This is a genomic window from Limnohabitans sp. (assembly GCF_040400975.1).
Classification (GTDB): Bacteria; Pseudomonadota; Gammaproteobacteria; order Burkholderiales; family Burkholderiaceae_C; genus Limnohabitans_A.
The window spans coordinates 1-56,526 of sequence record NZ_JBBAPF010000017.1 but is presented as its reverse complement, the minus strand read 5'-3'; the positions used below and the strand labels follow the sequence as shown (position 1 = coordinate 56,526).

The following is a 56,526-nucleotide window of genomic DNA, read 5'->3' as shown; positions in this document are numbered from 1 at the left end:
GCAGGCTCTGCTGCCGGTGAATGTGAACGCCATGTGGATTGGCACGTTTCACGGGCTGTGTAACCGATTTTTGCGGGCGCATCACCAGTTGGCCGGATTGCCGCAGACTTTTCAGATTTTGGATACGCAAGACCAGTTGTCGGCCGTCAAGCGCCTGTGCAAGCAGTTCAATGTGGACGAAGACCGTTTCCCACCCAAGCAATTGCAGTATTTCATTGCGGGCTGCAAAGAAGACGGTCAACGCCCTGGCGATGTGACTGTGCGCGATGACGAGACCCGCCGCAAGGTGGAGCTGTACCAGTTGTATGAAGAACAATGCCAGCGTGAAGGCGTGGTGGACTTTGGCGAGCTGATGCTGCGCTCCTATGAATTGCTGCGCGACAACGCGCATGTGCGCGAGCATTACCGCCGCCGTTTTCGCCACATCTTGGTGGACGAGTTTCAGGACACCAACAAGCTGCAATACGCTTGGCTCAAGCAATTGGCGGGTTTGCCGGGTGAGGGCGGCGAATGTGCGATTTTGGCCGTGGGCGACGACGACCAGAGCATCTACGCCTTCCGGGGCGCGCGGGTGGGCAATATGGCCGACTTTGTTCGCGAGTTTCAGGTTCGGCATCAGATCAAGCTCGAGCAAAACTACCGCAGCTTCAGCAACATCCTCGAATCGGCCAACCACCTGATCAGCTACAACAAAACCCGTTTGGGCAAAACCCTGCGCACCGATCAAGGGGCGGGGGAGCCCGTGCGTGTGGTCGAATCCCCCTCTGACTTTGCCGAGGCACAGTGGCTGATTGAAGAGCTGCGCCAGTTGGTCAAGCAAGATGGTTTTGAGCGCAAAGAAGTGGCGCTGCTGTACCGCAGCAACGCGCAAAGCCGGGTGCTCGAAACCGCTTTGTTCAACGCCGGGTTTCCGTACCGGGTGTATGGCGGTTTGCGTTTTTTTGAACGCGCCGAGATCAAGCACGCGCTGGCGTATTTGCGCTTGATGGAGAACCCCAATGACGACACCAGCTTTTTGCGGGTGGTCAACTTTCCGCCCCGTGGCATCGGGGCACGTTCCATTGAGCAGCTGCAAGACGCTGCACGCGCCGCAGGCTGCTCGCTGCACGACGCTGTGAGCGCCACCACCGGCAAGGCCGGTGCCAATTTGGCGGCTTTTGTGGCCATGGTCGATGTCCTGCGCGAGCAGACCGAGGGTCTGACGCTGCGCGAGATCATCGACCTGGTGCTGGAAAAAACGGGGCTGATCAACCTCTACCGCACCGAGAAAGAAGGCGCGGACCGGGTAGAAAACTTGGAAGAACTGGTCAACGCTGCTGAGAGCTTTGTTACACAGGAAGGCTTTGGCCGCAGTGCGGTGGCCATGCCTCAGAGCTTGTCACAAAGTCCGGCCAGCCAGGGTGTGAGCGCTTCAGTGGACACTGACTTGGGCACCATCGACGAGTTCAGCGAAGATGGCGTGATCATGAGCCCGCTGGCGGCATTCTTGACACATGCGTCGCTGGAGGCGGGCGATAACCAAGCGCAAGCCGGTGAAGATGCGGTTCAACTCATGACGGTGCACGCCAGCAAGGGTCTGGAGTTCGATGCAGTGTTTATCACCGGGCTGGAAGAAGGCCTGTTCCCGCACGAAAACGCGATGAACGACTTTGACGGATTGGAAGAAGAGCGCCGCCTGATGTACGTGGCCATTACCCGCGCGCGAAGGCGCCTGTACCTCAGCCATTCGCAAACCCGCATGCTGCATGGCCAGACCCGCTACAACCTGAAAAGCCGTTTTTTGGCCGAGCTGCCTGAGGCGTGCCTGAAATGGGTGACGCCCAAAAATGCCGGTTTCTCCAACTTGGGCACGGCCGGCGCTGGGACAAGCTCTCAGGGCGGTGGCTGGCCGCAAACCCCGGCCTTCAACCGCCAGACCCGTCCCGCTTGGGGGCAGAGCAGTTTGAGCACCGAAACTTATCCAAGTCCCCCTGTGCCAGTGCAAAAAGCCGCGCCCGAGCATGGCATCAGCGCTGGTAAAACCGTGTTCCACACCAAGTTTGGTGAGGGCAAGGTGCTGGCGGTGGAGGGCGTGGGGGCCGATGCCCGCGCCCAGGTCAACTTTCCCCGTCACGGGGTGAAATGGCTGGCCTTGAGCGTGGCCAAACTCACCGTGGTTTGATTTTTTGCTTGGAAAGATCCCATGAAAATCACCCGAAACACCGTCGTCACCATGCAATACAAGGTGACCAATGCCCAAGGTCAACTGCTGGACAAGACCCAAGAGCCCACCTCTTACCTGCATGGCGGATACGACAATACCTTCCCCAAAATTGAGGAAGCCCTAGAAGGCCAAGAGCTGGGGTTTGCCATCACCTTGAAGCTGGCCCCAGCCGATGCATTTGGCGAGCGCGATGAGAGTTTGGTGCAGACCATTCCTAAAAGTGAATTTCCACCAGGCGTCAAGGTGGGTGGGCAGTTGCGTGGCCGCACCCCAGACGGGCGCGAGCAGGTTTTCAATGTGCTGAAAATCAAAGGCAACCAAGTGATGCTGGATGGCAACCACCCGTGGGCGGGTCAGCACCTGAGTCTGGCGCTCAAAGTGGTCGAGGTCCGGGCTGCCTCGGCCGATGAAGTGACGCACCGCCACGCCCATGGCGCACACGGCCACCAGCACTGATCAATCGGCGCTGGGTGGGGGTGCGCTTTGTTCGTCGTCAACGTCGGTTGAAAAACAGTCGCGCACCGAAAACAGCATGGAGGTGAAGAACATGCCTGCCACCATCAGTGCGATGGGTAAGAAAGCCGCCGTCATCAATTGAGGGCTGCCCATCAAACTGGTGACGAGCAAAGCCAAAATGGCGCTGCCCATGAAAATCACACCCCAAGCCATCACATAAACCGTGAAAGCCTTCAGGTTGCGCCAGCAAGCCATGAAGCTGAAAAACAAACTCTTGACCGCCGGCATGCCGTACCAGTGCACCAAAGCAGGTGAATGCCAAAACATCATGGACAGTGGCACATAAAACAGCATGGACACCCACAAGGCGGTTTGAAACGAGTCGGTCGTCACCACATCGGGTGTCATTTTTGCGCCACCAAAATAGACTTTGGCAAAGGTGCCGCCATCGACCAAGGTGGATAACAACATCACCGCCAGAAAAATCACCGCGTACAAGCCGCCCAAATGGAACATGGTTTTGCGGTGAGGCCCGGCCTTGAAGGCAGCAAACAAGACGCCGGGCATGGGGAACTTGCCCTGGGAGGCAGTTTGCGTCGCCGCCATCATGCCCAGCGTCAGCCCTGGCAAAACGATGAGCGCCAAAGCGCTGCCTACAAAGGGCACGATCGAGACCGCTGACACTGTGATCATGAACAAAAAGAACAGACCCGTCATGGCCAAAGGTTGACGCCAAAAAGTGCGCAGGCCTTGTTTGGCCCATTTCAGGCCAGCGCTGGCGGGAACGATTTGCAGGTGCATGGTGATCAGACAGTGGCAGACAAGGACACGGGGTGGAGAATCCGGCCGCGCAAAACGCGTTCGAAGTGGCTAGGGTCGTGCGGTTTGAGCATGGAAGCCTCTCGGGGCAGATGGTAGTCCCAGAGGCGGGAAATCCAGAACCGCAAAGCCCCGGCCCGTAAAAGGGCGGGCAATAAAGCGCGCTCTGGTGCCGTCAAGGGACGCTCTAGGCCGTAGGCTTTCAGCATGGCCCCGGCGCGTTCGGCGTCGTGGCGACCAGTACCCAAGTCGATGCACCAGTCGTTCAGGCACACGGCCAAGTCGAACAACCAGGTGTCTACACCTGCAAAGTAAAAGTCAAAAAAGCCCGTCAGTTGTTCACCGTCAAACATCACGTTGTCGCGGAACAGGTCGGCGTGTACCGGGCCACGGGGCAAGGCGGCATAAGCGGCACTTTCAGCGATGTGGTTTTGGTAAGCCAGTTCGCTGCGCAGCAAGGCGGCTTGCACTTCGTCCAGATGGTGCAAAACCAAGGGGGCTGTTTCGTTCCACCAAGGCAGGCCGCGCAAATTGGGCTGGCTGCGGTTGTAGTCGGCCCCCGCCATGTGCATGCGCGCCAGCATTTGGCCTACTGCGGCGCAGTGCACGGTCTGTGGTTGCAATTGGCTTTTACCCGCGAGTTTGTTGACCACAGCTGCAGGCTTGCCGTTCAAGGTGTGCAGCACATCGCCATCGCGGTTGGCGGCCGGATCGGGCACCGGGATGCCGCGGCCAGCCAAAAATTTCATCAACAGCAGGTAAAAGGGCAGTTGTTCATGGGTCAGGCGCTCAAACAGGGTGAGCACATACTCACCTTGGGTGGTGGTGGCGAAGTAATTGGTGTTTTCAATGCCACCTTCGATGCCGCGCAGGGCCGTGAGCTGGCCCAGGTTGAGGGCTTGCATCAGGTCATTGGCCTGGGCTTCGGTGACTTCGGTGAATACCGCCATGGGGGAGAAAACCGTCAAAGCGCCAGAGGGGTCTGGCTTGGGTGAGCAAAACACGGATTGTAGAGGGCGAAAAGACCCAAATGACCCGCAAAGGGCTGACTGCGCTGGGCCGATGTGGCAAAGCGAAGCGCCTCTGAGGCCCAGCGCAGTCAGCCCTTTGCGGGTCTGCCTATGACTTCCCTGGACAGGCGGGGAGATCGGCTAGCCGGGTCTGCGCCGGAGCTCAGAGGCGCTTCGCTTTGCCACATCGCTCCGGCGCAGACCCGGCCACCCGATCATGAGGTCGCTTGAAGGTCAGGCCCCGATCCCGGTACACAATCGAGGGATGAGCGACAACACCTCCGACACATCCAAGCCGACCCTCTTGCTGGTCGATGGCTCCAGCTACCTGTACCGCGCCTTCCACGCCATGCCCGATTTGCGCGCCGTGCCGGGCGACCCGAGCAGCCCCGCCACCGGGGCCATTCGCGGCATGATCAACATGATGGAGCGGCTGCGCAAGGATGTGCCTGCTGTTTATGCCGCTTGCGTTTTCGACGCCAAAGGCCCCACTTTCCGCGACGCGTTGTACCCCGAGTACAAAGCCAACCGCAGCCCCATGCCCGACGATTTGCGCTCCCAGATCGAGCCGATCCACGAGCTGGTGCGCCTGATGGGCTGGACGGTGCTGGACGTGCCGGGCGTGGAAGCCGACGACGTGATCGCCACGCTGGCCCATGTGGCCGCGCAGCAAGGCATCGAGGTGACGGTGTCGAGCGGCGACAAGGACCTGAGTCAGTTGGTCAATGAACACATCACCATCATCGACACGATGAACGGCAAGGTGCGCGATGTGGCGGGCGTGACCGAAGAGTTTGGCGTGCCGCCATCGCTCATGATCGACTACCAAACCCTGGTGGGCGACACGGTGGACAACGTGCCCGGTGTGGCCAAGGTCGGCCCCAAAACGGCCGCCAAGTGGCTGATGGAATACGGCTCCCTCGACAACTTGATGGCGCATGCCCATGACATCAAAGGGGTGGCGGGCGAAAACCTGCGCCAGGCGGTGGATTGGCTGCCCAAAGGCCGCGCCTTGGTGTCCATGAAAACCGATTGCGACCTGAACGACTGGGTCCCCGATTTGCCTTCGCTGGCCAGCCTGCACCTGCACGAGCCCGCCAAGGACAAACTGCTGAATTTCTACCAGACCTATGGCTTCAAAGGGCTGGTGCAGTCGCTGGGCGGGACCGTGCCTGCGCCTGCGGCCAAAGCCAAAGCGGCCAAGCCCAAAGACATGGGCACCGGGGATTTGTTTGGATCGGCACCTGACGACGAACCAGCAGCAGCCCCCGTGCTCGACACCGCAGCCAGCTCGGTACAAGGCGATCTGAAATACGACACGGTGCTCGATTGGGCCGCGTTCGACACTTGGCTGGCTCGCATCGAGCAAGCGCCACTGACGGCCATTGACACCGAAACCACCTCGCTCGACGCCATGCGCGCCGAGATCGTTGGCATATCGCTCAGCGTCACCCCCGGCGAGGCGGCCTACATTCCGCTGGCCCACAACGGCCCGGCTGCGCCCGAGCAGCTGCCTTTGGCCGATGTGCTGGCCAAACTCAAGCCCTGGCTCGAAAACCCGGCCCGCCACAAGCTGGGTCAGAACATCAAATACGACCGCCATGTGTTCGCCAACCACGGCATCGAGGTGCAGGGCTACGCCCACGACACCATGCTGGAGAGCTATGTGCTGGAAGTGCACAAACCGCATGGCCTTTCAAGTCTTGCCGAGCGGCATGTGGGCCGCCGGGGTGTGACCTACGAAGACCTTTGCGGAAAAGGTGCCCACCAGATCCCGTTTGCGCAGGTCGATGTGGTCAAGGCCGCGCATTATTCATGTGAAGACTCGGACCAATGCCTGGACGTGCATCTTGCCTTGTGGCCGCAGATCGCAACCCATGCGGGCCTGAAGTATGTGTACGACATGGAAATCCAGACCAGCGAAGCGCTGTACCGCATCGAACGCAACGGCGTGCTGATCGATGCCCCCACGCTGGCCGCGCAAAGCCAAGCGTTAGGCGAGCGCATTGTGCAGCTCGAAACCGAAGCCTATGAAATCGCAGGCCAGCCCTTCAACCTGGCCAGCCCTAAGCAGCTGGGCGAGATCTTCTTTGACAAGCTGGGCCTGCCCGTCATCAAGAAAACCGCCACGGGTGCGCGCAGCACCGACGAAGAGGTGCTGGAGAGACTGGCCGAAGATTACCCGCTGCCTGCGCGCATCCTGGAGCACCGCAGCCTGAGCAAGCTCAAAGGCACTTACACCGACAAGCTGGCGCAACTGGCCTTGCCGCGCACAGGCCGGGTGCACACGAATTACGCCCAGGCCGTGGCTGTGACGGGTCGCTTGTCGAGCAACGAGCCCAATTTGCAAAACATCCCGGTCCGCACCACAGAGGGCCGCAAGGTGCGCGAGGCCTTTGTGGCCCCGGTTGGTTGTGTGATCGCGAGTGCCGACTACAGCCAGATCGAATTGCGCATCATGGCGCACTTGAGCGACGACCCTGCCTTGCTCAAAGCCTTCCATGAGGGGCTGGACGTGCACAAGGCCACGGCTGCCGAGGTGTTTGGCCTCACGCCCGACACTGTGAGCAGCGAGCAACGGCGCTACGCCAAGACCATCAACTTTGGTCTGATCTACGGCATGAGCGCGTTTGGTTTGGCCAAGGCCTTGGGCATCGACAACACCGCCGCCAAGAACTACATCACCCGCTACTTCGAGCGCTTTGCAGGCGTCAAGCACTACATGGACGCCACCCGTGAACAGGCCAAGGCGCTGGGTTATGTCGAGACCGTGTTTGGCCGCCGCCTCGTGCTGCCCGAGATCAACAGCCCCAACGGCCCCCGCCGCGCAGGGGCCGAACGCGCCGCCATCAACGCGCCCATGCAGGGCACGGCGGCTGACCTGATCAAGCTGAGCATGATCGCGGTGCAAAAGGCGCTGGACGAACAGGGCAAGGCGACCAAGGTCATCATGCAGGTGCACGACGAACTGGTATTCGAGGTGCCCGAATCAGAGGTGGAATGGGTGCGCACCGAAGTGCCGCGCATCATGGCGGGCGTGGCAAACCTCAAGGTGCCTTTGCTGGCCGAAGTGGGCTTTGGCCCGAACTGGGAACAGGCGCATTGAGCGTTAAGCTGGCTGCCAAGGCGCGTGCTTGTGCATGATGGCGTCAAACAGCGCGGAGCCTTCAAACACTGCCAGCCAAGCGACCAAGGCAGGCCAGGCCTGCGCCGCAAACCAGCCGGGGTCCGTATGGGCGTATTGCCGCACAAAGGGGGCCACGGCCGCATCGGCCAAACCAAATTGCTCACCCGCCAAAAAAGCCTGTGCGCGAAGCCGCGCATCCAGCGTGTGCAGCCAAAGTGCCGCCTCATCGCGATCGGCAGCACCAGTTTCCAAACCAGAACGGTTCGGGTATTTGTAGCGGTCCAGTTGCCCCTTGAAAGGCCCGTCGTTGTGCGCGATCAGGGCCAACGCATCGGACATGCCCGCATCTGACGCAGGCAGCCAAGCCAGTGGGTCGCTCTGGCGCAGAGCCCACAGCATGATGTCCAGGCTCTGATCCAGAACCTGGCCGCTCACGGCCCCTTGGGTAACCGGCAGCCACAACACGGGCACCGTGCCTTTGGGCGACAGTGCCAACATGTGGGCAGGTTTGTTTTTCAGAACGACCTCGCGGTGCTCCACCGCGATGCCGCTGGCGTGCAGCGCCAAGCGTGCCCGCATGGCGTAGGGGCAGCGGCGAAACGAGTAGAGAACGGGCAGAGTCGGGGGCATGTCGGCAGTTTAAATCGCCAACCGCGTGCAAACCCGACACGCCTGTGCCAAGATCAGCGTCCTCTTATATCTGGACATGGAGACCCGCCTTGAACAACGACCTGATCAACGATGCACAAGCCCTTTTGGGCGGCAAGATGGACGCCAGTGGCACGACCCGCCGCGTGGCCTTGAAAGCCGCATTGGGTGTGGGTTATGCCGCAGCGGCAGCCCCCATCATGGCTCAAACAGCCATCAAGACGCCCTCCACAGGCTTGGTTGCGGGGGAGGTGACCATTGACGTCAAGGGCTTCAAGATGCCGGCTTACCGGGCAGCGCCAGCGGGTAAGAAAGACCTGCCGGTGGTCTTGGTGATTTCCGAAATTTTCGGAGTGCATGAATACATCGCCGACACCACCCATCGCCTCGCTCAAGCGGGCTATCTGGCCATTGCCCCCGAACTCTTTGTGCGCCAGGGGGACCCCAGTGAATACGGAGAATTGGCCAAACTCCAATCCGAAATCATCGCCAAAGTGCCCGACGAACAGGTCATGGGTGACCTGGATGCGGCCGTTGCCTGGGCCGCGGCTAATGGCGGCAATGCCGACAAATTGGCCATCACCGGCTTTTGTTGGGGCGGGCGCATCACCTGGCTGTATGCCGCCCACCAACCCAGGCTCAAAGCGGGCGTGGCGTGGTACGGTCGCTTGGTGGGCAACACCACACCTCAGACCCCGAGGCACCCGCTGGCGCTGGCGGGCAATTTGAAGGCCCCGGTTCTTGGTTTGTATGGCGGTGCAGACACCGGTATCCCACTTGACACCGTTGATAAGATGAAGATCGAACTGTCCAAAGGACCTGCTGCAGCAAAAACCAGTGAGTTTGTGGTTTATCCTGATGCCCCGCATGCTTTTCATGCCGACTACCGATCGAGTTACCGCAAGCCAGCGGCAGACGACGGTTGGCAGCGCATGCTGGCTTGGTTCAAACGCTTCGGTGTGGCGTGATGTGTGAATGCTGAGATCGCCCTTTGGGGCATGATTTCTGAAAACCGCCCATTGGGGCGGTTTGTTTTGGGGTGCAGGGCGCTCCGGGAAAAATGATGACTTTATTGGCGATTTTGGTGGGCACTTTGGTGGCGGGCATTGGCAGCGTTTGGGTTGCGGCTTGGTTGAGCTTCGGTGTTTTGAGCCGCTACACCCAGCACATGTTGAGTTTGGCCGCTGGGGCTTTGATGGCCACGTCTTTCTTGCATTTGTTGCCAGAGGCTTTTGAAAGTGGCGTGGGCCCACACGAGCTCTTTTTGACTTTCCTTGTGGGTTTGGTGTTTTTCTTTTTGCTCGACAAGGCTGAGCTGTGGCACCACGGGCATGAACATGGCCATGACCATGACCATGATCAAAAGGAAGGGTCGCACGCGCATGTGCACCCACATCCGCATGCCCATTCCGATGCCCCAAGAGGCCAGTGGGCGGTGTTGGCAGGAGACAGTGTCCACTGCTTTGGCGATGGCATTTTGATCGCATCGGCCTTCATGGCCGATATGCACTTGGGCATGATCGCTGCGCTGGCGGTGTGGGCCCACGAAATCCCTCACCACATGGGCGACTTGGCCGTGCTGCGGCAGGGCAGCAGCAGCCGCCGTGCCGCCATCGTGAAGGTGTCGATGGCCGGGGCCATCACCGCGCTGGGGGGGGCTGTGGGCTATGTGCTGGTCGACGCTTTGCGCGAATGGTTGCCGTTCTTTTTGGTGATCGCCAGCAGCAGCTTTGTTTACGTGGCTTTGGCCGACCTGATCCCGCAACTGCAAAAACGCTTGTCTGCGCGTGAAACGGCTGCGCAAATTTTGTGGCTGGCCGTCGGCATCGGCATGGTGGTCATCGTCAGTGCTTTGGCCGGACACCAGCACTGACGCGGCTGTTCAAACGGGCGTGTGCCACGCTCATCGCGCACGGGGTGCGCTCCTTCCAATTCAGCCTTTGGCGCAGGGCAGTCCGGGGGTGTTGCACCACTCGCTCCAGCTGCCCGCATACAGGGCGGTGATGCCGAAACCGGCCATTTCCATCGCCATCAAATTGGGCACAGCCGTCACGCCAGAACCGCAGTGGTGCACCACGCTGCTGGGCGTTCGGCCTGCAAGCACTTGGGACCATTCGGCACGCAGCAACTCGGGCGATTTGAAGCGACCGTCTGCATCAAAGTTGTCGGTGTAGGGCCGGTTCAAGGCGCCGGGAATGTGGCCCGCGACCGGGTCGAGTGGCTCCATTTCGCCCCTGAAGCGCGCTCCGGCCCGGGCATCGATGATGGTTTGCTCGGGTCTGCCCAAGGCGGCTGACACCTCTGAGGTCAGCACCAACTGGCGCAGTGGTGCTTTCAACTCAAATGCCGCAGGTGCTGGGGGCGTGAAGGGGCCCGATTCGGTGGCGCCACCGGCGTCTTTCCAGGCTTGCAGGCCACCGTCCAGCACGGCCACAGCCTCGTGGCCCAGCCATTTGAGCATCCACCACAAACGCCCGCAGTAGGCGCTTTTGTTGCGGTCGTACACCACGATCTGCATGCCGTTGTGAATGCCCAAACTGGCCAGCCATTGGGCCACTGCTTCGCGTTGGGGCAAGGGGTGGCGTCCAGCGTTGACACCTGCTCCGGGCGTATGCGTGCTCAGGTTCTTGTCCAAGTTGGCGGGCAAGGCGCCTGCGATGCGTTCGTCTGCAAAAAAGCCACCCGCCAGCTCGGGCTTCATCAGGTCAAAACTGCAGTCAAAAATGGCGCAGGGGCTGCCTTGCGCCAGCAGGGTTTGCAATTGGGGGGCGTTGATCAGCAGGGTGTACATGGTGGTCTCCAAGGTTCAGTGGTCTTCAGCAGGGGCGCTGGGCAGTGTACGGCTGCGCAGCACGGTGGACGCAATGCCGCTAACCATGATGAGGGCCATGCCCAGCCAGCCCATGAGCGGGATCTGGTCGCCAAACAGGATCAAGCCAAACAAGGCACCAAAGACGATGCCCGAATACTGCAGATTGGCCACCACCAGGGTCGAGCCCCGGCTGTAGGCGTTGGTCATGCACAACTGTCCCAGCGCGGCCAGCACACCAATGGGCAGCAACCACAACACGCTGGGCCAAAGCCATGGGCTGACGCCGGTGACCAGCATCAACGCGGCGCCCACCACAGCGGTGCCGACGGAGAAATAAAACACGGTGCGTGCTTCGGGCTCGTTGAGTCGCCCCAGCGCCGCGACCTGGATGTAAGCCAAAGCAGCGACCAGGCCAGACAGCAGACCGACGACGCCGGCAAACAACTGGTCTTGTTCTATGGTGGGTCGCAGCAACAAGATGACACCGCCAAAACCTGCGATCACCGTCAAGACGATGGGCCCTTGCTGGGTCGCTTCTTGCAGTTTGCCCATGACCAGGGTGCCACCCACCAGAAAAACCGCGACCCAGATGCCGCTCATGTAATTGAGTGTCATGGCCGTGGCCAGGGGCAAGTGGGCAATGGCATAAAACCAGGCAGCCAGTGAAGTGACACCCACCACCGAACGCCAGACGTGCATCATGGGAATCGAGGTGCGCAAAGCCACACCCTGCAACCTGCAGAAACTGGCCATGAACAACACGCCGATCAGACCCCTGAAAAAAACCAACTCGGACGTGTGGAAGTGGGTCGATGCGTATTTGATGCAAACCCCCATCATCGAAAAGAACAAGGATGCCAAGATCATCCAGGAGGCTTGCATCGTCGCCTTCGCTTCAGAGGGCGCTCAGCTGGCGGCGGTGCCACTCGTGAAAGTGCTGCATGCCGTCTTCCATGGGACTTTGGTAGGGGCCGACTTCGTTGTCACCGCGAGCCAGCAATGCTTTGCGCCCGGCGTCCATGCGTTCGGCGATTTCGTCGTCCTCGATGCAGGTCTCCATGTAAGCCGCTTGCTGGGCTTCGACGAACTCGCGCTCGAAGGCGACGATCTCTTCGGGGTAGTAAAACTCCACCATGTTGAGCGTCTTGTTCGGGCTGATCGGGTGCAAAGTCGATACGGTCAGCACATGGGGATACCACTCCACCATGATGTGTGGATAGTAAGTCAGCCAGATCGCACCGCGCTCGGGCAGTTGTCCGTTGCGGTATTTGAGCAGCACCTCGTGCCACTTTTTGTAGGTGTCTGAGCCGGGCTTGCCAAAGCCGCCCGATACGCCCACGGTCTGCACCGAGTAGTGTTCCTTGAACTCCCAGCTCAGGTCGTCGCAGGTGACGAACTGGCCCAGCCCAGGGTGGAAGGGCCCAACATGGTAGTCCTCCAGGTACACCTCGATGAAGGTCTTCCAGTTGTAGTGGCACTCGTGCAGCTCCACACGGTCGAGCGCGTAGCCGTCGAAATTGAGTTGCGCCCTGGGGCCCATGCCCGCCAGATCGGCGGCGATGTCGCGGCCGTTGTCTTCAAAGAGCAGGCCATTCCATTCCTGCAACTTGTAGTTGTTCAGGTTCAAGCAGGGGTCTTGGGCAAAGTGGGGGGCACCCAACAACTGACCGTCTGGTGCGTAGGTCCAGCGGTGCAAGGGGCAGACGATGTTGCCGCCTGCGCTGCCTTTTTGCTGGGTTTGCAGGTTGCCACGACCGTTCAGCATGATGGCTTGGCGGTGGCGGCAGACATTGGAGACGAGCTCGACACCGCCCTGAGCGTTGCGCACCAAGGCGCGGCCATCGGCCTCGTGGGGCAGGGCATAGTAGTCGCCCGGGTGGGGCACCGACAGCTGGTGACCCACATAGCGCGGGCCTTGCCGAAAGAGCGTGTTCAATTCGCGCTGAAACAGCGCCTCATCGAAATAAGTGGAAACTGGTAGTTGGCTTGCGGCCTGCTGCAGTTGAAGACTTAAATCAGACATGGGTGACCTGACCTAGAGACTCCCCCTATGAAGGGGCAGGGACAAAGCGCTGAATTCAAGGAAAACGGCGCAAAAAAATGACAGGAAATCCCTGTCGATGAGCCGCGATTCTACCCCGGGCCGCGTTCCTTGCAGGGATGAGCCGCCAGCTTTCCGTGCGCCTGGACCCCATGGGCCGTTCGCCAGACTTGCCAGCCCCTGTGGCGTCTTATGAAGTTGACATGACCAACTGTCAGCCAAGTCAAGGCTTAAGGCCTAAAATCTGGTTTTTTCTTCGGAACACCCCATGCCCAAGGCCGCTCCCCAAGACACCGCCGACTCCTCCGCTGCGCCCTTGCCGGTCAGTTACGAAGCGGCTTTGGCGGAATTGGAGTCTTTGGTGGGCCAGCTCGAATCGGGGCAGATGCCCCTGGACCAGCTCTTGACAGGTTACCAGCGCGGCGCCGCCTTGCTGGCCTTTTGCCGTGACAAACTCAAAGCCGTCGAGGACCAGATTCAGGTTCTGGACGGCGGACAACTCAAACCCTGGAGCGGTGCATGAGTCTGGATTTGAAAGCCTGGATGCAGCCGCATCTGGACCGCGTGGAACAAGCCTTGTCGTCTGGCATTGCGGCCAAATCACCCGCCGAGTTGGGCCAGGCCATGCGCTACGCCGTGCTGGATGGCGGCAAGCGCCTGCGCCCTTTGCTGGTCTTGGCCACAGCCGAAGCGGTGGGCGATGCCCCCAACAGCCCGGCAGCACTGAAGGCCGCCTGCGCCATCGAGTTGATCCACGCTTACTCCTTGGTGCACGACGACATGCCCTGCATGGACAACGACGTGCTGCGGCGCGGCAAACCCACGGTGCATGTGCAGTTTGGCGAAGCCCAGGCCTTGCTGGCGGGGGATGCCTTGCAAACTTTGGCTTTTGAATTTTTAACCCCCCAGGACGCCAGCGTCAGCGCTGCGGTGCAAGCCGCTTGTGTGGGTTTGCTGGCGCGGGCTTCGGGTTACCAAGGCATGGCTGGAGGCCAAGCCATTGACCTGGCCAGCGTGGGCCAGCGCCTGACAGAAGACCAGTTGCGCCAGATGCACCGCCTCAAAACCGGGGCGCTGCTGCTGTGCAGCGTGCAGATGGGCGCGGCCTGTGTGGCCGGCGTTCCCGCCCCTGTTCAAGCGGCGCTCCAGCGCTTTGGTGAGGCTTTAGGTCTGGCCTTCCAGGTGGTGGACGATGTCCTGGATGTGACGGCCGATTCGGCCACGCTGGGCAAGACTGCAGGCAAGGATGAAGCCGCCGACAAACCCACTTATGTGGCCCTGATGGGGCTGGACGCGGCCAAAGCTTATGCCGATGCGCTGGCCGCGCAGGCGATGCAGGCCTTGGCCGATACCGGATTGCTGGATGACCGTTTGGCCGCGCTGCGTGCACTGACCGCCATGGTGGTAGAAAGAAACAACTGACATGACCGATTTGCTCAAGAACATCGACTCCCCGGCGGATCTGCGCCGCCTGCAGCGCACCGACCTGCTCCAATTGGCCGACGAACTGCGCCATTGCGTCCTCGACAACGTGTCCAAAACCGGTGGGCACCTCAGTTCCAACCTGGGCACTGTTGAGTTGACGGTGGCTTTGCATTACGTCTTCAACACCCCCGAAGACCGCATCGTTTGGGACGTGGGCCACCAAACTTATCCGCACAAAATCTTGACAGGGCGCCGTGACCGCATGCCCACGCTGCGCCAATTTGGCGGCTTGTCGGGCTTTCCGCGCCGCGACGAGAGCGAATACGACACCTTTGGCACGGCCCACTCGTCCACCAGCATTTCGGCCGCTTTGGGCATGGCCGTGGCCGCGCGCCAAAAAGGCGAGTCGCGCCATTCGATCGCGGTGATCGGCGATGGCGCCATGACCGCTGGCATGGCCTTTGAAGCCCTGAACAACGCGGGTGTCGAAGAATGCAAGCTGCTGGTGATCCTGAACGACAACGACATGTCGATCAGCCCACCTGTGGGTGCGCTCAACCGCTATTTGGCCCAGCTGATGAGCGGGCGCTTTTATTCGGCGGCCAAGGCCGGCGCCAAAAATGTGCTCAAAAACGCACCGCCCTTGTTTGAGCTGGCCAAGCGCTTGGAAGAAACCGCCAAAGGCATGGTGGTGCCCGCCACGCTGTTCGAGAAATTCGGCTTCAACTACATCGGCCCGATCGACGGGCACGACCTCGATTCGCTGATCCCGACGCTGGAAAACATCAAAAACCTGGACGGCCCGCAGTTTTTGCATGTGGTCACCAAAAAAGGCCAGGGCTATGAAAAGGCCGAAGCCGACCCGGTGGCCTACCACGGCCCCGGCAAGTTCGACCCCAGCGTCGGCCTGGTGCCAGCCGCTACACCCGCCAAAACCACTTTCACCCAGGTGTTTGGCCAGTGGCTGTGCGACATGGCCGACAAAGACATGCGCCTGGTCGGCATCACGCCTGCCATGCGCGAGGGCTCTGGCATGGTGGCTTTTCACCAGCGCTTTCCCAAGCGCTATTACGACGTGGGCATCGCCGAGCAGCACGCCGTGACCTTTGCCGCCGGCATGGCCTGCGAGGGCCTGAAACCCGTGGTGGCCATCTACTCGACCTTTTTGCAGCGGGGTTACGACCAATTGATCCACGACGTGGCGCTGCAAAACCTGCCCGTGGTATTTGCGTTGGACCGTGCGGGTTTGGTGGGGGCCGACGGCGCCACCCACGCGGGGGCTTACGATATCGCCTACATCCGCTGCATCCCCAACATGAGCCTGGCCTGCCCGGCCGACGAGCGCGAGTGCCGCCAGCTGCTGAGCACCGCTTACGCACAAAACCACCCGGTGGCCGTGCGCTATCCGCGTGGCGCGGGTGTGGGCACCGATCCTGGACGCGATCTGGACACCTTGCCTTTTGGCAAAGGCGAGGTGCGCCGCCAAGGCGAAAAACTGGCCATTTTGGCCTTTGGCACTTTGCTGGCTCCGGCCCTGCAAGCCGCTGAAAAGCTCAACGCCACGGTGGTCAACATGCGCTGGGTCAAGCCGCTGGATGTGGAATTGCTGGCGCAAATTGCGCAGACCCACGAGCGCATCGTCACCGTAGAAGAGGGCTGCACCATGGGCGGTGCAGGCAGCGCCGTGGCCGAGGCGCTGCAGACTCTGCAGATCACCCGGCCTGTTTTGCAGCTGGGTCTGCCTGACGAGTTCATCGAGCACGGTGAGCCTGCCAAACTCTTGGCCTTGCAGGGGCTGGATGCTGCCGGCATTGAGCGCTCTGTGCGCTTGCGCTGGCCTGATTGAGTCGATTTCAGGGCGGATTTGAATTCTTTTCAAGGCCGCAGCCGAACGGCCAAAGCCCTGCCGATTTAAGGATTAAAAAAGGGTAAACCCCCACGGATAGGGGCTGTTTCGCTTCCTATAATAGGCGCTGCTTGATCAAGCGACCCGGTTAGCCGGGTTTCAGTTTTTTTCATAAGGAGTCCTCATGGATCGTCGTTCCGTAATCAAAAACGCCGGCATTGCTGGCGTTTTGGCTGCTGGTGCTGCACCTGCAGTCCAAGCACAGGCCGCCATTCGCTGGCGCCTCGCCTCCAGCTTCCCCAAAGCTTTGGACACCATTTTTGGTGCCGCTGAAGTTTTTGCCGAAAAAGTCAATGCCATGTCTGGCGGCAAGTTTGTCGTCACCGTGCACGCTGCAGGCGAGTTGATGCCCGCTTTTGGCGTGGTGGACGGCGTGCAGCAAGGCACCGTTGAAGCGGCCCACACAGCGCCTTACTACTTTTTCGGCAAGGACGACACTTTTGCTCTGGGCACAGCCATTCCATTTGGTCTGAACAGCCGCCAGCTCACCTCCTGGTTCTATGACGGCAACGGCATGAAGCTGTTCCGTGAGTTCTACGACAAGTACAACATCGTGAACTTCCCTGGCGGCAACACAGGTGCCCAAATGGGTGGCTGGTACCGCAAGGAAATCAAGACCCTGGACGACATCAAGGGCCTGAAGTTCCGCGTCGGCGGTTTCGCTGGCAAGGTTTTGACCCGCATGGGCGCTGTTCCCCAGAACATTCCTGGCGGCGAGATTTACCAAGCCCTGGAAAAAGGCACGATTGACGCCGTTGAGTGGGTCGGTCCCTACGATGACGAGAAGCTGGGCTTCCAAAAAGTGACCAAGAACTACTACTACCCAGGCTTCTGGGAAGGCGGCGCACAGCTGGACTTCTACATCAATAAAACTGCTTTCAACGCCTTGTCCAAAGAGAACCAAGCCATTGTGGAAGCTGCTGCGTCTTACGCGCACACCGAAATGCAAGCGCGTTACGACAACCGCAACCCCGCAGCGCTGCGTCGCTTGGTGGCCGGTGGTGTCAAACTCTTGCCTTTCCCCAAGGTCGTGATGGACGAGGCCTTCAAGCAGTCCATGGCCCTGTACGAAGAGCTGCGTCAGTCCAACCCGAACTGGAAAAAGATCTACGACGACTACTCAACGTTCCGCAGAGATCAAAACCAGTGGTTCCGTTTCACGGAAGCCACGTTTGACCGCTACATGCAATCGGCCAAGCTGTAATCATCTGGCGCGACCGAATCAAAAAGGCCCCTCGGGGCCTTTTTTCATGAGTTTCTCCTGATCACCAAGTCATGATGCAAACTCCTCACAATGCAACACATCGAGCTTTCTTACCAATGGGCATCCCCGGGCGCCGAACCGGTGCGTAACCGCCAAAGTCCTCTGCGCAACCCGCTCATGGACTTGTTGCAGGCCGTGCGCGATGCCGGCTCGATCGGAGGTGCCGCCAAGTCATTGGGCTTGTCCTACCGCCATGTCTGGGGGGAGCTCAAGCGCTGGGAGCTGAGTTTGGGCCAAGCCCTGATTCTTTGGGAGAAGGGTCAGGCGGCCAGACTCACCGGTTTTGCTGACAAATTGCTCTGGGCAGAGCGCCAAGCGCAGGCTCGGCTTTTGCCGCAAATCAGTGCGCTGCAGGCCGATCTGGAGAAAACATTTGCGGTGGCATTTGACCCTGCCCACTTGGCGTTACCGATTTTTGCGAGCCATGACGCGGCCATGGATTTGCTGCGCGAAGAGGCCGCATCCACAGCTTTGCATCTGGACTTGCGGTTTTGCGGCAGTGTGGACGCGATCCGCGCCCTGAACGAGGGCCGTTGTCATGTTGCGGGCTTTCATGCCCCTTGGCAGCCCGACGCGCAGTCGCTTGTGGCCCGCACTTACAAGCCCTTGCTCAAGCCGGGTCAGCACAAACTGATCGGCTTTGCCAAGCGTTCGCAAGGGCTGATGGTCGCCAAGGGGAACCCCTTGGGCTTGCAGGATTGGGCCAATCTGTTCCAAGCGGGTGTGCGCTTTGTCAACCGTAGTCCTGGGACCGGGACCCGCTTGTTGCTGGACCAATCCTTGCATGAAAGAGGCCTTCTGGCTTCGGCTCTCGAGGGTTATGCGCACGAAGAAAATTCTCATGCTGCTGTAGCGGCCTGTATCGCTGCAGGTCAGGCCGATGTGGGTCTGGGCATCGCCCATGCCGCCCATGCCCATGGCCTTGATTTTGTGCCCCTGCACCAAGAGCATTATTGGCTGGTGTGCCTGGCCTCGGCACTCGACACCCCGCCCGTCGTGCAACTGCGGCGCTTGCTGGGCAGTTTGGCCTGGCAAGCCAGGCTGCAGGGCCTGGGCGGGTACAGCCCGACACCCCAGACCGGTCAGGTGCAGTCTTTGCGCAGCATGCTGCCTTGGTGGCAGTTCAGGTCTTCACGGCCCGGGGCAACCGCTTGATCGGTATCGGCCTGACGGTTTGAACGGCATTCATGCCGAATATCAAAAATATCAACTCGAGTTTTTCAGGTTTGTTTCGGGAATCCGCCAACACAGACTTACAATCGCGCAAGTTTTTTGGAGTTCACATGTCATCTTTATTGAAACTATCAAGCGGCATTGACCGTTTGAACAAGGGGGTGGGCAAAGTCACCACCTGGCTGATCTTGATCGTGACGATCATCAGCGCCGCCAATGCCATTGTCCGCAAGACTTTCAATGTCAGCTCGAACGGTCTGCTGGAAATCCAGTGGTACCTGTTTGCGGCCGTGTTTTTGTTGGGGGCGGGGTACGGCTTTCTCAAAAATTCGCATGTGCGCATCGACTTTGTCTCGGGCATGCTCAGTGCACGCACCCGCAACTGGATCGACGTGGGCGGTATCGTGTTGGCCCTGTTTCCATTTTGTTTCTTGTGCATTTACTTGTCTTGGCCTTTGTTTGTGCAGGCCTTCAACACCGGTGAAATGTCGTCCAACGCAGGCGGTCTGATCCGCTGGCCTGTCTACGCCTTGGTGCCCCTGGGCTTTGGCTTGCTGATGTTGCAAGGCGTGTCCGAGTTGATCAAACGCCTTTCTTTCTTGACCGGTGTGGGTGAAGACCCGCTGTCCTCAGAAGAAACCATGTCGGACGAAGAAAAAGAACTGCTGGAACTTGAAAAAATCGCGCAGCAAGCGCAGGGAGCACGTTGATGGAAGCGACTTTTTTGGCACAGAACTTTGTGCCCATCATGTTTGCCGGTTTGTTTGTATTGCTGCTGACCGGTTTTCCGGTGGCTTTCGCGCTGGCCGCCTGCGGTTTGGGCTTTGGCTTCATCGGCATGGAAGCCGGCTTGTTCCCGCCCTCCTTGTTCCAGGCCTTGCCGCTGCGCATTTTCGGCATCATGCAAAACGACACTTTGCTGGCCATCCCGTTTTTCACCTTCATGGGCATCATCTTGCAAAAATCCGGCATGGCCGAAGATTTGTTAGAGACAGTGGGCCAGGTGTTTGGCCCTGTGCGCGGCGGCGTCGCGATTGCGGTGATATTGGTGGGCGCTTTGTTGGCCGCCACCACCGGCGTGGTGGCCGCGGCTGTGATTTCCATGGGCTTGATTTCCCTGCCCATCATGCTGCGCTACGGCTACAGCCGTGTCATTGCCACAGGGGCCATCACGGCCTCGGGCACCTTGGCGCAAGCCATCCCACCCTCCTTGGTGTTGATCGTGTTGGCCGACCAGCTGGGCCGCTCGGTGGGTGACATGTACGCCGGTGCTTTGTTGCCCGGTCTGTTGCTGGTGGGGCTGTATATCTTGTTCATTGTGGTGGTGGCGATTTTCAAACCAGCCATGGTGCCGGCCTTGCCGCCCGAAGCCCGCATCTACCGTGAGCCCAACGGCAAATCAGGCCACGTGTCCTTGATGTTCCTTTTGATCGTTTGCACGGTGGTCGGTTTTGCATGGGCTTCGTCCCACGATGCCATCATGACCGCTTGGCTCGACCGCACCCAGGAGTCGCCCGGCGATGAAATGGTCATCATGTCCTTGACCGTGGCTTCCTTGGTGGCTTTGGCCTTGGCCATCGTGAACCGGATCACCGGCCTGGGCTTGTTGTCGCGCTTGGCCGAGCAAGTGACCTTTGTGCTGATGCCGCCCCTGATCCTGATCTTTTTGGTCTTGGGCACGATTTTCTTGGGCGTCGCGACACCCACAGAAGGCGGTGCCATGGGTGCATTGGGTGCCTTGATTTTGGCCGTGAGCCGCAAGCGCTTGGACAAGAAATTGATGAACCAGGCGCTGGAAAACACGGCCAAGCTGGCGTCGTTTGTGCTGTTCATTCTGATCGGCTCCACCGTCTTCAGCTTCACCTTCAATGCGGCCGACGGTCACATCTGGGTGGAACACTTGTTCTTGGACATGCCTGGTGGCGCGATCGGTTTCCTGATCGTGGTGAACATCCTGATTTTCATCTTGGGTTGTTTCATCGATTTCTTTGAAATCGCCTTCATCGTCATCCCGATCCTCGCCCCAGTGGCCGAGAAGATCTTGCCCGGTTTGGTGCCTGGCATGACTGCCGACCAGGCCATGATCTGGTTTGGGGTGATCGTGGCGATGAACTTGCAGACCTCGTTCCTGACGCCACCGTTTGGCTTTGCCCTGTTCTATTTGCGCAGTGTGGCGCCCAAAAACGATTACAAAGACCGCATCACGGGGGAGAACATTCCCTCGGTCAAGACCTCGGAAATCTACAAAGGCTCGATTGCGTTCATCGTTTTGCAGTTGATCATGGTGGCGTCCATCATCGCTTTTCCCAACTTGGTCACGGGTGGCATCAAGGAAGGCGTCAAGATCGATGCCGATGCCGCGTTTGAGCAAATGCTCAACCAAGCAGGGAAAGACACTGACAAGGACGACGCAGTGAACATGGATGACATGAAGCCAGCTGCAGATGCTCCGGCCGAGGACCCTGCCAAGGCCCTAGAAGCCGAGATGAAAGCCAATAAGAAGTAAATTCTTTGGCCCCCATGAAGTGCCCGGTTCGCCGGGCTTTTTTCATGGTGCTGACCTATGCAAACCGGTTCATAGTGGACACCCCTCATGCCTAACTTGGGGCTTGTACCGTAGCATCCACACCGCTGTATGAACACCTTCTCCGACAGCGTCCTGACGGCGCTGCACCTCGTCACTTCTTTCGATCCTGCCCTCTGGGTGGTCGTTACCCGCTCTTTGGCCGTCAGTGCCACGGCTTGCTTGCTGGCCTATGGCGTGGGTGTGCCACTGGGGGCCTGGCTGGCGGTGTCGCGTTTCCGTGGCCGGGGTGGGGTGCTGGTGGGCCTCAACACCTTGCTGGCCTTGCCTTCGGTGGTGGTGGGGCTGGTGGTGTATTTGCTGCTCTCACGCACCGGGCCCTTGGGTTTTTTGGGCTGGATGTTCAGTTTCAAGGCCATGGTGTTGGCCCAGTTCATCCTGGTCGTACCGGTGGTCACGGCGCTCACGCGCCAGGTCGTCGAAGATGTTGAGCGTCAGCATGGCGAACAATGGGCCTCATTGGGCGCCGGCCCCTGGATGCGGGGTTTGATCTTGGCCTGGGATGAGCGCCTGGCCTTGCTCATGATCGGCGTCACCACGTTTGGCCGCGCCATTTCTGAGGTGGGCGCGGTCATGATCGTGGGCGGCAACATCGACGGCTTCACCCGTGTGATGACCACCGCCATTGCATTAGAGACCAGCAAGGGCGATTTGCCGCTGGCGCTGGGCCTGGGCATGGTTTTGTTGGCGGTGGTGTTGCTGCTCAATGCGCTGGTGGCCGGTTTGCGCAGGTGGGGTGAGCGGCGGCATGCAAGCCCTAAAACGGTCCAGGCTTTGGAAGGGTTGCGCTCATGACGGCGACTCAGATCGGTCTGGATGCGGTGAGCGTGCAACTCGGGGCGCAACAGGCCTTGACGGGCGTGAGCTTGCGCATTGTGGCGGGCGAGCGCGTGGCGCTGGTGGGGGCCAATGGCTCGGGCAAAAGCACCGTGCTGCGCACACTGCATGCGCTGGTGCCACCCACGCAAGGCCAGGTGCTGCAAGCGCCGGGTGTGCGCCAGGCCATGCTTTTCCAAAGGCCGCATCTGCTGCGCCTGTCGGCTTTGAACAATGTGGCGCTGGGCTTGTGGTTGGACCGCGCTCGGGGCCTGGGTTGGTCAGCTGCCAAAGTGTTGGCGCTGCAGGCCTTGCAGCGCGTGGGCCTGCAGTCTGTGGCGCGGCAAAACGGTCGCCAGTTGTCGGGCGGGCAGCAGCAGCGCCTGGCCTTGGCCCGCGCTTGGGCGCGTCAGCCCGATGTGCTGCTGCTGGACGAACCCACAGCCAGCCTGGACCCACATGCCAAACGCGAGGTCGAAGCCCTGATGGCCGACTTTGCGAGCAACCAAGATCGCCCGTTGACCTTGGTCTGGGCCAGCCACAACCTGGGCCAGGTCAAGCGCTTGGCCACTCGCGTCGTTTATTTGGAAGGCGGGCGTGTGCTGGCTGATCTGCCCGTGGCCTATTTTTTCAACCCCACTTTGCTTGCCGAGCGCAGCCCGGCAGCCCACGCTTTTTTTCAAGGAGAGCTTTCATGACCTTCAAAACTTCCATGACACGTCGTGCCTTGGTGTGCGCGGTTTTGGCCACCACCTCGGTCTGGGCGCAAGCCCAGTCGATCGTGATGTCCTCCACCACCTCGACCGAGCAATCGGGCTTGTTTTCGCACTTGCTGCCCGCCTTCAAAAAGGCCAGCGGGCTGGATGTGAAGGTGGTGGCGCTGGGCACCGGTCAGGCCCTGGACATGGCGCGGCGCGGTGACGCCGACGTGGTGTTTGTGCACGACCAGGTGGCGGAAGAAAAATTTGTGGCCGATGGCTTTGGCGTCAAGCGCCTGCCTGTGATGTACAACGACTTTGTGCTGATTGGCCCCAAGGCCGACCCGGCTGCGACCCGGGGCAAAGACATTGTGGCGGCGCTGACACGGCTGTCCAAGGCCAATGCACCTTTTGTATCGCGGGGTGACAAGAGCGGTACACACGCCGCCGAACTGCGGTACTGGAAAACAGCCAACCTGGAGACCGCCAAAGGTTCGGCTTACCGTGAGTGCGGCTGTGGCATGGGGCCTGCCCTCAACATGGCGGCTTCAACGGGGGCCTATGTGTTGTCGGATCGTGCGACATGGCTCAACTTCAAGAACCGCGCCGATCTGGCCATTTTGGTGGAGGGTGATCAGCGCCTGTTCAACCAATATGGCGTGATGGTGGTCAACCCTGCCAAGCACGCCCACGTCAAACAGGCCGATGCTCAGAAGTTTGTGGACTGGATCACCTCGGCCGCAGGCCAGGGCGTGATTGCCGATTACAAGATCGGCGGCGAACAGTTGTTCTTCCCGAACGCGGGCAAGTGATCAGCTTTTGGGCATGCCAAGCTTGCGGTAAACCGTGGCGCGGCTGATGCCCAGTGCGCGTGCGGCTTCGGCCACGTTGCCACGCGCCTGATTCACCGCCTCGTGGATCATCTCGGTCTGTATGTCCTTGAGGGGTTTGGCTGCAGCGCTGATCCGTTGTGCCGTCGCATGAGGCGGCAAGGCTGGGCCAAAGGTGCCCGCTCGCAGTGCCTGAGTCTGCAAGCGCAGGCCAGACCACAGCGGTAACTCCTGACTTTGACCCTGGCGGTTGGCCGCATCGAACAGGTTCTCCCAAGGCGAAGCAAAAACTTCGCTGGCGTGAAGCGTCTGCCCGGGCGAGGCGGGCGACAAAGACAGTATCTGCCGTGCGGTCGGGTTGGCCCCCACGATATGACCCTCGGTGTCCAAGGTCAGCAGGCCGTCGCTGTCGTCACCGGGCTGGTTGCCGGGCCAGTTCAGTCGCAGCACTAAGGCGTGTGCGGTGGACAGCAGCCAGCTGTTTTCGATGCTGCGGGCAGAGCGGCGCACCAGGTGTTTCAAAGCGGGGCGCTCGGTGGTCTCGATGCCCGTGAGGTCGAGCATGCCGGCGCACAGGCCATCCGGACCAAAGACCGGCGCACCCGCGCAGCTGTAAACCCCGGTATCTCGGAAAAAATGCTCGCCCCGGTGCAGCCAAACAGGCTGCAACTCGCTCAAGGCGGCGCTGATGGCGGTGGTGCCCACGGCTTTTTCGGACAGGTCCACACCCACACGGGCGATCACGTCGGCGCGGCGGTCTTGCCGATCCACCGGGCCGTGCACGTCCACCACGATGCCCTCGGCATTGGTCAAGATGGCGAAATAGCGGATGTCGGCAATGGCGCGGGCCAGTTCCACCAGCACCGGTTGGGCCGCCTGTATCAAGGGGCGGCTGGCTTCTTGCACCCGGCGCATCTGCTGATCGGACACAGCATCAAAGCCAACCGCTTGGTTCGGTTGCAGACCCATGGCGAGGCAGCGTTGCCAAGATTGAGCGATCCCGGCAGACACGCCACAGCCCCATCCGTCCGATGAAAGGCTGTTCTGGCCCTGAAAAACCAGCTCACGGGCTTGAGCAATGCGCGCTTGGCGGTCGCTGCTGGGGGCAATCGTTGGCATGTCAGATGTGTATCAAGCTGAGAATTTGTGAGTGCAACCCTGTTGAACCTAGGGTTAATCCGAATCGTTTGGTGGTTTTTAGGGCCAACAATGACTATGCATTCTGATTCATAAGCGCGGGCTTGAAAAGTCCGACACCTCACAGGAGATACACATGCAGAAAGTCCTGCACATCAACCCGGACAAATGTACCGGCTGCTTGCAGTGCGAAATGGCCTGTTCTTTTGAGAACTACGGCACATACGCCACCTCCAAATCGCGCATCAAGGTGTTTGACTTCCACCACACCGGTAAAAAGGTCCCTTACACCTGCACCCAGTGTGACGAAGCCTGGTGCCTGCACGCCTGCCCTGTGGAAGCCATCACCGTGGACAAAGCCACGGGCGCCAAAGTGGTCAATGAGTCCACCTGCGTGGGCTGCAAGGTCTGCACCATCGCCTGCCCATTCGGCACGATCAATTATGTGCAAGAGACCGGCAAGGTGCAAAAGTGCGATCTGTGCGGCGGTGACCCGGCTTGCGCCGACGCATGCCCGACCGGTGCCATCACATTCGTGGATGCCAACTGGACCGGCATCGACAAGATGAAACAGTGGGCTGACAAGTTGGGCAATCAGCCCTCGGCCTCTTAAATCCCCCCACAAGGAGCATCAACATGTCTTGGGCTGGAAAAATTCTCCGCGTCAACCTCACGGCTGGCACCGTCAAATCCGAACCGCTGAACATGGAGTGGGCCAAAGCCTACCTCGGCTCACGCGGTCTGGGCAGCAAATACCTGATCAGCGAGATCGACCCCAAAGTTGACCCGCTGTCGGCTGACAACAAAATCATTTGGGCCACAGGCCCACTGACCGGCACCATGGCCTCCACAGGTGGCCGCTACACCGTCATCACCAAGAGCCCACTCACGGGGGCGATTGCTTGCTCCAACTCGGGTGGCTATTGGGGCGCTGAGCTCAAGATGGCCGGTTGGGACATGGTCATTTTTGAAGGTGCATCGTCCAAGCCGGTGTATTTGTACATCAACGATGACGAAGCCGAGTTGCGTGATGCGAGCCACCTCTGGGGCCAAAGCGTCTGGAAGACCGAAGAAATCCTCAAGTCCAGCTTGCAAGACCCGCTGCTGCGAATCTCGAGTATCGGCAAGGCAGGTGAAAACGGCGTGCTCTACGCTGCGGTGGTGAACGACCTGCACCGTGCAGCTGGCCGCTCGGGCGTGGGCACTGTCATGGGCAGCAAGAACCTCAAAGCCATCGCGGTTCGCGGCACCAAAGGCGTGGGCAATATGCAAAACCCCAAGGCCTTCATGGCTGCGGCCAAGGCGGCCAAAAAGGTGCTGGCTGACAACGCGGTCACGGGCCAAGGTCTACCCGCTTACGGCACCCAGGTGCTGATGAACGTGATCAACGAAGTGGGCGGCTTGCCTACACGCAACCACCGTGATGTGCAGTTTGAAGGCGCCAAAGACATCTCGGCCGAGGCCATGGTCACGCCCCGCGAGACCGATGGCAAAAAACACCTGGTGACCAACCAAGCCTGTTTTGGTTGCACCATCGCCTGCGGCCGCATCAGCAAGATGGACGAAGGGCACTTCTCGGTCAAGAACAAGCCTGAGTATTGGGGCGCGAACGGCGGCCTAGAATACGAAGCGGCTTGGGCGCTGGGCGCAGCCAACGGCGTGAATGACTTGGAAGCCTTGCAATACGCCAACATGATTTGCAACGAGGAAGGCTTTGACCCGATCAGCTTTGGCACCACCATTGGCGCCGTGATGGAGCTGTATGAAATGGGTGTGCTGACCAAAGAGCAGTTGGGCATCGAAGCGCCCTTTGGCTCGGCGCAAGCCTTGTGCGAGTTTGCCGACATGACCGCCAAGGGCATCGGTTTTGGCAAGGAAATTGGCATGGGCTCCAAGCGCCTGACCGCCAAATACGGCCACCCCGACCTGTCCATGAGCGTCAAGGGCCAAGAGTTTCCGGCCTATGACGGTCGTGTGATCCAAGGCATTGGCCTGGCTTACGCCACTTCCAACCGCGGTGCTTGCCACCTGCGCGGCTACACCATCGCCTCTGAAGTGCTGGGCATTCCGGTCAAGACCGAGCCCACCGAGCACGAAGGCAAGCCCGAACTGGTCAAGGCCTTCCAAGACGCGACAGCCGCTTTTGACTCGGCTGGCATTTGCGTCTTCACCAGCTTTGCCTGGACCCTGGCCGACGTGGCCCCTCAGGTGCAAGCCGCTTGCGGTGAAGAGTTCACCATGGAGCACTTGAACCACATCGGCGAGCGCATCTGGAACATGGAGCGCGATTTCAACAACGCCGCCGGCTTCACCAAGGCCGACGACAACCTGCCCAAGCGCCTGATGACCGAAGCCGCCAAAACCGGCCCCGGCAAAGGCATGGTCAGCAAGTTGGATGAAATGCTGCCCAAGTACTACGACGCCCGCGGCTGGGATGGCGAAGGCCGACCCACAACGGCCACCCGGGAACGTCTGGGTTTGTGATCTTGTCCCTGTAGGAGCGAGCGCCTGCTCGTGAAGCCTTCGCCGTAGGGGTGCGCTTCTACAGGAATCCAAGCGGCCTGCGGGCCGCTACCTGTTTCTGGAGTCCGTTTCATGACCCACCACGTCATTTTGGGCGCAGGCCCTGCCGGCGTCATTGCCGCTGAGACCTTGCGCAAGCACGCCCCCGCCGACACCATCACCTTGGTGGGTGACGAGCCCGATGCGCCGTATTCGCGCATGGCCATCCCTTATTTGCTGATCGGCAACATCGAAGAGCAGGGCACCTACCTGCGCAAGAGCGATTCGCACTTTGACGATTTGCGCATCACGCAAGTCAAGGCCAAAGTCACACGCGTCGATGCGGCGGGCAAAACAGTGCATCTTGACAACGGCCAGTCGATGGCTTTTGACAAGTTGTTGATTGCCACCGGCTCGCACCCCGTGCGCCCGCCGATTGCGGGCATGGACTTGCCCGGCGTGCACCCTTGCTGGACGCTGGAAGACGCCCGCGCCATCCAGGCGCTGGCCAAGCCCGGCGCTCGCGTGTTGCAAATGGGCGCAGGCTTCATTGGCTGCATCATCATGGAAGCGCTGGCTGCGCGTGGCGTCAAGCTCAGCGTGGTGGAGATGGGTGACCGCATGGTGCCCCGCATGATGGGCCCTGTGGCAGGCGGCATGATCCGCGACTGGTGCGAAGCCAAAGGCGTGCAGGTGTTCACCGGCACCAAGGTCGAGGCCATCAGCCAAGGCGCTGGCCCTGAAAAAGGCTTGCTCGGCAAATTGGCTGCAGCCGTGGGCTTGGGGTCTGACGACGCCAGCGGGGCGCTGCAGGTGCGTTTGTCCAATGGCCAAACCGTCGAGGCCGACCTGGTCATCAGCGCCACCGGTGTGCGCCCAGCGATTGGCTTTTTGAAGGACAGCGGCATCACCTGCCTGCAAGGTGTGTTGACCGACCAGCACCTGCAAACCAATGTGCCCGGCATCTACGCCGCGGGCGACTGCGCCGAAGCTTTTGACATGGTCAGCGGCAAAACGATTGTGAGCGCCATCCAGCCCAACGCCGCCGAGCAGGCCCGTGTGGCCGCGCTCAACATGCTGGGCCAAAAGACCGAGCTCAAAGGCGTGACACAAATCAACGTGCTCGACACCTTGGGTTTGATCTCGACCAGTTTTGGCAACTGGGAAGGCGTGGCCGGTGGCCAGTCGGCCGTGCTGACCGACAAGGCCGCAGGGCGGCACCTGAGCCTGCAGTTCAAGGACGATGTGATGGTGGGCTGCAACAGCGTGGGCTGGACCGAGCATGTGGGCGTGATGCGCGGCCTGGTCGAAGGCCAGGTGCGCCTGGGCGACTGGAAAGACCGCCTGATGCACGACCCGACCAAGCTGATGGACGCTTACCTCGATTGCGCGCAGGGCCAAGGGCGGTGGAGCGGTGCGCAAGACGCCCGCCGCCGCTGAAGCGACAATCTGCGCATGAACATCACCTTCAAACTGTTTGCCACGCTGACCGATTACTTGCCCCCCGAAGCCCGGCGCAGCAACCAGGTCACGCTGGACGTGGCGCAGGACACCCCCATCAGCCAGATCATCGAGCCCTATGGCATACCGCCCAAGCTCGTGCACCTGGTGCTGGTCAACGGCAAATACATCAAACCCGAAGAACGGGACACGACCACCTTGGTTGAAGGCGACGTGCTGGCGATCTGGCCGCCTGTGGCCGGTGGTTGAGCACAGAACACGCGGCAACCCGACCCATGCAGTCCTTCTATACCGAGCGCTTTGAGCGCGACATGGGCACCAGCGAAACCGAATGGTTGACCGCATTGCCCCGCGCCTTGGGCGAGCATGCCTTTGAGCTGGGCACAGACCAAGTAAGGGTGCACATCGGTGACGGCCACCTGCTGCTGCAATGGCGCATATTGCCCCCACGCGTGATCGCACTGCTGCGCTTGCAGCGGCTGGCCGTGTCTTTTGTGTTTGAAGGCGTGGAAGAGGATGCGCGTCAAAGCTTCATGAAGCGTTTTGATTTGACGATGCAGCGGGGTGGGGGTTGAGGACGAGGCCCGGTTGTGATCACGGTCGGACGTGATCACGCCAGTGGCCAGCACGACAACAGCCACCACCAGCGTGCCAAAAAAATGGCTCAGAGAATCCGGAATGCCATCGCAGCGACAACAGTTGGTGGCAGGGCCGCCAGTAACAATTTGCCCGCATTGACGACCCCTTCGTCAAACTTGCCCTTGAGGATGGCCACGCCTGCCGGATTGGGTGCATTGGCAATGACGGTCAGGCCTCCACCGGTCACCGCCCCGGCGACGATGGCCACCTTGAATTCGTCGCTCAAGCCTGGCACCAGCGAGGCCAGGTAGGTCAGCGCGGCATTGTCGGTGATGGCCGTCAATGCAGTGGCCCCGTAAAAAACGGCATCGGCGCTGAGGCCCATCAGCAGAGGCTGAAGCCACCACGACTGCTGCCCTCCCAGAACCACCAAGCCGGCGAGGAAGAATGCGACCAGCAAAGCCTCACGAAGAATCAAACGGTCCTGGTGTGCGGCATAGGCCGATGCGTAGCCAATGAAGAACAAAAGCAGACCCATGAACACCACCGGATGATGGGCAAACAGCACAATGCCCAGGAGAAAGGCCAAATGAACGGCCACCACGACGGGGGGCACTGTCATGCGCGCAGCCGTGGGCTCGCCCAAGCCCAACAGTTCACGCCGCACCAACAGTGTCACCATGGTTGCATTGACGAACACGGCCACAGCCGCTTTCCAGCCGAAGGTCTGGAGCATGAAGGCCAAGTCCCACTGCCAGGTGGCCGCCACCATCAGCACAGGCGGGGCGGCAAAGGGGGTCAGCGTCCCGCCAATCGAGATGTTGACAAACAGAACGCCCAGCGTGGCGTACTTCAGTTTTTCGCTGACCCTGGCAGAGAACACCGAGTCACGCAGCATCAGTGCGGCCAATGTCATGGCTGCAGGCTCGGTGATCAAGGAGCCCAGCAAGGGCACCACCGACAACAAAAGAAAATAGTTGACCATCGCTTTGGGCCATGGCGTCATGCGTGCGATTTGCTGCACGATCAGGCCGCAGACCTGCAGGATGGACCGTGTGCCTGCCACCACCATGATGGCAAACACAAAGAGCGGTTCAGTGAAGTTCCGAGATTCGAGGTATTCGAGGGTGGGCGCCTTGCCCGCCAATGCGAACAAGGCGATGGCCAGCACCATGGCCCACAGTCCAAACACCACTTCGACCTCGCCCAAGAGATGCCATACGCCGGCATGGCGCGGGTGCTTGTGGGCCAGGTGTTCAAAGTATTTGGTGCTGAAAGTGTGCAGAACAGCCAAGGCGAAAATGGCTGCAGCAATCCAGGGCAGGAATGGGTGGTTCATCGGGAGGACTCCATCGGCCGAAGCCGTGCGGTGAGGCGGCCCGACCTTCACCCAACCTGATGCATGAACATCCATGCAACACCCGCAAATATGCTATCACCAGAGGTGGCCCGTTCGATTCAGACCAAGATGAATAGGCCTTCTGGAAAGAGGCTGTTTGGCAAGGTCGCCGCTCACCCGCCTCACATTTCCCAAGCAGATGTGCGCTTGGATCTCAGGTTTCAAGCACAGAGGCGAAAAGCCCTCCAACCCGTTCCACACGAATGAGGGTTTTTCGGATCATCGCGCCCAGAGAAGACCCACGGTTTTAAGTCCCAGCACCGTGAGGGCCAGCGAGCCAAACAAGTGCAAGCTGGCCGTACCTGCAGCCAGCGCAAAACGGCCTTGCTGCAGCATGGCGACCACTTCGGCTGAGAAGCTGGAGAAAGTGGTCAGTGCCCCTAAAAAACCGGTGACCAAGGCCAAACGCCAAACTGGGTCGAGCTCGGGCAGTTGCTGGAACACGCCCACACACACGCCCACCAAGTAACCACCAATCAGGTTCGCCGCCAAGGTGCCCCAGGGCAGCAGGCCAGCGCTTGCGGTGCTGGGGTTGAGCCACAGGCCCAGCTGCCAGCGCGACAGCGCACCCACACAAGCACCCAGGCAAATCGCGATCACCGTGAGCATGGCATGGGTCCTTTCGGTTTCGGATGACCGGTTTTAAAACGGCGGGTCTTCGTCGGCGGCCGCCGCACCCAGTTCCATCTCGCCACCCAAGGCTTCGATGAGGCTGTCGATCAGCGGCCCCAGCAAGCCGGTGGACAAGGCCACATCGGCGTCAAACCGGTCTTCGTTTTTGTCGGTGCCTGACTCGTCCATCACGCCATCAAGGTACTGTACTTTTTTCAGATGCAGGGTCTCGGTCAGCACAAAGGCCACGCGTCCGTCCCAGCTGAGCGCCAGTTGGGTGGGCAGCTTGCCTTCCATCACATGCTTGCGCACGTCGTCGTTGGCCAGGTGGTGGCGGGTGAAGCGCACGCTGGCGGCGTCTTCACCGGTGGACTTGAGCACAGTTTCGCGCTCGACGGTCAAATCAGACGGCCATTCGTCGGGTGTGGGTGCCAGCAGCCACTGGGTCATGGCTGCTTGCGGGGAGGTCACGGTCTGAATCAGCGATACCGACAAGCCGCCCATGACATTCATGAGCGCCGACATGACTTCATCGGCCTTGCCCTGGCTGCCCGCGTTGAGCACCAGGCGGCGGTTTTCCAAGTCCATCCACACCAGCACGGTGGCCTGGCGCGCAAAAGCCTGCGGCAGCAGCGACAGCAGCACGTCGTCCATCAACTCGCGTTTTTCTTTTTTGCCGGGCTTGCGGCCGGTGGCGGCTTCGATCTCGGCGATGCGCTCGTCCACTTTGCGGCGCACCACGTTGCCCGGCACCGCCTTGGATTCGATCATGAGCTTCATGATCCATTGCCCACCCACTGATTCGACCAGCGGTCCATGGGCTTCGCCTCGTGGAGGCACCCAGCCAATCGATTTGTCTTGGCTGGCGCCACACTCCACAAACTGCATCGGCTCCAGCGCCGCCTGCACATCGGCCAATGCGGGCGCAAAGCCCTCGCCGATGCGGTAAACCATCACATTTTTGAACACAAACAATCCTTACTGCCCAAATGAACAACCCGTCCTTTCGGGACGGGTTGAATCATAGGGGATGAACCGACCTTGAAGCTCAGAGTTTCATCTGGGTGGGCAGCCAGGTCACGATGCCGGGCACAAAGTAAATCAGCAGCACCGCGCCCACCATCAGGAAGAACATGGGCATGGAAACGCGGGCGATGTAGGGCAGTTGCTTGCCCGTCATGCCCTGCAGCACAAACAGGTTGAAGCCCACCGGTGGCGTGATTTGCGCCATCTCGACCACGAACACCACAAAAATACCAAACCAGATCGGGTCGATGCCCGCTTTTTGCACTGTGGGCATGAGCACACCCATGGTGAGCACCACCATCGAGATGCCGTCCAGAAAGCAGCCCAAGAGGATGAAAAACACCATCAAGGCCATGATGAGCGCGAAGGGGCTGAGGCCCAAGCCACCGATCCATTCGGCCAGGTGGCGCGGCAGACCGATGTAGCCCATGGACAAGGTCAAAAACGCCGCACCTGCCAAGATCAGCGCGATCATGCAATAAAGGCGTGTGGCCCCCATCAAGGCCTGTTTGAACACCGACCAACTCATGGTGCCTTGCATCGCCGACAAGGCCAAAGAGCCCACCACGCCCACTGCGGCCGCTTCGGTGGCCGTGGCAAAACCGGTGTAAATCGAGCCCAAGACCGCCGCAATCAGCAAGACGACCGGGATCAGGCTGCTGGACGCCTTCAGTTTTTGCATGAAGCTCATGGGCGTGTCACGCGGCGGGATCTGGTCCGGGTGCCGCAAAGACCAATAAATGATGTAACCCGAAAACAGCCCGGCCAGCAGCAAGCCGGGCAAGACCCCAGCAATAAAAAGCTGGGCAATGGATACATCGGCTGCCACGCCATAAACGATCATGATGATGGATGGCGGGATGAGCAGGCCCAACGTGCCTGAGCCCGACAAAGTGCCGATCACCATGTCCTGGGGGTAGCCGCGTCTTTGCAGCTCAGGCAGTGTCATTTTGCCGATCGTGGCGCAGGTGGCTGCACTGGACCCTGAAACAGCCGCAAAGATGGCGCAGCCCACCACATTGGTGTGCAGCAAGCGCCCGGGCAGGGCCTGCATCCATGGCGCCAGGCCCTTGAACATGTCTTGGCTCAGACGCGTGCGAAACAGAATTTCGCCCATCCAGATGAACAGGGGTAATGCCGTCAGTGTCCAGCTCGAAGCTGAGCCCCAGATGGTCATCGCCATGGCGTCACCTGCGGGTCTGGCGGAAAACAATTGCATGCCTACCCATGCCACACCAGAGAGCGTGAGACCAATCCACACGCCACTGCCCAAAATCAAAAACAGCGTCAGGACCAAGAGCCCTGTGATCATCATGTCATTCATGGCAAGTCATTCGTTGCGCAGCATCTCGCCGCTGTCGGTGGCGGAGCGGCGACCTTGGATTTCGAGTACCAACTCGTCGACAAAGGCCAGAGCAAAAATCACGGTGCCCAGCGCCATGACCAGCTGCGGAATCCACAAAGGCGTGGCGTCATTGCCCGTGGAAATGTCATGAAACTCAATGGATTGCCAAACCAGGCGGCAACTGTAAAAAGCAAACAGAACGGCCAGCAGGCTGGCCAGCACGAGACTGAAAATTTCCAAGCCCCGGCGGGCCGTGCCTTTGAACATGCTCAGCACCAAGGTGACGCGAATGTGTTCGCCGCGCTTCAAGGTGTGGGCCAACGCCAAAAATCCGGCACCTGCCATGAGGTAGCCGGCATAGGCATCGGTGCCGGGGACATGGACATGGAACTGCCGGCTCAAGACCGACAGCAGCACCATGAACAGCAGGCCGCACATGCACAGCGCCGCCAAAGCGGCGCTGCTGTCATAAATGGCGTTGAGCAGTTGGCGCATGCGATCAGCGGTTGAACGCGTCAACGATGGCTTTGCCTTCAGCCCCAGACTTTTCAAGCCACTCTTTCATGATGGTGTCGCCCACTTTTTTCATGTCGGCTTTGAGTTGCGCCGAAGGTGGGGTCACGGTCATACCATTGGCTTTGAGGGTTTCCAAAGTGGTGGTGTTGACCTTGCGTGATTCGGCCCAGCCCCGGGTCTCGGCCGCAGCGGCCGCTTTGAGCACGGCGTCCTGGGTGGCTTTATCCAGCGCGTCGAAAGCTTTCTTGTTGGCGATCACCGCATTCTTGGGCAGCCAGGCCTGTACGTCGTAGTAAAACTTGAGGTGCTCGAACAGCTTGCTGTCCACGCCGGTGGCACCCGATGTCATGGTCGACTCGACCACACCCGTGGCTAATGCCTGCGAGAATTCGGCCGCTTGAACCGTCACAGGCTGGGCGCCGATCAGTTCAGCGATCCTGGCGGTGGTGGGGCTGTAAGCACGCCATTTGATGCCCTTGAGGTCGGCGACGCTGTTGATCGGCTTTTTGCTGTAGATGCCTTGAGGTGGCCAGGCCACCGAATACAACAACAGCATGCCCTGCTCGGCCAGTTTCTTTTCCAAAAGTGGCTTTTGGGCTCTGTAAAGTTTCATGGACTCGTCGTAGCTGTCGGCCAAAAATGGCAGGCCATCAGCGCCAAAGGGTTGCCATTCGTTTTGGAAGTTGACCAGCAAGATCTCGCCCAGTTGGGCCTGACCACCCTGCACGGCGCGTTTGATTTCCGGGGCCTTGAACAGCGAGGCGTTGGCGTGCACCGTGATTTTGAGTTTGCCTGCTGTGGCCTTGTCCACATCGGCCGCAAACTGGTTCATGTTGACCGTGTGGAAGTTGGTGGCCGGGTAAGCGGCGGGCAAGTCCCACTTGGTTTGGGCCGACACGAAGCCGGATACTGCGAGCAGACCAGCCAGCAGGCTGAGGTGAAGGGCGCGACGTTGCATGAGAACTCCTGTGAAAGATGGGAATGAACGGTTAACTGGGCAGTGCAAGCAAGGTGCCCGCTTCACGCGCGCATCGGGTGCATCTGTCAGTTGATCACTGTAGGCAAGCTGATGACAATTCGTGCTCGGTGTTTTCCCTTAATGTCAACAAATTGTTGGCAAATTGTTGCTATCGGGCATAGACTTTCTGATCTTTTTCAACGTGATGGAATCCATGCCACGCAAAAATTCCCTCAGCATGTCGGCGCCCTCCGCACCCCTTGTCACCAGCCCCATCGTGTCTTCGGCCTACCTGGTCTCGCCCGACAGCGCCGAGATGAGCGAGTTCGAATTCGGTCTGATCGTGGCGGGCAACGCGTTTCACCGCTGGATCATCCACTGCATGGCGGCCGCGGGCCTGAAGGATTTGACGCCGCTCGATGTGCTGGTGCTGCACCACGTCACGCACCGTGCGCGTGACAAGCGCCTGGCCGACATCTGCTTCATCATGAACATCGAAGACACGCATTTGGTGAATTACGCCCTGAAAAAGCTGCAAGGCCTGGGCGTGGTGGTGTCACAAAAAAACGGCAAAGACGTGACCTATGCAGCAACCGAAGAGGGGCGTGCTTATGTGCAGCGTTACCGCGAGATCCGCGAGAGCTGTTTGATTGATGCGCTCAAAGCCGACGATGGCTTGAACCGAGACATTGGTGAGTTGGCCCGGTTGCTGCGCGTGCTCTCGGGCATGTACGACCAGGCTGCGCGTGCGGCGGCCTCTTTGTGAACTTGATTTTTTGAATTCTGATGCTTGAGCAACTTATGACCGAATCCCACATCACTCCCGCTGGTCCAAACCGTTGGCAATTCTGGATCGACCGGGGAGGCACCTTCACCGATGTGGTGGGCAAGCGCCCCGATGGCAGTCTGGTCACGCACAAATTGCTGAGCGAAAACCCCGAGCAGTACCGAGATGCTGCGGTTGCGGGCATCCGCCATTTGCTGGGCCTCGAAGCTGGCGAGCCGGTCACACCAGAGCTGGTCGAGTGCGTGAAGATGGGCACCACCGTGGCCACCAATGCACTGCTGGAGCGCAAGGGCGAGAAGACCTTGCTGGTGACCACTCAAGGCTTTGGCGACGCACTGCGCATCGCCTACCAAAACCGACCGCGTTTGTTTGACCGCCAGATTGTGTTGCCCGAGTTGCTCTACAGCGCGGTGGTCGAGGCGCAAGAGCGCGTGGCGGTGGATGGAGAAATCTTGCAGCCTTTGGATGAGGCGCATTTGCGCAACCAATTGATGAACTCGCATGCACAAGGCGTGCGCTCTGTGGCGGTGGTGTTCATGCACGGCTGGCGTCACACGGCGCACGAGCAGACTGCCGCACGCCTGGCGCGTGAAGTGGGCTTCACCCAGGTCAGCACCTCGCACCAGACCAGCCCGATGATGAAGTTGGTCAGCAGGGGTGACACCACGGTGGTCGATGCCTATTTGTCGCCCATCTTGCGCCGCTATGTGGACCAGGTGGCCAGCGAGATGCCGGGCGTGAAGTTGATGTTCATGCAGTCTTCGGGTGGACTCACAGACGCGCAGGTGTTCGCGGGCAAGGACGCTATTTTGAGCGGCCCGGCGGGCGGCATTGTGGGCATGGCCCGCACAGCGCAGTTGGCGGGGCACGACAAGGTGATTGGTTTTGACATGGGCGGCACCTCGACCGATGTGTCGCACTTTGCCGGGCAGTTCGAACGCGAGTTTGAAACCCAGGTGGCTGGGGTGCGCATGCGTGCGCCCATGATGAGCATCCACACCGTGGCCGCAGGTGGCGGGTCTTTGTTGGCCTATGACGGTGCGCGCTTTCGGGTGGGGCCGCAAAGCGCGGGGGCCAATCCGGGCCCGGCCAGTTACCGGCGCGGCGGGCCTTTGGCGGTGACCGATGCGAACGTGATGGTGGGCAAGGTGCAGCCGAAGTTTTTCCCTTCGGTGTTCGGGCCGGAGGCGAACCAGCCGTTGGACGCCGAGGTGGTGCGTGGACATTTTGCAAAACTGGCGGCGCAGACCGGTCGCGCGGCCGAAGACGTGGCGCACGGTTTCATCCAGATCGCGGTCCAGCAGATGGCCAACGCGATCAAGAAAATTTCGGTGGCGCGGGGCTATGACGTGACGCGTTACACCTTGCAGTGCTTTGGCGGTGCTGGCGGGCAGCATGCGTGTTTGGTGGCCGATGCCCTGGGCATGTCGCAGGTGCTGGTGCACCCGCTGGCGGGTGTGCTCTCGGCTTACGGCATGGGCCTGGCCGACCAGAACGTGATGCGCGAAGAATCGATTGAGCGGCGTCTGGACGCGGCGGCCATGCCCTTCATGGCCGAGCGCTTGCAGACCTTGGGCGAGACCACGCGCCAAGCCTTGCTGGCGCAAATGAGTGCAGAGGCCTCAAGTGTCGACCGCATTGAGCTGCGCCAACGCGTGCATTTGCGCTACGAAGGCACCGACTCGGCGCTGGTCGTGCCTTGGGGCGATCAAGCCCAATTGGTGGCGGGGTTTGAGGCGGCGTATCGCCAACGCTTTGCTTTTTTGATGCAGGGCAAGGCCCTGGTGGTTGAGGCGGTGTCGGTTGAGGCCGTGCTGCCTGGCGATGCACCCGAAGAGGCGGTTTTGGCCTTGCACCCGCAGCGCGATGTGCCGTGCCGCGACACGGTGCAGGTCTATGCCGCCAACGCGCAAGGCGTGGCTCAGTGGCAGGAAGCCGCCCTGGTGGTGCGCGAAGACATGCGCCCCGGCGATGTGATCGATGGCCCAGCCATCATTGCCGAGAAAAACGCCACCACCGTGGTGGAAGCAGGCTGGCAGGCGCGATTGACGGCTCTGGACCATTTGCTGCTGGTGCGGGTGCAAGCTCGCGCGGTGCAACACGCGGCAGGCACGCAGGCCGACCCGGTGCTGCTGGAGGTGTTCAACAACCTGTTCATGAACATCGCCGAGCAAATGGGGCTGCAGCTGCAAAACACAGCCTACTCGGTCAACATCAAGGAGCGCTTGGACTTCTCGTGCGCGCTGTTCAGTGCCGAGGGCCATTTGATCGCCAACGCGCCACACATGCCTGTGCATCTGGGCTCCATGGGCGAGAGCATCCAGACCGTGATCAACGAAAACAAGGGGCGCATGCAGCCGGGCGATGTGTTCGTGCTGAATGACCCGTACCACGGCGGCACGCACTTGCCCGACATCACCGTGATCACCCCGGTGTATTTGGACGGTCATGCCGAGCCGGTGTTTTACGTCGGCTCACGCGGTCACCACGCCGATGTGGGCGGCTTGACGCCTGGCTCCATGCCGCCGTTTTCCACGCGCATCGAAGAAGAGGGTGTGCAGATCGACAACGTCAAGCTGGTCGAGGCGGGACACCTGCGCGAGGTCGAGATGATCGCGCTGCTGCAAAGTGGCGAATACCCCTCGCGCAACCCGCAGCAAAACATGGCCGACCTGAAGGCGCAAATTGCCGCCAACGAAAAAGGCGTGCAAGAGTTGCGCCGCATGGTGGCGCAGTTTGGTCTGGACGTGGTGCAGGCCTACATGCGCCATGTGCAGGACAACGCCGAAGAATCCGTGCGCCGCGTCATCACGCGCCTCAAAGACGGTGCTTTCACGCTGCCGCTGGACAACGGCGCGCAGATCCAGGTGGCGGTGCGCGTGAATGCCGCCGAACGCACTGCCGAGATCGACTTCACCGGCACCAGCGCCCAGCTGCCCAACAACTTCAACGCACCGCGTGCGGTGTGCATGGCGGCGGTGCTTTACGTGTTCCGCAGCTTGGTGGACGACGATATACCTCTGAACGCCGGTTGCCTGAAGCCGCTCAAGGTGATCATTCCCCAAGGCTCCATGCTCAACCCCAATCCGCCGGCTTCGGTGGTGGCGGGCAATGTGGAAACCTCGACTTGCATCACCAACGCGCTGTTTGGCGCTTTGGGCGTGATGGCGGGCAGCCAGCCGACCATGAACAACTTCACCTTTGGCAATGCGCGGGTGCAGTACTACGAAACCATCTCGGGCGGCAGCGGCGCGGGTGGGCGTTATGACGCGCAAGGCCTTTTGGTGGGTGGTTTTGACGGCACCTCGGTGGTGCAAACCCACATGACCAATTCACGCCTCACGGACCCTGAGGTGCTGGAGTTCCGCTTTCCGGTGCGGCTCGAAAGCTATGCGATCCGCCAAGGCTCGGGTGGAGCGGGGCGCTGGAGGGGCGGCGATGGCGGTGTGCGCCGCGTGCGCTTTTTGGAGCCGATGACGGCGGGCATTTTGTCCAACGGGCGCATTCATCCGGCCTTTGGCATGGCAGGCGGGCACAGCGGCTTGCCGGGCATCAACCGCGTGGTGCGCGCTGATGGCCGCACAGAGGACTTGGCCCACATTGGCCAAGTTGAGATGCAGGCGGGGGATGTGTTTGAGATCCACACGCCGGGCGGCGGTGGGTTTGGTAAGGCCTGACAGCCGCTGCTGTACACAGCACCAATGGGGCTGGTCATGCCTGCCGAGTCGACGGTCGAGGTGTGGCCGTTTCAGTTTTTTACAGGCGCTGGCTTTTGATCGGCCACTTTGGCGGTGTAAGCACTGCCTTGTATCCGCACACCTTGCTCGGACAAGCTGCTGGCCTTTTGGGGACCTAAGCCTTTGACACGGTTGGTGGCATCTTCCCAATTCTTGAAGGGCGCTTTTTTGCGCTCGTCCATCACCGCCTTGGTCAGGACAGGCCCCACGCCCTTGAGGGCATCGAGTTCGACCTCGGTGGCCTTGTTCAAATCAATGTGTTGCGCCCAACTCAGGCCCAAGAATCCGAGGGCCCACACAAAACCTGCGATTTTTTTCAACATGATTGCGCTCCTTGGGTTGACTGCAGCAAGGTGCATTGTCAAAAGCTGTTGGCCCAGAGCGAACAGTGAAAACCCTTGAACTTTGAACATCAAAGTTTTATTTTTAGAGCTCTTCTACGCGTTTGGGCGGGTAGCTGTCCCAGGCTTGGCAACCGGGGCAGTGCCAAAAATGCTCTTTGGCTTCAAATCCACAAGCGGCACAGCGGTACCTGGCCAGGGGCTTGGTGGCATGCTCCAGGGTCTTTTGCACAGACTCGGGCAGCTTGGCTTGGCCTGGCCGCTCGCCCGTGAGCCATCGGCTGGCGGCCATCAGCGACGTGTGCTTTTGCAAGTGGCCAAGGTAACGGTCCAAAGCCTCTGACTGAGCGGTGCTGTGGGTGGATGCGCGGCTAAGCAGGACATCGGTGATGGCATGCAGCACATCGATGCAAGGTGCAGCTTGGTAATGGGACTCGAGCAAGCGGCTGGCAGCTGTTTCCATGTCGCAAGCCTTGGCTGCTTTGACCAAGCTGGCTGCGGCCAAGGGTGCGGCCTTGTCGTGGCGCTCAAACAAAACCGCCAAGGTGTCAAATGCCGCGCGCGATTGTCCTTGGCTCAAAAGCAACTGGCCCAATAGCAAGCGGGGTCTCGCCGCTTGAGGCTGGGTCTGAAGGGTGGAGTGCAGCAGTGCAATGGCGCCAGCGTGGTCTCCTTTTTGGACCCATTCCCTGGCTTGCTCACACTGGTAGTGTGCCATTCGGACACTGAAATCGACTTCGCCCGTTATTTCGAGCAGACGGGCCACGGCCGTCGCCTCAGGCCATTCCCGCGAGCGTTCGTAAATGGCCATCCGAGCCATGCGCGCTTGGCCTTCATAGGATGTGCCTTCCAGTTTACGCAGCGCTTCTTCCGCGCGGTCGAGCAAACCGGCTTTCAGATAATCCAGCGCCAAGCCGTGCTGCGCCCTTTGAAGGTCCGCAGGGCTCAGGTCTGCACGGGACAGCAGGTGTTCGTGCACTCTGACTGCGCGGTCGTATTCGCCACGCCGGCGAAATAAATTGCCCAAGGCAAAGTGCAGCTCGGAGGTGTCGGGGTCGTTTTGAACGGCCTCAATGAAAGCGTCAATGGCCTGGTCTTGTTGTTCGTTCAGAAGGTAATTCAGACCTTTGAAATAAGCCCGCGGTGCTTGTCGGTTGGCCATGCGCATTTGACGCAAGTCCAAACGTGAGGCGATCCATCCCAAGGCAAAAGCAATTGGCAAGCCCAACAAAATCCAAGTGAAGTCAAATTCCACGGGGCACCTCTGGCGTGGTTAATGGGGCTTCCGGGGCCGCAGCAGCGACGGTTGCCGGACCCATTTGTTTGGCAGTTTGGCGCTCACGCCACCAACGGGGCACCATGCCCAAAACCCCGACCACCACGCCCAAGGTGAAAGCCGACAAGACCACCAAGACGGTGGGCGCAGACCAAAAGGTGCTGAAAAAGAAGTTCACACGGGTCTCTTGCTGGTTGTTCAGCGCAAAAGCAAACAGTGTGAAAAAAACAGCCGCTTTCAGTAACCACTGAAGCAGCCGAAGCAGACGTTTCATGGCGCGACCTCGAAAGAAGAATTCATTCTAACGATCTGTTGCTGAGCCAAAAAACCACCTGAACAAGCACTGCGAAAGCACCTCATGCCTTGGGGGCGGCAGTTTTTTTCGCATTGGCCGATGTGCCTGCATCCACGGCCTCGCGCAAGGCTTTGCCGGGTTTGAAATGGGGGACCCGCTTTTCGGGGATCTGTACGCTCTCACCCGAGCGCGGGTTGCGGCCCACACGCGGTGGACGGCGGTTGATAGAGAAGCTGCCAAAGCCGCGAATCTCGATGCGGTGTCCTTTGACCAGCGCGTCGCTCATGGCATCGAGAACCGTTTTAACGGCCAGTTCGGCGTCACGGTGGGTCAGCTGTGCAAAGCGTGCAGCGAGTTCTTCAACCAAATCGGAGCGGGTCATGGGTTCACTTCGTTGTTCATGCCACTTGCAGGTGCCTGGCACCGGTCTGAAAAAAGCCTGCCCCCATGACAGAGGCAGGCTTTTCAGACAGCAAGGGTCTTCAGATCATCAAGATCAGTTGTTGTCGAGCTTGGCACGCAACAAAGCGCCCAGGCTGGTCGTACCAGCGTTTTCGCTCTTGGCCTGGCTTGACAAAGAAGCCATGGCTTCTTGCTGGTCCACAGCGTCTTTGGCTTTGATCGACAACTGGATGTTGCGGGTCTTGCGGTCCACGTTCACCACCACAGCGGTCACTTCGTCGCCGACTTTGAGCACATGGCTGGCGTCTTCCACGCGGTCGCGTGAAATTTCGCTGACGCGCAAGTAGCCGACGACGTCTTCGCCCAGGTCGATTTCAGCGCCCTTGGCATCCACAGTCTTGACCTTGCCGGTGACGGTCTGGCCTTTGTCGTTGATCGAGACGAAAGTGGTGAAAGGATCGGAGTCGAGTTGTTTGATACCCAAGCTGATGCGCTCGCGGTCCACGTCCACAGCCAAGACCAAAGCCTCGACTTCTTGGCCCTTCTTGAATTCGCGCACAGCGTTTTCGCCGGTTTCGTTCCAAGACAGGTCAGACAGGTGAACCAAGCCGTCGATGCCGGCAGCCAAGCCCACGAATACGCCGAAGTCGGTGATCGACTTGATGGGGCCCTTGACGCGGTCACCGCGCTTGGTGTTTTGAGCGAACTCTTGCCATGGGTTGGCACGGCACTGCTTCATGCCTAAGCTGATGCGGCGCTTGTCTTCGTCGATCTCGAGGACCATGACTTCGACTTCGTCGCCCAAGGCCACGATTTTGGATGGAGCCACGTTCTTGTTGGTCCAGTCCATTTCAGACACGTGCACCAAGCCTTCGATGCCCGGCTCGAGTTCCACAAACGCGCCGTAGTCGGCGATGTTGGTGATCTTGCCGAACATGCGGGTGCTTTGTGGGTAGCGGCGGTTCACGCCCATCCATGGGTCGTCGCCCATTTGCTTGAGACCCAAGGACACGCGGTTTTTCTCGGTGTCGAACTTGAGGATCTTGGCGGTGATTTCTTGACCGGCCGTGACCACTTCGGAGGGGTGACGGACACGGCGCCATGCCATGTCGGTGATATGCAGCAAGCCGTCGATGCCGCCCAGGTCCACGAACGCACCGTATTCGGTGATGTTCTTGACCACACCGTGAACGATGGAGCCTTCGCGCAATGTTTCCATCAGCTTGGCGCGCTCTTCGCCCATGGAGGCTTCCACCACAGCGCGGCGGCTCAGCACCACGTTGTTACGCTTGCGGTCGAGCTTGATGACCTTGAATTCCAGGGTCTTGTTCTCATAGGGTGACAGGTCTTTGGTGGGACGTGTGTCGACCAAAGAGCCGGGCAAGAAAGCGCGGATGCCGTTGACCAAAACAGTCAGACCACCCTTGACTTTTCCGCTGGTCACGCCAGTGACAAATTCGCCGGATTCGAGGGCTTTTTCGAGAGACATCCAAGAAGCCAGACGCTTGGCGGTGTCGCGCGACAAGATGGTGTCGCCGTAGCCGTTTTCGATGGAGCCAATGGCCACGGAGACAAAGTCGCCGACCTGGACTTCGACTTCACCCTGGTCGTTTTTGAACTCCTCGAGGGGAACATACGACTCGGACTTCAGACCGGCGTTGACCACGACGAAGTTGTGTTCGATGCGCACCACTTCAGCGGTGATGACTTCACCAGGGCGCATTTCGGTACGTTGCAGGGATTCCTCAAAGAGGGCGGCAAAAGATTCAGACATGTGATTTCCTCATCCACGGGTACAGGACTGACGAGCGCGACATGCGTCGTTTCCAGGAGCTGACTGTGGCGATTGGTTTGCGGTGTGAACCGCGGTGGGTTGATAAAAAAACCACCTAGCCAGTGTGCAAGCTGCACGAAGAGAGCCGGGTGGAACTTCAGGTCAGTCCGCGCAGAGCGGGCTGTTTGGCTGTTGTCAGTGGATCAACTTTTGTCGATCAACCAAAAACCTGCCGACTTTGCCACCAGACCATCACCTGTTCCACCGAGGCTTCGATGGTCAAGGACGAATTGTCCAGTTGCAAGGCATCTTGCGCCGGCAACAAGGGCGCAACGCTGCGGGACATGTCCCGAGCATCACGCGCTTCCAAGTCAGCGCGAAGACTGTCGATGTTAGCCGAAAAACCCTTCAAAATCAATTGCTTATGCCGTCTTGCCGCCCTTTTTGCAGCGCTGGCGGTCAAAAACACCTTCAAAGGCGCGTCTGGGAAGATCACGGTGCCCATGTCTCGCCCATCGGCCAAGAGGCCCGGCAGGCGCTGAAAGCTGTGCTGCAGATCGATCAGGGCCTGGCGCACCTTGGGTAAAACAGACACTTTGGAGGCGTTCATGCCGCCTTGCTCGCTGCGGATGGCATCGGTCACGTCCACCTTGCCCAGCATGACCAGCTCACCTTCAAAGCGCACAGGCAGGTGGCGGGCCAGCTCCGCAATCGCAGCTTCATCGGCGTTTTCCAGCGTCAGACCCGCTTGCAAAGCAGCATGGGCGGTCACGCGGTAGAGCGCACCCGAGTCCAGGTAGTGGTAACCCAGCTGCGCGGCCACGCGGCTGGCCAGCGTGCCCTTGCCAGAAGCGGTGGGGCCATCGATGCAAATCACCGGAATGTTGTGGGCGGCTGTGTGCGCCACCGAGAACAAAGCCTCGAAATAGTCTGGGAAGGTCTTGGCCACGCACTTGGGGTCTTCGAGGCGCACCGGGACTTGGTCGGCATTGAAGGCCGCCAGCGAGAAGCACATGGCCACGCGGTGGTCGTCGTAGGTGTGGATGCTGGCGCGTTGCCACTTTCCGGCGGGTAAGGGATGGATGGTGATCCAGTCTGGACCTTCTTCGACCGTGGCGCCCAGTTTGCGGCTTTCGGCGGCCATGGCCACGATGCGGTCGGTTTCCTTCACGCGCCAGCTGGCGATGTTGCGCAGCGTGGTCGGGCCGTCGGCGTACAGCGCCATCACGGCCAGCGTCATGGCCGCGTCGGGGATGTGGTTGCAGTCGAGGGTGATGCCTTTGAGTGGCCATGCGCCGCGCTGAATCTCAAGCCAGTTGGGGCCGCTGGTGATTTGGGCACCCATTTGGGCGGCGGCGTCCATGAAGCGGATGTCGCCCTGGATGGAATCGGCGCCCACGCCTTGGATGCGGATGCCGTCACCCTTGGCGATGGCACCCAGCGCAATGAAGTAACTGGCCGAAGAAGCATCGGCCTCGACGTGGATCCTGCCGGGCGACTGGTAACGACTGCCCGCCGGGATGACAAAACGCTCCCAACCTTGGCGCTCGACCTGGATGCCGTAGCGCGCCAGCAGGTTGAGGGTGATCTCGATGTAGGGCTTGCTGATGAGTTCGCCCACCACCTCGATGGTGATGGCGCGGTCTTGCGATGCGAGCGGCAGCGCCATCAAGAGTGCGGTGAGGAACTGGCTGGACACATCGCCGCGCACGGGGATGGGTTTGTCCAGTTGCAGCCGGGGCTGGCCGATGCGCAGGGGCGGGTAGCCCTCGTTGCCCAAGTAGTCGATGGTGCAGCCGAGTTCACGCAGGGCGTCCACCAAATCGCCAATCGGGCGCTCGTGCATGCGGGGCACGCCCTTGAGTGTGAAATCGCCACCCTGAACGGCCAAGGCTGCGGTGAGAGGGCGCATGGCCGTGCCCGCGTTGCCCATGAAAAACTCAATCGCTTCGGTGGGCCATGCGCGGCCGCCCAGGCCGGTGATGGTCACGGTGGTGCCTTCGACATCGACGCCGCAGCCCAGTTGACGCAGAGCGGCCAGCATGACGCGGGTGTCGTCGGAGTCCAGCAGGTCGTGGACCACGGTGGTGCCTTGGCACAGGGCCGAGAGCAGTAGCACGCGGTTGGAGATGCTTTTGGAGCCCGGCAAAGTCACGGTGCCGGATGCGCCTTGCAGCGAAGGGATGTCAAGAAAAGCGGTGGAGAACATGGGGTCAGTCTTCAGGGGCAGTGTTGCAAGCGTTACCCGCTTGCAACGTCCAGGCCGAGCGCACGTCGCTGGCTTGTTGAATCAGTTGTTGCAGCGCGGTGGTGTCGCCTTGCTTCAAGGTGTTTTCAAATTGGTCGAGCGCAGCGCGAAAGTGCGCCATCTGCGTGAGCACTTCGGTCTGGTTGGCGCTCAGGATGTCGCGCCAGACGGCCGGGTCACTGGCCGCGATGCGTGAAAAATCTCGGAAGCCCGGACCCGCCATTTCCAGAAATGCAGCGCCTTGGTGCTGTGTGCTGAGTGCATTGACTGCAGCAAAAGCCAGCAAGTGCGGCAGGTGGCTAACAGCCGCAAAGGTGGCGTCGTGCGCCTCGGGCCTCATGTGGCTCACATGGCTGCCGATGGCGGTCCAGACCTTGCTCGCCGTTTGGATTTGGCGGATGCTGTTTTGCGGCATTGGCGTGAGGATGGTGCGTCGCTCTCGGTAGAGCGTGGCTTCTGCATGCTCAATGCCGGCCACCTCTTTGCCAGCAATCGGGTGTGCTGGCAAAAAGCAGCTCAGGCGTTCGCCTAGAGCAGCTTGAGCCGCAGCGATCACATCGCATTTGGTGGAGCCCACATCCATCAGCAAGGCGCTGGGTGGCAGGCTGTCGCGCAGCGCAGCAAAACTGCTTTGCATGGCGCCCACGGGCACGGCCAGCAAGACCAAATCAGCATCACTTACCGCTTCAGCCACGCTGGTGCAGGCTTGGTCGATGACCATCAGTTCCAGTGCGCGTTGGCGTGTTTTTTCGGAGGCGCTGAAGCCGGTGATGTGTTGAACCAGGCCAGCCTGACGCATAGCGAGCGCAAACGAGCCGCCCATCAGGCCGCAGCCAATCAGGGCCAGGCGTTGGAATTTCACAGGACGCTCACTCGGGCACGGGGTAGGAGCCCAGCACCTTGTAGAAAGCGCAAAGTCCTTGCAGCTCTTGCAGGGCGGCGGCCACATGCGGCTCACTGATGTGGCCTTGAAGATCGATGTAGAAGTAATACTCCCACTGACCCGACTTGGCGGGGCGCGACTCAAAACGCGTCATCGACACGCCGTTGTTTTTGAGCGGCACCAGCAAATCGTGCACCGCACCGGGGCGGTTGGGCACCGAAACCACCAGGCTGGTGCAGTCTTCGCCCGAGGCAGGCGGTGTGGCCAAGGTTTGGGGCAGGGTGATCACGGCAAAGCGCGTGCGGTTGAAGGCCTCGTCCTGGATGGCGTGGTGCACGATGTGCAGGCCAAACTGGCTGGCGGCGCGCTCGCTGGCCAGGGCCGCCCATGCTGGGTTGGTGGCGGCCAGGCGTGCGCCTTCGGCATTGCTCGACACGGCGCGGCGCTCCACATGCGGCAGGTGTTTGGACAGCCAGCCCTGGCATTGGGCCAGCGCTTGCGGATGCGCCATCACCACCTCGATGCCCGCGTCTGAATTGAGTTGGCGCAGTAAATTGAAGCGCACCTGCAAGCTGACTTCGCCCACCACATGAACGGGAGAACGCAGGAACAAATCGAGTGAGCGAGCCACCACGCCTTCGGTGGAGTTTTCCATGCCGACCACGCCGTATTGGGCCGTACCCGCAGCGGTGGCGTGGAAGACTTCGTCAAAGTTGGCGCAATAAATCAGGTTGGCCGCGCTGCCAAAAAACTCGATGGCCGCCTGTTCGCAAAACGTGCCTTGTGGGCCCAGCACTGCCACGCGCTGCGGGGCTTCGAGCGCCAAGCAGGCCGACATGATTTCGCGCCAAATGGAAGCGACGTGTTCGTTTTTGAGAGGGCCGAGGTTGGCGTTGGTGATCTTGTCAATGACTTGCGCCACGCGATCGGGACGGAAGAAGGGGGAGCCTTCGGCGCGCTTGATCTCACCCACTTGTTCAGCTACATGGGCGCGTTGGTTCAGCAGGCTCAGCAGCTGTTTGTCCAGCGCGTCAATCTGAACACGCAATGCGCCCAAGGCATCCGACTGAATGGGTTGTTGGCTCATGTCTCGTCTTCTTTCTGGCGGCCTGCTTGAGGGCTTCAGGCCTGTGTTTTTTCAAATTCACGCATGTAGGCCACCAGCGCCTGCACGCCTTCGAGGGGCATGGCGTTATAAAGACTAGCGCGCATGCCACCCACCGATTTGTGGCCTTTGAGTTGCAGCAAATTGGCGGCTTTGGCCCCAGTCAGAAAAGCGTCGTTGCGCGATTCGTCGCGCAGGTAAAACGGGACGTTCATGCGGGAGCGGCAATTCTTGGCCACTTTGTTCACGTAAAAACTGGAGTTGTCGAGGTAGTCGTAGAGAAGCTGTGCTTTGTCAATGTTGCGTTGCACCATGGCTTCAATGCCACCTTGCTTCTTGAGCCACTGAAACACCAAACCAGCGACATAGATGCTGTAGGTCGGAGGTGTGTTGTACATCGACTGGTTATCGACCACCAGTTTGTAGTCAAAGGCGCTGGGGCAGTGCGGCAGGGCGTGTCCCACCAGGTCTTCGCGCACGATGACCAAGGTCAGGCCGGCTGGACCGAGATTTTTTTGGGCACCGCCAAAAGCCAAGCCCACGCGTGACCAATCGACCGCGCGCGATGCCACGTGAGATGAAAAATCCACCACCAAGGGTGCATCGCATCCCAATGCTTTGAGGTCCGGCAGTTCGTGAAACTCGACACCGTGAATGGTTTCATTGCTGCAGATGTGGACATACTGGCTGTCTGAACCGATTTGCCAAGTGGCGGGTTCAGGCAAGGTGGTGAAGTCATCGGTTTGCGCCGATGCGGCCACGCGAGCGTTGCCGTATTTGCTCGCTTCTTTTTGGGACTTTTGGCTCCAACTGCCCGTGAGCACAAAGTCCATGGCTCCGCCATGCGAGAGGTTCATGGGCACGATGGCGTTTTCCGCCAGACCACCTCCTTGCATGAACAGGATTTTGAAGTTCGCAGGTACGGCCAGCAGTTCGCGCAGGTCAGATTCGGCCTGCTCATAGATGCTGATGAACTCTTTGCCGCGGTGGCTCATTTCCATCACGCTCATGCCTGAGCCATGCCAGTCGAGCATCTCGGATGCGGCTTGATGCAAGACAGCCTCTGGCATGACGGCGGGACCCGCCGAAAAGTTGAAAGCACGCCCCATCACTTATGCCGCTGTTGGTGCGCCGTCATCTGGCGTGGCATCGGCATCGCCATCGGCTGCATTCGCATCGTTTTCAACGATGCGTTGCAGGCCCGACAGCTTGGCGCCCTCGTCCAAGCCGATCAGGGTCACGCCTTGCGTGGCGCGGCCCAACTCGCGGATTTCAGCAACGCGGGTGCGCACCAAAACGCCGGTGTCGGTGATCAGCATGATTTCGTCGTCGGCGTGAACCAAGGTTGCGGCCACGACTTTGCCGTTGCGCTCGGATTGCTGGATAGCGATCATCCCCTTGGTGCCACGGCCATGGCGGGTGTATTCGGTGATGCTGGTGCGCTTGCCGTAGCCGTTTTCTGTGGCCGTCAGCACGCTGGCGCGGGCTTTGACTTCGTCGGCAGGGGCATCGGGGTTTTCTTGCTCCGACACCAGCATGGCGATCACGCTTTGGTGGTCTTCGATCATCATGCCACGCACGCCGCGTGCACTGCGACCCAAGGGGCGCACATCGTTTTCGTCAAAACGCACGGCCTTGCCGCCATCGCTGAACAACATCACGTCGTGCTTGCCGTCGGTCAAAGCCGCACCAATCAAGAAGTCGCCTTCGTCCAGGTTCACGGCAATGATGCCGCCCTTGCGCGGGTTGCTGAACTCGTCCAGAGAAGTTTTCTTGACGGTGCCCATGGAGGTGGCCATGAACACATACTGGTTTTCGGGGAAGGTGCGGGCATCACCGGTCAGGGCCAGCACAACATTGATTTTTTCGCCCTCTTGCAGTGGGAACATGTTGACGATCGGGCGGCCACGCGAGCCGCGCGAACCAGCGGGCACTTCCCAGACTTTGAGCCAATACAGGCGGCCCCGGTTGGAGAAGCACAGCAAATAGTCGTGCGTGTTGGCGATGAAGAGTTGGTCAATCCAATCGTCTTCTTTGGTAGCGGCAGCTTGTTTTCCCCGTCCGCCACGCTTTTGCGCGCGGTATTCAGAGAGCGGCTGGCTCTTGATGTAACCGCTGTGGCTGAGCGTGACCACCATGTCGGTGGGTGTGATCAGGTCTTCGGTCGAGAGGTCTTGCGCGCTGTGCTCGATCTCGCTGCGGCGAGCGCCGATCTTGGTTTGGCCGAATTCCTGGCGCACGGTGCCCAGTTCGTCACCAATGATGGTGGACACTCGCTCGGGCTTGGCCAGGATGTCCAGCAGGTCTTCGATCTCGGACATGACCTCTTTGTACTCGGCCACGATCTTGTCTTGTTCCAAGCCCGTCAGGCGCTGCAGACGCATCTGCAAAATTTCTTGGGCTTGTGTGTCGGACAGGCGGTACAGGCCGTCCGGGCCCAGGCCGTATTCGCGCTCCAGACCTTCGGGGCGGTAATCGTCGGCGTTCACCACAGAACCATCGTCGCGGGCGCGGGTCAGCATGGTGCGCACCATCTGGCTGTCCCATGCCCGGGTCATCAACTCGGTTTTGGCCACGGGTGGGGTGGGTGCCCCGCGGATGATGGCGATGAAGTCGTCGATGTTGGCCAAAGCCACGGCCAGACCTTCGAGCACATGGCCACGGTCGCGCGCTTTGCGCAACTCAAACACCGTGCGGCGTGTCACCACTTCGCGGCGGTGCTGCAAGAAGACCTGGATCAGATCTTTCAGGTTGCAGAGCTTGGGTTGCCCGTCAATCAAGGCCACCATGTTCATGCCGAAGGTGTCTTGCAGCTGCGTTTGTTTGTAAAGGTTGTTCAGCACCACCTCAGGCACTGCGCCGCGCTTGAGTTCAATCACCAGGCGCATGCCTGATTTGTCGGACTCGTCCTGGATGTGGCTGATGTCCTCGATTTTCTTCTCGTGCACCAACTCGGCCATGCGTTCTTGCAGGGTCTTTTTGTTGACCTGGTAGGGCAATTCATCGACCACGATGCACTGGCGCTGGCCTTTGTCGATGTCTTCGAAATGGCACTTGGCGCGCATGACCACACGGCCGCGTCCGGTACGGTAGCCATCTTTGACCCCGGTCATGCCGTAAATGATGGCCCCGGTCGGGAAGTCGGGCGCTGGCACGATTTCCATCAGTTCGTCGATCGAGGCTTCCGGGTTGCGCAGCAGGTGCAGGCAAGCGTCTACCACCTCGTTCAGGTTGTGTGGGGGGATGTTGGTGGCCATGCCCACCGCGATACCGCCCGAGCCGTTGATCAGCAAGTTGGGCAAACGAGAAGGCAGCACCAAGGGCTCTTTTTCCGAGCCATCGTAGTTGGGGCCAAAGTCAACGGTTTCCTTGTCGATGTCACCCAGCATCTCGTGGGCGATCTTGGCCAGGCGGATTTCGGTGTAACGCATCGCGGCCGCGTTGTCCCCGTCCACCGAGCCGAAGTTACCTTGGCCATCCACCAACATATGGCGCATGGAAAAGTCTTGCGCCATGCGCACGATGGTGTCGTACACCGATTGGTCGCCATGGGGGTGGTATTTACCGATCACATCACCCACGATACGGGCCGACTTTTTGTAGGGGCGGTTCCAGTCGTTGTTCAGCTCATGCATGGCGAACAAAACCCTGCGGTGCACGGGTTTTAGGCCGTCTCGGGCATCGGGCAGTGCGCGACCCACAATCACGCTCATGGCGTAATCGAGGTAGCTGCGCCGCATTTCCTCTTCCAAACTGATGGGCAGTGTTTCTTTGGCGAACTGGGTCATATAGAGAAGGGGAAAGTGTCGCGGTGAAAACTCTGATTTTAGTTGCACGGCACTGTGGCGTCCATGCAACATTTCTGATTCATTTGAAAGAGAGCTTTATTGTCAGTCCGGCATTTGACAGACGGGCGCATGGTCTATGGCACAATAAAACGCAACGCATCAGATGACGGTCATTTGATGCGTCATTTTCACGCAGCGAGTCTGCGGCTTTATCCCCTAAGAGGAAGACCATGAAGAAACTGAACAAAGTGGCGATGTTGTTGGCCTCCGCAGCTCTCGCAACCGCCGCTGGCGCACAAACTGTTGACAACTGGCGCAATGGCACCGGTGAGCTGGTTTGGAAAAACGGCACCAATGAACTGTGCTGGCGCAATGCCAACTGGACACCCGCCACTGCTGGCGCAGGTTGCGACGGCGCTATCGTTGCGCCTAAGGCAGCTCCTGCTCCCGCTGCTGCACCAGCACCTGCTGCACGTCCAGCTCCAGCCCCAGCCCCAGCGCCAGCGGCAGCGCCAGCGCCAGCGCCTCGTGCAGCTGCACCAGCCCTGCCACCCGCAGCGGCCACCAAGGTCACTTTCGCAGCTGATGCGTTCTTTGACTTTGACAAATCCGTCTTGAAGGCCGAAGGCAAAGCCAAACTGGATGATCTGGTTGGCAAGGTCAAGGGCATCAACTTGGAAGTCATCATTGCCGTGGGTCACACCGACTCCGTGGGTGCTGATGCTTACAACCAGAAGCTGTCTGTCAAGCGAGCTGATGCTGTGAAGGCCTACTTGGTGACCAAGGGCATCGAAAAGAACCGCGTCTACACCGAAGGCAAGGGCGAGAAACAAGCTGTTGCTGACAACAAGACCGCAGCTGGCCGCTCCAAGAACCGCCGCGTTGAAATCGAAGTGGTCGGCACACGCCCTAACCGCTGATCCCTCATCGGGCGAAAAAAAGCCCCAGCAATGGGGCTTTTTTTCGTCTGTCGTTCTTGCCGGGGGCCTGTTCACCGACAATCAGTCCCCATGAATACAAGCACATCCAACGTCGATCCGGCCGAATTGGCCAAGTTTTCAGACTTGGCCCATCGTTGGTGGGATCCTGAAAGCGAATTCCGTCCTCTGCACCAGATCAACCCGCTGCGCCTAGAGTGGATCAACGGCCTGGTGCCCTTGAAGGGTTTGAATGTGGTGGATGTCGGCTGCGGCGGCGGTATTTTGGCTGATGCCATGGCCCGCAAAGGTGCCCAGGTGCTTGGCATCGACTTGGCCACCAAATCCCTCAAAGTCGCGCAATTGCACGCGCTCGAAGCGGGCACACAAGGCGTTCAATACCGCGAAATCAGCGCCGAGGCGCTGGCCGCCGAACAACCTGAGCAATTCGATGTGGTCACTTGCATGGAAATGCTGGAGCATGTGCCTGACCCTTCAGCCGTCGTTAAAGCCTGCGCCCAAATGGTCAAGCCCGGTGGCTGGGTTTTTTTCTCCACGCTCAACCGCAACCCCAAGTCCTTTTTGTTTGCGATCGTCGGGGCCGAATACATCCTCAATTTGCTGCCCAAAGGCACACACGAATTTGCCCGCCTGATCAAACCCAGCGAGCTGACCGCATGGGCCCGCGAAGCCGGGCTGGACGCCCAGGGCTTCAAAGGCATGGAATACAACCCCTTTACCAAACGCTATTGGTTGAGCCAGGACACCAGCGTCAACTATCTGCTGGCTTGCCGGAAAGCCTGACCATGTTCCAAAGCGCTCAAGCCGTCTTGTTTGACCTGGACGGCACCCTCATTGACAGCGCGCCTGATCTGGGCGCCGCCGTGGACCAAATGCGCGTGGCACGCGGTTTGTCGTCCCTGCCACTCGAGCACTACCGGCCCATGGCCGGTGCCGGAGCCCGGGGCATGCTCGGCCTTGCTTTTGGCATGACAGCCGAGCACCCCGACTTCGAGGTCATGAAAGAGGAGTTTTTCGTCACCTACGAAAACTGCATGACCGAACGCACCCGCATCTTCGACGGCGTGGTTGAAATGATCGAACGCCTGGTGGCCTTGGGGCTGCCCTGGGGAGTGGTCACCAACAAATCCAGCCGATTCACCGACCCGCTGACCGCGGCCATGCCTTTGTTTGCCACCGCCGGCGCCATTGTCAGCGGCAACACCACCCCCCACGCCAAACCGCACCCCGAGCCTTTGTTTGAGGCCGCAAGGCGTTTGTCGATTGACCCGACGCGTTGTGTGTACGTAGGCGACGACGAGCGCGACATCGTCGCAGGCCTGGCCGCAGGCATGGGCACCGTGGCCGCCACCTATGGGTATTTGGGCCAACAGAGCGATATTTCGCGCTGGAATGCCCATTTGCACATTGATTCACCCATGGACCTCTTGCAATTCCTCAAGAGCGCCTAAAATAGGTTCCTCAGGGGCTGCACTGGTTTCGACATGGGTTCGGACGCGTGGCAGGGCATGTCGAGGTTCTGATCCTCGTTAATCTTCGGAAAAAAAACTAACTGCAAACGACGAACGTTTCGCACTCGCCGCTTAATCCGGTGAGCCTTGCAACAGTTGGCCGATAGGCTGGGTCAGGGTGATGAGGGGGTTAAACCCCTCAAAGTCCTGGCTGCAAGGTAAAACATATGGGCTGGCACCACCTCGGGTACCTTGGGGTGGTGTGAGAAAAAAGGGTGCTGGCTGGGTGTTCAGCGTGTCGCTGCGCGGTGCATTTGGCGAGACTCAAATCAGACGACTACACATGTAGAACTGTACGAAAAAGGCTTATGGACGGGGGTTCAAATCCCCCCAGCTCCACCATTCATAGAAATCCCGACTCTTATCAGTCGGGATTTTTTTTGCCCGTTCCCCCTGTACTGGCGGGGTTTGGCGCATTTTCCTCTTGAGCGGCGCAGTGCTGGAAACACTGTTTTCCGTGCCCAGAACCCCGTTTTTTGTCTCTATTCTCTGTTGGTCTCTTGAGCGGTCAAGTCGTGTGGCCTAGCAAAATCAACGATTTGCAACGGGGTGGTTGCAACTGGCAAGCACTTCGCGGTTGGGAACTGGCATTGCGAACCTTGGCCGACGGCCACAAAAAAGCCGCCTCGAGGGCGGCCGTTTCCTTCGGTGATGTCCTTGAGCCTATTGGTACGGTCCCAATCTGGCTCGCTGTGCCGTCCATTCTGTGGGCAGGGCGCCGCCACGAATGAAGTGCTCCAGAGCCATCTTGGTATCGGGTCTAAGGCTGGCGTGGATGATCTTGGGGTCCAGGTAAGCCAGCTTGGCAATTCGACTGGCCTGACTGAGGTTCATTTCCTCGGCCGCAGCAATCTCGGTCAACGAGCCAAAGCGACCATCGTCAAGCAGCCGCTGCCAGTGGTGCGCCAGACCCAGCGCCCGCAGCAAAGGGCTGGGTTGCTCAAGTTCACGTTGCTGGTGCTCACGGGTCGCCTCGTCGATGAACTCGATGGGTGTGTCGAATGGCGTAATCACTTTGCGCCGTACGCCCCGTTTCACCAGGGTCCAGGGGATGTAGGTCTCCATTTGCACACCGCCAGCCGGACTCGGCGTCTGCCTGGTCACAGGTGCGCCGATGACTTTACCGATGTCTTTCTTGCCCATGCGCGCTCCTATCGGAACCGTTCAAAAAGCGCCCGCTGTTCGCCCCAGGAACTGGGGATGCGGTTGCGGATTAGCCAATGCGCCGTCAACCGTCGGGGCTGTTTGCCGGCCATCAGTTCCTCGATCAGGTCAGGGGCCAGCAGTCCCATCCGCACCAAGCGGTTCACCGTCGATGGCGTGACGCCCTCAACCTTGGCAATGTCTGAACCACTGGCGTACACGCCGGTGTCCAGCAGGTCTTGCCAATAGAACCCACGACCGACGACGTTGAGGATGTTGACGTCATGGACAGGGGCACCGCTGTCCGCGATCAGCCTGCCTGCCCGCCGCTTCAAATTCAATGGCACAAAGGTGCTCTGGTCCGTCGGCTCAGTGACACTCATGGCGCCTCCATTTCGACCAGCTCGGCACCGATGCTGTCCGGCGCGAATTCTTCAATCAGATCCTTCCATCCAATTTCTCGCCACTTCACTTTCAGGCCGCCAGTCACGAGGTCCACACGCTCGATCATCAAGTTCACGATGCGGTGCTGTTCAGCGGGGTAGAGTTGCTCCCAAGCACTGCCCAGCTGGCGCATGGCCATCACTGTGACGTCCTCGCCCACGGCTGAATCGTTTTTACGAATGAACTGGCATACGCCAGCTACCGATTCAGGGCTGGAGAGCACGGTCTTGATCTGGGCCAACGTGGCGGCCTCGACTTCTCCGGCAGGCAGTCGCGCGTAAGTCTTGCTTTCGGCACCGAACCTGGCTTCCGATTTCGAGACGTAGTAGCGATATTTGCGACCGTTCTTGTTGGAGTAGGTCGGGTACATCCTGCGCAACATGAAGGCCGCCCGCCAGGTGGAGGCGGTGGAGCTGATGATTGCAAGTAACACCATCACCGTGGCGCATGCCTGTTGATTAGCCAGACAAACTGAGCCAGTGTTTGCATCGAATATTGAGCCACTGG

Annotated in this window: 51 protein-coding genes and 1 other RNA gene (1 of these 52 only partly in view); 26 read left to right on the top strand and 26 right to left on the bottom strand. The window is 59.9% G+C overall.

Going from position 1 to position 56,526, the window contains the following annotated elements; genetic code table 11:
• Positions 1-2,161: the 3' portion of a UvrD-helicase domain-containing protein gene (locus tag ABWQ00_RS10965; protein ID WP_353238711.1), read on the top strand. It extends 242 nt beyond the left edge of the window; 2,161 of the gene's 2,403 nt are visible here — the last part of the coding sequence; the start codon falls outside the window, past its left edge; it ends in the stop codon at positions 2,159-2,161.
• Between the two features lie 21 nt (positions 2,162-2,182).
• Positions 2,183-2,659 carry an FKBP-type peptidyl-prolyl cis-trans isomerase gene (locus tag ABWQ00_RS10960; RefSeq protein ID WP_353238710.1) on the top strand — a complete coding sequence of 159 codons (477 nt, stop codon included), beginning with the start codon at positions 2,183-2,185 and terminating at the stop codon, positions 2,657-2,659.
• Here ABWQ00_RS10960 and ABWQ00_RS10955 read toward each other — a convergent pair whose 3' ends face one another.
• Positions 2,660-3,460: a BPSS1780 family membrane protein gene (locus ABWQ00_RS10955; RefSeq protein ID WP_353238709.1), complete on the bottom strand. Its 801-nt coding sequence runs from the start codon at positions 3,458-3,460 to the stop codon at positions 2,660-2,662. It lies immediately after the preceding gene.
• A gap of 5 nt (positions 3,461-3,465) precedes the next feature.
• The gene (locus tag ABWQ00_RS10950) at positions 3,466-4,428 is read right to left on the bottom strand and encodes a homoserine kinase (RefSeq protein WP_353238708.1); all 963 of its coding nucleotides are present in this window, start codon (positions 4,426-4,428) and stop codon (positions 3,466-3,468) included.
• 325 nt (positions 4,429-4,753) lie between these two features.
• Between ABWQ00_RS10950 and polA the strand changes: the two genes are divergently transcribed.
• Positions 4,754-7,594 (top strand): DNA polymerase I, encoded by a 2,841-nt coding sequence (gene polA, locus ABWQ00_RS10945; protein WP_353238707.1) that lies wholly within the window; start codon positions 4,754-4,756, stop codon positions 7,592-7,594.
• A 3-nt stretch (positions 7,595-7,597) separates the two neighbouring features.
• On the opposite strand, the gene ABWQ00_RS10940 is transcribed toward polA, so the two are convergent.
• Positions 7,598-8,245 (bottom strand): glutathione S-transferase, encoded by a 648-nt coding sequence (locus tag ABWQ00_RS10940; RefSeq protein WP_353238706.1) that lies wholly within the window; start codon positions 8,243-8,245, stop codon positions 7,598-7,600.
• Between the two features lie 137 nt (positions 8,246-8,382).
• Here ABWQ00_RS10940 and ABWQ00_RS10935 point away from each other — a divergent pair, with 137 nt between their 5' ends.
• Together ABWQ00_RS10935 and ABWQ00_RS10930 are read left to right on the top strand one after the other, a co-directional pair.
• Positions 8,383-9,231, top strand: coding sequence for a dienelactone hydrolase family protein (locus ABWQ00_RS10935; protein WP_353238728.1), 849 nt, complete (start codon positions 8,383-8,385; stop codon positions 9,229-9,231).
• 95 nt (positions 9,232-9,326) lie between these two features.
• A complete protein-coding gene (locus ABWQ00_RS10930; RefSeq protein ID WP_353238705.1) occupies positions 9,327-10,136 on the top strand; it encodes a ZIP family metal transporter in 810 nt (269 codons plus the stop codon).
• A gap of 60 nt (positions 10,137-10,196) precedes the next feature.
• On the opposite strand, the gene ABWQ00_RS10925 is transcribed toward ABWQ00_RS10930, so the two are convergent.
• The 3 genes from ABWQ00_RS10925 to ABWQ00_RS10915 are packed head-to-tail and all read right to left on the bottom strand — an operon-like array spanning position 10,197 to position 13,098.
• Positions 10,197-11,054 (bottom strand): sulfurtransferase, encoded by an 858-nt coding sequence (locus tag ABWQ00_RS10925; RefSeq protein ID WP_353238704.1) that lies wholly within the window; start codon positions 11,052-11,054, stop codon positions 10,197-10,199.
• 15 nt (positions 11,055-11,069) lie between these two features.
• Positions 11,070-11,957: a DMT family transporter gene (locus ABWQ00_RS10920; RefSeq protein ID WP_353238703.1), complete on the bottom strand. Its 888-nt coding sequence runs from the start codon at positions 11,955-11,957 to the stop codon at positions 11,070-11,072.
• A gap of 13 nt (positions 11,958-11,970) precedes the next feature.
• Positions 11,971-13,098, bottom strand: a complete 1,128-nt coding sequence (locus tag ABWQ00_RS10915; protein ID WP_353238702.1) for an aromatic ring-hydroxylating oxygenase subunit alpha — start codon at positions 13,096-13,098, stop codon at positions 11,971-11,973.
• Between the two features lie 286 nt (positions 13,099-13,384).
• Between ABWQ00_RS10915 and ABWQ00_RS10910 the strand changes: the two genes are divergently transcribed.
• From ABWQ00_RS10910 to ABWQ00_RS10865, 10 genes are all read left to right on the top strand, one after another.
• The gene (locus ABWQ00_RS10910; protein WP_353238701.1) at positions 13,385-13,639 is read left to right on the top strand and encodes an exodeoxyribonuclease VII small subunit; all 255 of its coding nucleotides are present in this window, start codon (positions 13,385-13,387) and stop codon (positions 13,637-13,639) included.
• On the top strand, positions 13,636-14,538 hold the full coding sequence (locus ABWQ00_RS10905) for a polyprenyl synthetase family protein (RefSeq protein ID WP_353238700.1): 903 nt from the start codon (positions 13,636-13,638) through the stop codon (positions 14,536-14,538). Before ABWQ00_RS10910 ends, ABWQ00_RS10905 begins: the two co-directional genes overlap by 4 nt.
• 1 nt (position 14,539) lies before the next feature.
• Positions 14,540-16,387: a 1-deoxy-D-xylulose-5-phosphate synthase gene (gene dxs, locus ABWQ00_RS10900; RefSeq protein WP_353238699.1), complete on the top strand. Its 1,848-nt coding sequence runs from the start codon at positions 14,540-14,542 to the stop codon at positions 16,385-16,387.
• A gap of 184 nt (positions 16,388-16,571) precedes the next feature.
• On the top strand, positions 16,572-17,651 hold the full coding sequence (locus ABWQ00_RS10895; protein WP_353238698.1) for a TRAP transporter substrate-binding protein: 1,080 nt from the start codon (positions 16,572-16,574) through the stop codon (positions 17,649-17,651).
• A 90-nt stretch (positions 17,652-17,741) separates the two neighbouring features.
• Positions 17,742-18,866, top strand: coding sequence for a substrate-binding domain-containing protein (locus tag ABWQ00_RS10890; protein ID WP_353238697.1), 1,125 nt, complete (start codon positions 17,742-17,744; stop codon positions 18,864-18,866).
• Between the two features lie 128 nt (positions 18,867-18,994).
• Complete coding sequence (locus tag ABWQ00_RS10885) at positions 18,995-19,594, top strand: TRAP transporter small permease subunit (protein WP_353238696.1); 600 nt, start codon at positions 18,995-18,997, stop codon at positions 19,592-19,594.
• Complete coding sequence (locus ABWQ00_RS10880; protein ID WP_353238695.1) at positions 19,594-21,390, top strand: TRAP transporter large permease; 1,797 nt, start codon at positions 19,594-19,596, stop codon at positions 21,388-21,390. Before ABWQ00_RS10885 ends, ABWQ00_RS10880 begins: the two co-directional genes overlap by 1 nt.
• Positions 21,391-21,519: 129 nt before the next feature.
• The gene (locus ABWQ00_RS10875; protein ID WP_353238694.1) at positions 21,520-22,263 is read left to right on the top strand and encodes an ABC transporter permease; all 744 of its coding nucleotides are present in this window, start codon (positions 21,520-21,522) and stop codon (positions 22,261-22,263) included.
• Complete coding sequence (locus ABWQ00_RS10870; RefSeq protein ID WP_353238693.1) at positions 22,260-22,982, top strand: ATP-binding cassette domain-containing protein; 723 nt, start codon at positions 22,260-22,262, stop codon at positions 22,980-22,982. The genes ABWQ00_RS10875 and ABWQ00_RS10870 overlap by 4 nt, the downstream gene beginning before the upstream one ends.
• A 14-nt stretch (positions 22,983-22,996) precedes the next feature.
• Positions 22,997-23,794 carry an ABC transporter substrate-binding protein gene (locus tag ABWQ00_RS10865; RefSeq protein WP_353238727.1) on the top strand — a complete coding sequence of 266 codons (798 nt, stop codon included), beginning with the start codon at positions 22,997-22,999 and terminating at the stop codon, positions 23,792-23,794.
• Here the strand turns inward: ABWQ00_RS10865 and ABWQ00_RS10860 are convergent, their stop codons facing one another.
• Complete coding sequence (locus tag ABWQ00_RS10860; protein ID WP_353238692.1) at positions 23,795-24,931, bottom strand: helix-turn-helix domain-containing protein; 1,137 nt, start codon at positions 24,929-24,931, stop codon at positions 23,795-23,797.
• 154 nt (positions 24,932-25,085) lie between these two features.
• On the opposite strand from ABWQ00_RS10860, the gene ABWQ00_RS10855 reads away from it, so the two are divergent.
• From ABWQ00_RS10855 to ABWQ00_RS10835, 5 genes are all read left to right on the top strand, one after another.
• Positions 25,086-25,562, top strand: coding sequence for a 4Fe-4S dicluster domain-containing protein (locus tag ABWQ00_RS10855; protein ID WP_019427650.1), 477 nt, complete (start codon positions 25,086-25,088; stop codon positions 25,560-25,562).
• Positions 25,563-25,585: 23 nt separating this feature from the next.
• Positions 25,586-27,433 carry an aldehyde ferredoxin oxidoreductase family protein gene (locus ABWQ00_RS10850; protein WP_353238691.1) on the top strand — a complete coding sequence of 616 codons (1,848 nt, stop codon included), beginning with the start codon at positions 25,586-25,588 and terminating at the stop codon, positions 27,431-27,433.
• A 111-nt stretch (positions 27,434-27,544) separates the two neighbouring features.
• Positions 27,545-28,891, top strand: coding sequence for an NAD(P)/FAD-dependent oxidoreductase (locus tag ABWQ00_RS10845; RefSeq protein ID WP_353238690.1), 1,347 nt, complete (start codon positions 27,545-27,547; stop codon positions 28,889-28,891).
• A gap of 15 nt (positions 28,892-28,906) precedes the next feature.
• Positions 28,907-29,161: a sulfur carrier protein ThiS gene (thiS, locus tag ABWQ00_RS10840; RefSeq protein ID WP_353238689.1), complete on the top strand. Its 255-nt coding sequence runs from the start codon at positions 28,907-28,909 to the stop codon at positions 29,159-29,161.
• 26 nt (positions 29,162-29,187) lie between these two features.
• Positions 29,188-29,487: a hypothetical protein gene (locus ABWQ00_RS10835; protein ID WP_353238688.1), complete on the top strand. Its 300-nt coding sequence runs from the start codon at positions 29,188-29,190 to the stop codon at positions 29,485-29,487.
• Between the two features lie 89 nt (positions 29,488-29,576).
• Here the strand turns inward: ABWQ00_RS10835 and ABWQ00_RS10830 are convergent, their stop codons facing one another.
• The 6 genes from ABWQ00_RS10830 to ABWQ00_RS10805 form a co-directional block, all read right to left on the bottom strand.
• The gene (locus ABWQ00_RS10830; protein ID WP_353238687.1) at positions 29,577-30,830 is read right to left on the bottom strand and encodes a putative Na+/H+ antiporter; all 1,254 of its coding nucleotides are present in this window, start codon (positions 30,828-30,830) and stop codon (positions 29,577-29,579) included.
• A gap of 279 nt (positions 30,831-31,109) precedes the next feature.
• Entirely contained in the window at positions 31,110-31,499 is a 390-nt protein-coding gene (crcB, locus tag ABWQ00_RS10825; RefSeq protein WP_353238686.1) for a fluoride efflux transporter CrcB, read from the bottom strand.
• Between the two features lie 33 nt (positions 31,500-31,532).
• A complete protein-coding gene (locus ABWQ00_RS10820; protein ID WP_353238685.1) occupies positions 31,533-32,471 on the bottom strand; it encodes a recombination-associated protein RdgC in 939 nt (312 codons plus the stop codon).
• A gap of 79 nt (positions 32,472-32,550) precedes the next feature.
• On the bottom strand, positions 32,551-33,852 hold the full coding sequence (locus tag ABWQ00_RS10815) for a TRAP transporter large permease (RefSeq protein ID WP_353238684.1): 1,302 nt from the start codon (positions 33,850-33,852) through the stop codon (positions 32,551-32,553).
• A gap of 6 nt (positions 33,853-33,858) precedes the next feature.
• Entirely contained in the window at positions 33,859-34,368 is a 510-nt protein-coding gene (locus ABWQ00_RS10810) for a TRAP transporter small permease (protein WP_353238683.1), read from the bottom strand.
• Between the two features lie 4 nt (positions 34,369-34,372).
• Positions 34,373-35,347, bottom strand: a complete 975-nt coding sequence (locus ABWQ00_RS10805) for a TRAP transporter substrate-binding protein (RefSeq protein WP_353238682.1) — start codon at positions 35,345-35,347, stop codon at positions 34,373-34,375.
• 214 nt (positions 35,348-35,561) lie between these two features.
• Between ABWQ00_RS10805 and ABWQ00_RS10800 the strand changes: the two genes are divergently transcribed.
• Together ABWQ00_RS10800 and ABWQ00_RS10795 are read left to right on the top strand one after the other, a co-directional pair.
• Complete coding sequence (locus tag ABWQ00_RS10800) at positions 35,562-36,113, top strand: winged helix DNA-binding protein (RefSeq protein WP_353238681.1); 552 nt, start codon at positions 35,562-35,564, stop codon at positions 36,111-36,113.
• Between the two features lie 35 nt (positions 36,114-36,148).
• Entirely contained in the window at positions 36,149-39,811 is a 3,663-nt protein-coding gene (locus ABWQ00_RS10795) for a hydantoinase B/oxoprolinase family protein (RefSeq protein ID WP_353238680.1), read from the top strand.
• 71 nt (positions 39,812-39,882) lie between these two features.
• Here the strand turns inward: ABWQ00_RS10795 and ABWQ00_RS10790 are convergent, their stop codons facing one another.
• The 10 genes from ABWQ00_RS10790 to gyrA form a co-directional block, all read right to left on the bottom strand.
• Entirely contained in the window at positions 39,883-40,194 is a 312-nt protein-coding gene (locus ABWQ00_RS10790; RefSeq protein ID WP_353238679.1) for a ComEA family DNA-binding protein, read from the bottom strand.
• A 103-nt stretch (positions 40,195-40,297) separates the two neighbouring features.
• Positions 40,298-41,467: a lipopolysaccharide assembly protein LapB gene (gene lapB / locus ABWQ00_RS10785; RefSeq protein ID WP_353238678.1), complete on the bottom strand. Its 1,170-nt coding sequence runs from the start codon at positions 41,465-41,467 to the stop codon at positions 40,298-40,300.
• The gene (locus tag ABWQ00_RS10780) at positions 41,457-41,762 is read right to left on the bottom strand and encodes a lipopolysaccharide assembly protein LapA domain-containing protein (RefSeq protein ID WP_353238677.1); all 306 of its coding nucleotides are present in this window, start codon (positions 41,760-41,762) and stop codon (positions 41,457-41,459) included. Before ABWQ00_RS10780 ends, lapB begins: the two co-directional genes overlap by 11 nt.
• 82 nt (positions 41,763-41,844) lie before the next feature.
• Positions 41,845-42,165 (bottom strand): integration host factor subunit beta, encoded by a 321-nt coding sequence (locus tag ABWQ00_RS10775; protein WP_353238676.1) that lies wholly within the window; start codon positions 42,163-42,165, stop codon positions 41,845-41,847.
• A 114-nt stretch (positions 42,166-42,279) separates the two neighbouring features.
• Positions 42,280-43,959: a 30S ribosomal protein S1 gene (gene rpsA / locus ABWQ00_RS10770; protein ID WP_353238675.1), complete on the bottom strand. Its 1,680-nt coding sequence runs from the start codon at positions 43,957-43,959 to the stop codon at positions 42,280-42,282.
• 217 nt (positions 43,960-44,176) lie between these two features.
• Positions 44,177-46,168, bottom strand: a complete 1,992-nt coding sequence (locus ABWQ00_RS10765; RefSeq protein WP_353238674.1) for a bifunctional 3-phosphoshikimate 1-carboxyvinyltransferase/cytidylate kinase — start codon at positions 46,166-46,168, stop codon at positions 44,177-44,179.
• 4 nt (positions 46,169-46,172) lie between these two features.
• Positions 46,173-47,069: a prephenate dehydrogenase gene (locus tag ABWQ00_RS10760; RefSeq protein WP_353238673.1), complete on the bottom strand. Its 897-nt coding sequence runs from the start codon at positions 47,067-47,069 to the stop codon at positions 46,173-46,175.
• Positions 47,070-47,076: 7 nt separating this feature from the next.
• Positions 47,077-48,177, bottom strand: coding sequence for a prephenate dehydratase (gene pheA / locus ABWQ00_RS10755; protein ID WP_353238672.1), 1,101 nt, complete (start codon positions 48,175-48,177; stop codon positions 47,077-47,079).
• 35 nt (positions 48,178-48,212) lie between these two features.
• Complete coding sequence (serC, locus tag ABWQ00_RS10750; protein ID WP_353238726.1) at positions 48,213-49,304, bottom strand: 3-phosphoserine/phosphohydroxythreonine transaminase; 1,092 nt, start codon at positions 49,302-49,304, stop codon at positions 48,213-48,215.
• A 3-nt stretch (positions 49,305-49,307) separates the two neighbouring features.
• On the bottom strand, positions 49,308-51,983 hold the full coding sequence (gene gyrA / locus ABWQ00_RS10745) for a DNA gyrase subunit A (protein ID WP_353238671.1): 2,676 nt from the start codon (positions 51,981-51,983) through the stop codon (positions 49,308-49,310).
• A 230-nt stretch (positions 51,984-52,213) separates the two neighbouring features.
• Here gyrA and ompA point away from each other — a divergent pair, with 230 nt between their 5' ends.
• The 4 genes from ompA to ssrA all read left to right on the top strand — a co-directional run bounded on the left by ompA (position 52,214) and on the right by ssrA (position 54,774).
• A complete protein-coding gene (gene ompA / locus ABWQ00_RS10740; RefSeq protein ID WP_353238670.1) occupies positions 52,214-52,903 on the top strand; it encodes an outer membrane protein OmpA in 690 nt (229 codons plus the stop codon).
• Positions 52,904-52,993: 90 nt separating this feature from the next.
• Positions 52,994-53,704, top strand: coding sequence for a bifunctional 2-polyprenyl-6-hydroxyphenol methylase/3-demethylubiquinol 3-O-methyltransferase UbiG (ubiG, locus tag ABWQ00_RS10735; protein WP_353238669.1), 711 nt, complete (start codon positions 52,994-52,996; stop codon positions 53,702-53,704).
• A gap of 2 nt (positions 53,705-53,706) precedes the next feature.
• Positions 53,707-54,372, top strand: coding sequence for an HAD family hydrolase (locus tag ABWQ00_RS10730; RefSeq protein ID WP_353238668.1), 666 nt, complete (start codon positions 53,707-53,709; stop codon positions 54,370-54,372).
• A 13-nt stretch (positions 54,373-54,385) separates the two neighbouring features.
• Positions 54,386-54,774: a transfer-messenger RNA gene (ssrA, locus tag ABWQ00_RS10725) on the top strand.
• A 321-nt stretch (positions 54,775-55,095) separates the two neighbouring features.
• On the opposite strand, the gene ABWQ00_RS10720 is transcribed toward ssrA, so the two are convergent.
• The 3 genes from ABWQ00_RS10720 to ABWQ00_RS10710 form a co-directional block, all read right to left on the bottom strand.
• On the bottom strand, positions 55,096-55,575 hold the full coding sequence (locus tag ABWQ00_RS10720) for a LacI family transcriptional regulator (RefSeq protein WP_353238667.1): 480 nt from the start codon (positions 55,573-55,575) through the stop codon (positions 55,096-55,098).
• A gap of 8 nt (positions 55,576-55,583) precedes the next feature.
• Complete coding sequence (locus ABWQ00_RS10715) at positions 55,584-55,958, bottom strand: site-specific recombinase resolvase (RefSeq protein ID WP_353238666.1); 375 nt, start codon at positions 55,956-55,958, stop codon at positions 55,584-55,586.
• Positions 55,955-56,526 (bottom strand): recombinase zinc ribbon domain-containing protein (locus ABWQ00_RS10710; protein WP_353238665.1); only part of this gene is annotated, 572 nt, incomplete at its 5' end. The genes ABWQ00_RS10710 and ABWQ00_RS10715, both read right to left, overlap by 4 nt.

Excerpts from the sequence above, each read along its gene's own strand:
- ABWQ00_RS10960 (WP_353238710.1), top strand. The coding sequence starts at position 2,183 with ATGAAAATCACCCGAAACACCGTCGTCACCATGCAATACAAGGTGACC.
- ABWQ00_RS10955 (WP_353238709.1), bottom strand. The coding sequence starts at position 3,460 with ATGCACCTGCAAATCGTTCCCGCCAGCGCTGGCCTGAAATGGGCCAAA.
- ABWQ00_RS10950 (WP_353238708.1), bottom strand. The coding sequence starts at position 4,428 with ATGGCGGTATTCACCGAAGTCACCGAAGCCCAGGCCAATGACCTGATG.
- polA (WP_353238707.1), top strand. The coding sequence starts at position 4,754 with ATGAGCGACAACACCTCCGACACATCCAAGCCGACCCTCTTGCTGGTC.
- ABWQ00_RS10940 (WP_353238706.1), bottom strand. The coding sequence starts at position 8,245 with ATGCCCCCGACTCTGCCCGTTCTCTACTCGTTTCGCCGCTGCCCCTAC.
- ABWQ00_RS10935 (WP_353238728.1), top strand. The coding sequence starts at position 8,383 with ATGGACGCCAGTGGCACGACCCGCCGCGTGGCCTTGAAAGCCGCATTG.
- ABWQ00_RS10930 (WP_353238705.1), top strand. The coding sequence starts at position 9,327 with ATGACTTTATTGGCGATTTTGGTGGGCACTTTGGTGGCGGGCATTGGC.
- ABWQ00_RS10925 (WP_353238704.1), bottom strand. The coding sequence starts at position 11,054 with ATGTACACCCTGCTGATCAACGCCCCCCAATTGCAAACCCTGCTGGCG.
- ABWQ00_RS10920 (WP_353238703.1), bottom strand. The coding sequence starts at position 11,957 with ATGCAAGCCTCCTGGATGATCTTGGCATCCTTGTTCTTTTCGATGATG.
- ABWQ00_RS10915 (WP_353238702.1), bottom strand. The coding sequence starts at position 13,098 with ATGTCTGATTTAAGTCTTCAACTGCAGCAGGCCGCAAGCCAACTACCA.
- ABWQ00_RS10910 (WP_353238701.1), top strand. The coding sequence starts at position 13,385 with ATGCCCAAGGCCGCTCCCCAAGACACCGCCGACTCCTCCGCTGCGCCC.
- ABWQ00_RS10905 (WP_353238700.1), top strand. The coding sequence starts at position 13,636 with ATGAGTCTGGATTTGAAAGCCTGGATGCAGCCGCATCTGGACCGCGTG.
- dxs (WP_353238699.1), top strand. The coding sequence starts at position 14,540 with ATGACCGATTTGCTCAAGAACATCGACTCCCCGGCGGATCTGCGCCGC.
- ABWQ00_RS10895 (WP_353238698.1), top strand. The coding sequence starts at position 16,572 with ATGGATCGTCGTTCCGTAATCAAAAACGCCGGCATTGCTGGCGTTTTG.
- ABWQ00_RS10890 (WP_353238697.1), top strand. The coding sequence starts at position 17,742 with ATGCAACACATCGAGCTTTCTTACCAATGGGCATCCCCGGGCGCCGAA.
- ABWQ00_RS10885 (WP_353238696.1), top strand. The coding sequence starts at position 18,995 with ATGTCATCTTTATTGAAACTATCAAGCGGCATTGACCGTTTGAACAAG.
- ABWQ00_RS10880 (WP_353238695.1), top strand. The coding sequence starts at position 19,594 with ATGGAAGCGACTTTTTTGGCACAGAACTTTGTGCCCATCATGTTTGCC.
- ABWQ00_RS10875 (WP_353238694.1), top strand. The coding sequence starts at position 21,520 with ATGAACACCTTCTCCGACAGCGTCCTGACGGCGCTGCACCTCGTCACT.
- ABWQ00_RS10870 (WP_353238693.1), top strand. The coding sequence starts at position 22,260 with ATGACGGCGACTCAGATCGGTCTGGATGCGGTGAGCGTGCAACTCGGG.
- ABWQ00_RS10865 (WP_353238727.1), top strand. The coding sequence starts at position 22,997 with ATGACACGTCGTGCCTTGGTGTGCGCGGTTTTGGCCACCACCTCGGTC.
- ABWQ00_RS10860 (WP_353238692.1), bottom strand. The coding sequence starts at position 24,931 with ATGCCAACGATTGCCCCCAGCAGCGACCGCCAAGCGCGCATTGCTCAA.
- ABWQ00_RS10855 (WP_019427650.1), top strand. The coding sequence starts at position 25,086 with ATGCAGAAAGTCCTGCACATCAACCCGGACAAATGTACCGGCTGCTTG.
- ABWQ00_RS10850 (WP_353238691.1), top strand. The coding sequence starts at position 25,586 with ATGTCTTGGGCTGGAAAAATTCTCCGCGTCAACCTCACGGCTGGCACC.
- ABWQ00_RS10845 (WP_353238690.1), top strand. The coding sequence starts at position 27,545 with ATGACCCACCACGTCATTTTGGGCGCAGGCCCTGCCGGCGTCATTGCC.
- thiS (WP_353238689.1), top strand. The coding sequence starts at position 28,907 with ATGAACATCACCTTCAAACTGTTTGCCACGCTGACCGATTACTTGCCC.
- ABWQ00_RS10835 (WP_353238688.1), top strand. The coding sequence starts at position 29,188 with ATGCAGTCCTTCTATACCGAGCGCTTTGAGCGCGACATGGGCACCAGC.
- ABWQ00_RS10830 (WP_353238687.1), bottom strand. The coding sequence starts at position 30,830 with ATGAACCACCCATTCCTGCCCTGGATTGCTGCAGCCATTTTCGCCTTG.
- crcB (WP_353238686.1), bottom strand. The coding sequence starts at position 31,499 with ATGCTCACGGTGATCGCGATTTGCCTGGGTGCTTGTGTGGGTGCGCTG.
- ABWQ00_RS10815 (WP_353238684.1), bottom strand. The coding sequence starts at position 33,852 with ATGAATGACATGATGATCACAGGGCTCTTGGTCCTGACGCTGTTTTTG.
- ABWQ00_RS10810 (WP_353238683.1), bottom strand. The coding sequence starts at position 34,368 with ATGCGCCAACTGCTCAACGCCATTTATGACAGCAGCGCCGCTTTGGCG.
- ABWQ00_RS10805 (WP_353238682.1), bottom strand. The coding sequence starts at position 35,347 with ATGCAACGTCGCGCCCTTCACCTCAGCCTGCTGGCTGGTCTGCTCGCA.
- ABWQ00_RS10800 (WP_353238681.1), top strand. The coding sequence starts at position 35,562 with ATGCCACGCAAAAATTCCCTCAGCATGTCGGCGCCCTCCGCACCCCTT.
- ABWQ00_RS10795 (WP_353238680.1), top strand. The coding sequence starts at position 36,149 with ATGACCGAATCCCACATCACTCCCGCTGGTCCAAACCGTTGGCAATTC.
- ABWQ00_RS10790 (WP_353238679.1), bottom strand. The coding sequence starts at position 40,194 with ATGTTGAAAAAAATCGCAGGTTTTGTGTGGGCCCTCGGATTCTTGGGC.
- ABWQ00_RS10780 (WP_353238677.1), bottom strand. The coding sequence starts at position 41,762 with ATGAAACGTCTGCTTCGGCTGCTTCAGTGGTTACTGAAAGCGGCTGTT.
- ABWQ00_RS10775 (WP_353238676.1), bottom strand. The coding sequence starts at position 42,165 with ATGACCCGCTCCGATTTGGTTGAAGAACTCGCTGCACGCTTTGCACAG.
- rpsA (WP_353238675.1), bottom strand. The coding sequence starts at position 43,959 with ATGTCTGAATCTTTTGCCGCCCTCTTTGAGGAATCCCTGCAACGTACC.
- ABWQ00_RS10765 (WP_353238674.1), bottom strand. The coding sequence starts at position 46,168 with ATGTTCTCCACCGCTTTTCTTGACATCCCTTCGCTGCAAGGCGCATCC.
- pheA (WP_353238672.1), bottom strand. The coding sequence starts at position 48,177 with ATGAGCCAACAACCCATTCAGTCGGATGCCTTGGGCGCATTGCGTGTT.
- serC (WP_353238726.1), bottom strand. The coding sequence starts at position 49,304 with ATGGGGCGTGCTTTCAACTTTTCGGCGGGTCCCGCCGTCATGCCAGAG.
- gyrA (WP_353238671.1), bottom strand. The coding sequence starts at position 51,983 with ATGACCCAGTTCGCCAAAGAAACACTGCCCATCAGTTTGGAAGAGGAA.
- ompA (WP_353238670.1), top strand. The coding sequence starts at position 52,214 with ATGAAGAAACTGAACAAAGTGGCGATGTTGTTGGCCTCCGCAGCTCTC.
- ubiG (WP_353238669.1), top strand. The coding sequence starts at position 52,994 with ATGAATACAAGCACATCCAACGTCGATCCGGCCGAATTGGCCAAGTTT.
- ABWQ00_RS10730 (WP_353238668.1), top strand. The coding sequence starts at position 53,707 with ATGTTCCAAAGCGCTCAAGCCGTCTTGTTTGACCTGGACGGCACCCTC.
- ABWQ00_RS10720 (WP_353238667.1), bottom strand. The coding sequence starts at position 55,575 with ATGGGCAAGAAAGACATCGGTAAAGTCATCGGCGCACCTGTGACCAGG.
- ABWQ00_RS10715 (WP_353238666.1), bottom strand. The coding sequence starts at position 55,958 with ATGAGTGTCACTGAGCCGACGGACCAGAGCACCTTTGTGCCATTGAAT.